Here is a 54,392-nt window from a genome sequence, read left to right as displayed (position 1 = left end):
AGCAGATGCGGGGCGAGCTCCCCGGTGAGCCAGCCCGCGAAGAACGCCGGAACCGCTGTCCGGGCGCCACGCGGCGGCTTGAGCGCGTTCGCGGCGAGCGCGAGCTGGAGTGCCTGGCGGAGGACGAAACTCGGCTGCATGGGCACCGATCCTACCGCCGGGTAACGGCCTAGAACCGGTTACAGAGTTGCCCAGGGTGACTTTTATGCGGAGATTGAGTGGTCTGGACGCGAGTTTTCCTCTACTTGGAGACACCCGCCCAGATCCTGCACGTGTGCGGGCTGCTCACCCTGGGCGGTTCGGCCATGCCCGGCGGCTACGATTTCGAGCGCCGCCGTTTCTCGTGGGGGTTGCCGTCCGGCCGCCTTCCGGATAAGACTAGAACAGGTTTCAGTATTGTGCCCGGTCGGCCCGGTGAGGAGCTAGTGTGGACTTCCAGTTCGACGAGACACAGACCGAGGTCACCGCGCTGACCGCGCGCGTGCTCGGCAAGGAGCGTGAATCCGCCGGAACGTGGCGCGCGCTCGCCGATTCCGGTCTGCTCGCGCTGGCGCTGCCCGCCGAACTCGGCGGTGACGGCCTCGGCGTTGCCGAAGTCGCCTTGGTCCTGACCGAACTCGGCCGCGTCGCCTCTCCGGTGCCCGCGCTGGCGACGCTGGCCTTCGGCGTCCTGCCCGTCGGGGCGCTGGGCGGGCCGGAACAGCGGGCCGCTCTGCTGCCGCCGGTCGCCGCGGGCGAATCCGTGCTCACGGCCGCGCTGCACGAACCTTCCGCGCCGTTCACCACCCGGCCCGCGACCGTGGCGGAGTCGGCGGGGGGCTGGCGGCTGAGCGGGGTCAAGGTCGGCGTGCCGTTCGCGGCGGAGTCGGCTCGGATCTTGACACCCGCCTCGCTGCCCGGCGGCACCGGCGTCTTCCTGGTCGACCCGCGGGCGGACGGCGTGACGCTGACGCCGACGAGAACCTCTTCCGGCACGCCGGACCACACGATGACGCTGGATTCCGTGACCGTCATCGACGCCGACCTCCTCAATGGACACGGCCCCGGCGAATCGATCGCCACCCTCCACCGGTTCGCGCTCGCGGGTGCGGTGGCGTTCGGCGACGGGCTCCTCGCCGGCGCGCTCGCGCTGACCACCGCGTACGTCGGCGAACGCGAGCAGTTCGGGCGTCCGCTGGCGGCGTTCCAGGCGGTGGCGCAGCAGATCGCGGACGTCTACGTGGCCTCGAGAACCGTCCAGCTGGCCGCGCGGTCGGCGGTCTGGCGGCTCGCGGCGGGACTCGACGCCGAAGCGGAACTCGACATCGCGGCGTACTGGCTGGCGGAGGAGGCGCCCGACGCGCTGGCCGTCTGCCACCACCTGCACGGCGGGGTCGGCGTGGACGAAACGTATCCGCTGCACCGGTTCTCGTCGGCGGTCAAGGATCTCGGACGGACACTCGGCGGCGCCTCGCATCGGCTGGCCGAACTGGGCGAACTGGCGGTGGGGTGACACGATGCTGATCGAACTGACCGCAGCACAACGACAACTGCGTGCGGAACTGCGAAAGTACTTCGCCGGACTGGTGAGTGCCGGCGAACGGCACGCGATGCTGCGTGAGCGGCACGGCCCGGTGTACCGCGAGATCGTGCGGCGGATGGGCCGCGACGGCTGGCTCGGCGTCGGTTGGCCGGAACGGTACGGCGGCCGGGGTTTCGGAGAGATCGAGCAGCACATCTTCGTCGACGAGGCCGCCCGCGCCGACGTCCAGCTGCCGTCGGTGACGCTGCAGACCGTCGGGCCGACGTTGCAGGCGTTCGGCACCGAGGCGCAGAAGACCTTTTTCCTGCCCCAAATTCTCGCGGGGGAGGTGCATTTCGCCATCGGGTACACCGAACCGGACGCGGGCACGGACCTCGCGTCGCTGCGGACGACGGCGGTGCGTGAGGGCGAGGAGTACGTCGTCAACGGCCAGAAGACCTTCACCACCGGCGGGCACGACGCCGACTACCTCTGGCTCGCCGTGCGGACCGCGCCGGACGCGCCGAAGCACAAGGGGATCTCGATCCTCATCATGGACACCCGCGATCCGGGCTATTCTTGGACGCCGATCATCACTTGCGACGGCGCGCACCATGTGAACGCCACCTACTACTCGGACGTCCGGGTTCCGGCGGACATGCTGGTGGGCAAGGAGAACGAGGGCTGGCGGCTGATCACCACGCAGCTCAACCACGAGCGCGTCATGCTCGGCCCGGCCGGGCGCATCGGCGGGCTCCACGACCGGGTCCGCGACTGGGCGGCGTCCAGGAAGACGCCCGAGGGAACACCCTTGCTTCACTTGCCCGACGTGCGCAACGTACTCGCCGAAGCGTTCGCGTCCGCCCGTGTCAACGAACTGCTGAACTGGCAGGTCGCGGCGTCGTCGGCGACCGGACCGGTGGCGGTGGCCGACGCCTCCGCCACCAAGATCTTCGGTTCCGAACGCATCCAGCGGTTGGCCAGGAGACTGGAGGAGATCGTGGCACGACACGGCGATCAGGCCGACGCCGAAACCGCGGAACTGGCCCGCTGGCTGGACGTGGTGGCCAAGCGCAACCTGGTGCTGACCTTCGGTGGCGGCGTCAACGAGATCCAGCGCGAACTGATCGCCACGGCGGGTCTCGGCTTGCCGAGGGTGCCGCGATGAGCATCCAGGAGGCGGCCGAACGGATCGCCGCGCAGGGGCAATCCGCGCCGCGGGCGGCCCGCGACGCGGTCAACCAGGCGATGGTGAACAACTGGGTCGAGGCCATCGGTGACCGCAATCCCGTGTATGTCGACGAAGAGTTCGCCGCGAGGAGTGTCCACAAGGGACTCGTCGCGCCGCCCGCGATGGCGCAGGTGTGGACGATGGGTGGGTTGCGTTGGACCCGCGCGTCGGACGACCCGCTCGGGGCGATGATGGAGGTGCTCGACGAGGCCGGGTTCACCTCGGTCGTCGCGACCGACTCCGAGCAGAACTACCACCGCTACCTGCGGCACGGCGAACACGTCTCGGCGACCGCGAAACTCGAGAGCGTCGTCGGGCCGAAACGCACCGCGCTCGGCGAAGGCTGGTTCGTGACGACGAAGACCACTTGGTACGTCGGCGACGAGGCTGTCGCGGACATGATGTTCCGGGTGCTGAAGTTCCGCCCACCGGGCGCCGGACCCGCCAAAGCGACCGCTCCGGTGCTGCGGCCGGTGATCAGCAAGGACACCGAGTTCTTCTGGGCCGGGCTGCGCGAAGGCGAACTGCGGATCCAGCGGTGGGGCGAAACCCTGCGGCATCCACCAGGGCCGATGCCGCCCGACGGCGACCTCGACGCGAAACCGGATTACATCGTCGCGTCCGGGCGCGGAACGGTCTACAGCTACGTGGTGCATCACCATCCGAAGGTTCCGGGCAAGGATCTGCCGGTCGTGGTGGCGCTCGTCGAACTGGAGGAAGGTGTCCGGGTGACGGGCGAACTGCTCGACGCCGATCCCGAAACCGTCCACATCGGACTTCCGGTGGAGGTCGCGTTCGTGAAGATCGACGAGGAACTGACGTTGCCCGCTTGGCGGGTCGCGCGATGAAGAACTGTTCGGCCGGCACCGAGTTGCCGCCGCTGACCATCGAGGCCACCCCGACGTTCGTGGTGAGCACGGCCGTCGCGACCCGGGACTTCCAGGACGTCCACCACGATCGTGACGCCGCTGTCCGACGCGGGTCGAAGGACATCTTCCTCAACATCCTCACCGACACCGGCCTGGTGCAGCGGTTCGTGACCGACTGGGCGGGACCGGAGGCGTTCGTGCGGTCGATCAAGATCCGGCTCGGCGTGCCCTGTTACGCCTACGACACCCTGACCTTCACCGGGCGGGTCCTGGAACGCGACGGTGACGACGTGGTGATCTCCGTGTCCGGTGTGGACAGTCTCGGCGAACATGTGGTGGGCACCGTGACGGTCACCATGGGAGGCGAGTGATGACCCTGTCCGGGAAGGCGGCGATCGTCGGGATCGGCGCGACGGAGTTCTCCAAGGATTCCGGGCGCAGCGAACTGCGATTGGCTGCCGAAGCGGCTTCGAACGCGCTGAAGGACGCCGGGCTCTCTCCGTCCGATGTGGACGGTCTGGTCTCGTTCACCATGGACGGCAACAGTGAGATCGCCGTCGCGCGGGAACTCGGCATCCCCGAACTCAAGTTCTTCAGCCGGATCCACTACGGCGGCGGGGCGGCGGCCGCGACCGTGCAGCAGGCCGCGATGGCCGTCGCGACCGGCGTCGCGGACGTCGTCGTCGCGTACCGGGCCTTCAACGAACGGTCGGGGATGCGGTTCGGTCAGGTTTCGTCGGCCGCAGCGGGGCAGGTGAACTCCTCCGGCGTCGACAACGCGTTCCACTACCCGATGGGGATCGCGACGCCCGCCGCGACCGTCGCCATGCTCGCCCGGCGCTACCTGCACGAGTACGGCGCGACCAGCGAGGACTTCGGCAGGATCGCCGTCATCGACCGCGCTCGCGCGGCGACGAACCCGAAGGCGTGGTTCTACGGCAAGCCGATCACGCTCGAAGACCACCAGGCCTCCCGCTGGGTCGCCGAACCGTTGCACCTGCTCGACTGCTGCCAGGAGAGCGACGGCGGTGTCGCGCTGGTGGTGACCAGCGCCGAGCGGGCTCGTGACCTGCCGCACCGGCCCGCCGTGATCGCGGCGGCCGCGCAGGGGAGTGGTCCGGACCAGTACGTGATGACCAGCTACTACCGTGACGACCTCCCGGCGCTGCCCGAGATGGGCGTCGTCGGGCGGCAGCTGTGGGAGCAGTCCGGCCTTGGTCCCGGGGACATGGATCTCGCCGTACTGTACGACCACTTCACCCCTTATGTCCTGATGCAGCTGGAAGAACTGGGCTTCTGCGGCAAGGGGGAGGCCAAGGACTTCATCAGCGGAGGCACCCTGGAACTCGACGGGAAGCTGCCGCTCAACCCGCACGGCGGGCAGCTGGGGGAGGCCTACATCCACGGGATGAACGGGATCGCCGAAGGGGTCCGGCAGGTGCGGGGCGACGCCGTCAACCAGGTCGACGGGGCTTCACGGGTGCTGGTGACCGCCGGTACGGGCGTACCTACGAGCGGACTGGTCCTGACCGCGGGCTGAGATCACCTCATTGCCCGATGGTGTACTAGAGCGGTACCTGCCACGGTGAGAGGGATACCGGCTGGGAGGTGCCATGTCTGGACCAAGCGTTGTCGCGTGGACCCTGACCGCGGTGTTCGCCGCGCTGGTCCTGCCCTGCGTGCTGAGACTCGTCCGGCTGGACTACGGACGACTGGGCGCGGCGGTCCGCAACGGTGATCTGGCCGAACTGCTGCTCGTCGTCGCCATGGTCGCGATGCTGTCACCGGTGGGCGGCCCCATCCCCGCGGCGGGCTGGCAGGCGGTGCTGGCGCTGACCGCGGGCTGGTTCGCCGTCTCGTGGTGGAAGGGGCGGCGGTCCGGGCACGCCGAGTGCGGGCACCACGCCGTCTCCGCCGCGGCGATGCTGTTCATGGTGACGTTCATGCCGCACAGCGAGGTCTCCCACGGGCCGTGGCTGGTGATGTCCGGCCCCGGTGCCGCTTCGGCGCTGTGGTTGTCGCTGGTTTTCGGTGTCGTGGCGGCGTATTTCGCGGTGGACGCGGTCCGCGCCGGGGTCCAGGCGGCGCGGGGCGCCGGTGGCTCCGGTCGGGTGTCGCGGTGGGTGTGCCGGGTGATCATGGGGCTGGGGATGGGCTACATGCTGGTGGGCGCCGCACTTTGACGGTGTGGACGCCGCTCGGAAGTACATGAAGGCCCCCCCTTCCTGTACCTAGGCGCAGGGTCCCGGCAAAGTCGCGGAGCTGGTCAAGCGGGTGGTGAGTGGCGATCGGGGTTCTCCCCGACCTGTGTTTGCCTACTGGCTGAAGCGGCGTCATCCTCCCGCTCGACCGAGTTGACCTTGATGAACGGAGGATCGGGGACTTTGAGTGTCCCCGATCCTCCGTTGATCCTGGTCCGAGGCCTTGCGCCGTCGGGCTGATCACACGTGGGTAAGCAACTGCCGGTCCGCCTTGACCTGAATCGCCACTCACGACCGGAGGTGGCGCAGTCGTCAAGCGCGGCCGCCCCCCGGTGTCGCGAAAGCCACTTTCGCGACGTCAGAGGTCCCGAAAGTGGCTTTCGCGACACCGAACGGCAGTTGCGCGACTCTGCCGGAGCCCTTGCGCTAGGCGCAAGGAAGGGAGCCTTCATGTACTGCGGGTCCTTGCCCAAGCCGTCAGACGCCGATCCGCCGGACCACACCGTCTTCGGCCGCCTCAGCGGCGGGAAGGACCTCGGCCGGGTTGTCCGCCGCCCACTTGCCCGCGGCCGCGATGTCCTTGTCGAGCGCGACGATCAGTGCTTCCGACGACGGGTACGCCTGCTGCTCGCGCAGATGGTGGCCCAGCCACACGGTCAGCACCTCGCCGTAGAGGTCCCCGCCGAAATCGAGCAGATGTGCCTCGACGAGCCGGTAGCCGTCCGCGCCGTAGTACGTCGGCCGCCTGCCGACCGAGATCGCCGCCGCGATCCGGGTACCGTCCGCGCGTTCGACCCACCCAGCCCACACTCCGTCGCCGACCTGGCCGTCCTGGTCGCGCAACGCGATGTTGGCGGTCGGGAACCCCAGTTCCCGCCCCCGCTGGTCGCCCTTCTCCACCTGGCCACGGACCAAGAAGTACTCCGCCGTCATTCCGCTCCCCGTCCCTGACGTCACGAAAGCCATGAATACCACGCCCCGACCGGCAGGTCGACCGCCGTCCACGCGGCGAGAGGCGTCCTAGGAGTCCACTGTGTACTCCAGGGCGCCCTGCCGCCGCGATAGCGGGGCCTTCGGCCGAGGGAGGTTCATGCGTGGTGTCCTTGCCAGGGGGACATCTCAGCTCCGCCACCCGGCTGAATCACGTCGTGACGAGCCGGTATCCCAGGTCCAGCTCGGTCCGGCCCAGCAGGCCGACGTGACGCCGGTGCCAGTGCCCGTCGGCGAGGTCTGCGCGCAGCCGCTCCACCGCCGACGCGACGACGTTCTGGTCCAGCAGCGCGACACCGGACATCCCCGCGCGCACGCGGTCCGACAGGTAGGCCTCCGGCCTGCGCCAATACGCGCCGAGGAACCCGTCGACACAGTTCGAGGGCACCGGCAGCGGAGCCACCGACGGTGTTTCGCCCGCCGCGCTCAACTCCTCGACGACCCGGTCGAGGCAGGCCAGCCTGCTCTCGTGCTCGGCGATCTCCGGCAGGTAGTCCCGCACCAGCCAAAAGCGCGCGAACACCGCCTGGTCCCAGGTCACGATCACCTGGCGACGGGACACGCGCCGCAACTCGGCCAGTCCGGTGGTCACGTCCGTCCAGTGGTGCACGGTGAGCACCGCCAGCCCGGCGTCGAAGGCTCCGTCGGGGAAGGGCAGCCGTTCCGCGCACGCCTGGACGGCGGGGGCGGCGGTGGCCGGACGCTGCCCGATCATCCGCCGCGACGGTTCGACGGCGATCACGCCACGGTCTTCCGGCTCGTAGGAACCGGCTCCGGCGCCGACGTTGACCACCGATCGCGCGTCGGCGAGAGCGGCGGTCACGGCGGCCGCGATCCGGGGATCCGGACGTCTCGATCGCGCGTAGTCCCGGCCGAGTTCGGCATACGGGTCGCTGATCAAGGTGCGCACCTCGCCGAGTCTAACCAGAGCCCTTACCAGCGGGTATGAGGATTCAGTCTGTCGTGGTCAATAAAGTGTCGGAAAGAACAGGCGCGTCGTCCCGTTCGGGTGCCGTGGTCGTGATCAGCAGCCCGGCGGGCTCGCGCCAGACGCGGGTCCGCAGCGGTTCGCCGGGGAAGACGACGCCGGCGAACTTCGCCGAAAACGACGCGACGCGGGAGGTGTCCCCTTCCAGCAGTTCGTCGGTGACGGCCTTCGCGACGACGCCGTAGGTGCACAGGCCGTGCAGGATCGGCTTGTCGAACCCGGCCGCCGCGGCGAACGCGGGATCGGCGTGCAGGGGGTTGCGGTCGCCGCAGAGCCGGTAGAGCAGCGCCTGCTGTGGCAGCGTCGGTGTGTCGATGACCACGTCCGGTTCCCGCGACGGGAGTTCGACGCGATCGGACGGTCCGCGTTCGCCGCCGAAACCTCCTTCGCCACGGGCGAAGATGCTCGACCGCAGTGTCCACAGTGGAGTTCCGCCGGAGTCGGTGGCGACCGTCTCGTTCACGATCACCGCCGCCTTGCCCTTGTCGAAGACGTCGACGATCCGCGTCCTGGCCACGGCCTTGCCCGCCGCCGGGATCGGCCGGTGCGCGATCACCTCCTGCTTGCCGTGCAACACCTTCCCGAGGTCGACCTCGACGCCGGGGAACGAGACCGCGGGTGGCTCGAATACCCGCAGGTTCGCCGCCACGGTGGCGAACGTGGGCAGCACCTGGATGCCGTCCTCATAGGTGTAGCGCAGCTCCCGGGGGCTCATCGGATCCGCGCCCGCGCCCAGCGCCAGGTGGTAGAGCTGCACGTCCGAGGCGGTCCAGGCGAAACTCACCTCGCCGAGATCGGCGCCGATCGCGACCGCGGGGTCGATGGGCACGGGGAACTCCTATTCGTAGGTGACGGTGACCTCGTCGGTCAGCGGCAGGGACTGGCACGCCAGCACGATGCCTTCGGCGATGTCGTCGCCGTCGAGGACCTCGTTGTTCAGCATCTTCACCTCACCGGAGGTGATCCGGCAAGCGCAGGCGCTGCACTGGCCAGCACGGCAGGAGAACGGCGCGTCAAAACCCTTCTCCAGTAACAGGTCCAGCAGTTTCGTCCGGCGCGGCCACTCGAATCTCCTGGTCTCGCCGTCGAGGGTGACCTCGACTCCCGCCGGGGTCTCGGCCTCTTCGACGACGACGGGCTCGGCCACCTCGAACGGATTCCCGCCGAGGGAAAGGAACCGTTCCAGGTGGATCCGCTCGCGGGGCAGGCCGAGGTCCTTGAGCGCCGAGCGCGCCGCGTCCATGAACGGCCCGGGACCGCAGATGAACGCCTCGTGCGCGGTGTACGGCGCGACCAAGGCGCGAAGGTGCGCCTCTGTCGGCAGTCCTTGCAGGCTTTCGAGCCAGTGCAAGACGATCATCCGGTCTTCGTGCCGAGCCGCGAGGCCCGCCAGTTCCCGCGCGAAGATCACCGATCGCTCGTCACGGTTCGCGTAGAGCAACACGACCTTGCCGCTTCCCTGTTCCAGGGCCGACTTCAGGATCGACATCACCGGCGTGATCCCGCTTCCGCCCGCGAGCAGCAGGAAGTCCTCGTCGAGTGACGCGGGGCTGAACACCCCGGCGGGCGGCAGGACCTGGACCTCCTGGCCTGCCTGGAGCTTGTCGCAGAGCCAGTTCGACCCGTAGCCGTCCGCGGTGCGTTTGACGGTGACCTGGACCCGGTTCTCGTGCGGCGCGCTGGAGAGCGAATAGCAGCGGGCCACCGACCCGGTCCGGTCGCTCGGCACGCGGACGGTGAGGAACTGTCCTGGGGTGTAAGCGAAACCGGCGACGTGCTCGGCCGGGATCTCGAAGACGATCGACGACGCGTCGGCCGTCTCGGTGATCACCTCGGCCACGGTCACGGTGACGGGACCACTCATTCGGGCACCTCCAGCGAGCCGTCCTTCACCGCGGCGTCGATGCTGTCGCTGAGGTTGCCGCAGGTGTCGAGCAACGCCGTCCGCGCTCCGGACGCCTTCTGTTCCGCGAACACCGGACAGCTCCGGGCCGCGTCGCTCGTCCACTGGACGCTGGTGTGCTGCACGCTGTTCTTCTTGACCAGCACACAGGTCCCGCACGAGCGGCAGCTCAACGGCTGGAGCCCGGCGGTGAGGAACTCGACGGTCTCGGGCTTCACACCCCGGCCTCTTCCGCCTGCTGCCGCGCCAGGTTCTCGGCCACCTCCGCCGCCCAGACCTCGTTGGCGCGGCTGGTGTCCACTTCGAACTCGAAGCGCCGCGTCATGTCCTCGGTGACGTCGGCCGCGTCCACATAGAACTGGTCGTACCAGCGGCGCAGCTGGTAGACCGGCCCGTCCTCCTCGCACAGCAACGGGTTGTCGATCCGTGTCTTGTTGCGCCAGATCTCCACGTCCTGCAGGAAGCCGACGCCGATACCCTTGGCGAACTTCCCGGCGATCTTGTCCGCGTGCTCGTCCGAGACGCCCTCGAACTTCTTCACGCTCACGCCCCACTGCAGCACGAACGAGTTCTCGGTGACCGGGTAGTGGCAGTTGATCAGCACGTTCTCGATCTCGAAACCCTGGTACGTGTTGAGCAGCGTGTTGATCATGTAGGACGGCCCGAAGTAGGACGCCTCCGACCGCAGCAGGTTCTCCTCGCCGCCGTAGTTGGACGCCATTCCCTTGTCCGGGCGGCCTTTCGTGTTGAGGTACTGCGTGGCGACATGTCCCTCGAACACGTTCTTGAAGTAGGTCGGGAAGGCGTAGTGGATGTAGAAGAAGTGTGCCATGTCGACCATGTTGTCGATGATCTCGCGGCAGTTGGAGCCCTCGATCAGCACCGAGTCCCACGTCCAGTTGCTCCACTCGCCGTTGAACACTCCCTCGATCCGCGGGATCACGACATCCTCGGGCGGCGGGTTGCCCTCCGGGTCGTGCCAGACGAACAGTTGCTTGTTCTCCTCCAGCACCTGCCACGTCTTCGTCCGTGCCCGCAGCGGAACCCTTTTCGCGTAGGGGATCGAGACGCATTTGCCGTTGCCGTTCCAGCGCCAGTCGTGGAACGGGCAGGCGATCTCGTCGCCTTTGACCTCGCCCTGGGTGAGGTCGCCGCCCATGTGGCGGCAGTACCCGTCGAGCACGTTCAGCTTGCCGGACGAATTGGCGAAGACCACCAGTTTCGTCCCGAACGCCGTGATGGCGTGCGGTTTCCCGTCCCGGAACGGCTCGGCGAGGCCGAGACAGTGCCAGCCGCGCGCGAATCGCGAAGGGGGTGCGCCCGCGTCGATCTGCCGTACGGATTCCGTCGTCATCGGCTGCCTCCCGGTTGACCGTGATCTTGCTGCGCGAGGTGCTCGGCGGCAAGATAGCCGAACACCATCGCCGGGCCGATCGTCGCGCCGGGGCCGGCGTAGGTGCGGCCCATCACCGCCGCGCTCGTGTTGCCCGCCGCGTAGAGTCCGTCGATCACCGACCCGTCCTCGCGCAGGACGCGCGCGTGCGGGTCGATCCTCAAACCGCCCTTGGTGCCCAGGTCACCGGGCACGATCTTCACCGCGTAGTACGGCGCGACGTCCAGCGGGCCCAGGCTCGGATTGGGCTTGTTCCGCGGATCGCCGTAGTAGTGGTCGTACGCGCTGCGCCCGCGGTGGAAGTCCTCGTCCACGCCGCTCTTCGCGAAGCCGTTGAACCGCCGCACGGTGGCCTCCAGCGCGTCGGCCGGGACCTCGATCCGCTCGGCGAGCTTCGCGAGCGTGCTCGCTTTGACCGCGATGCCCGCTTTGAACCAGCGGCCGGGCAGTGGCAGGCGCGGGCCGAGACCGGTGAACATGTACCGGTTGCGGTTGCGCTGGTCGAACACCAGCCAGGTCGGGAAGTTCTCGCCAGGCCCGTCGCCGTCGCCGTACATCGCGTGCACGGCCTCGACATAGGGCGCCGATTCGTTGACGAAGCGTTCGCCTCGGGCGTTGACCATCACACAACCCGGCCGCGACCGCTCGGCGAGCGCGAACCACGGGCCGCCGGTCAGCGGGATCGACGGGCCCCACCAGGCGTCGTCCATCAGGTCGGTGGCCGCGCCGAGTTTGAGCCCCGCGCCGATCGCGTCACCGGTGTTGGCTTCGGCGCCGACGGTCCACTCGGTGCCGATGGGCGCACGCTGGTACTTGACCCGCATCTCCTCGTTGCGTTCGAACCCGCCCGCGCCGAGGACGACGCCGAGCCGCGCGCGGATCAGCTTCTCCTCACCCTCATGACGGACCACGACGCCGACCACGCGATCGCCCTCGGCCTCGAGGTCCAGAAGCGGCGTGTTCAGCCAGATGGGGACATTCGCCCACCGCAGCCCCGCACGCAACCCGGCCGCAAGCGCTTGCCCCATGGAAAGCAGCCGCTGACGGCGAATCCGGCTGACCAGCCAGCGCCCACCGAGTCCGAGGACGCGGAGGATCCCGCGCGGATGCCGGGCGAGCAGGCTCAGCCACCGGTAGTCCGCCTGGGTGATCGGGGCGCCCAGCGGGGGAGGGCTGTAGGGCGGCTCCAGATTCGCCAGTTCCGGCCCGAGCACGTTGCCGTCGAGGGCGACCGGTTCGACCGACCGTCCGCCTGCCCGTCCGCCGGGCGCCTCCGGGTGGTAGTCCGAGTAACCGCGGACCCATCGGAAGCGCAACGGCGACTTGTCGCAGACGAACGACAGGACTTCCGGGCCGCGGTCGAGGAAGGCCGACCGGAGTTCGGCCGGGACGACGTCCCCGACGATCGACTGGAGGTATTCGCGAGCCCTCTCCGGGGGTTCTTCGATCCCGGCCGCGCGCAGGGCGTGGTTGCCGGGAATCCAGACTCCGCCGCCGGAGCGCGCGGTGGAGCCACCGAAGTGGGCGGCCTTCTCCACGACCAGGACCTCGAGTCCCCGGTGGGCTGCGGACAGCGCGGCGGTCATCCCGGCGGCACCACTGCCGACCACGATCACGTCGTAGTCCATACGCCCCTCACCTGAAACACGTTGTAGGAAGCATGTAGCAACATCCGTGCTGCTCCAGTCACCATAGACGAGAACGTGTTCTAGTTCTAGGGTGGGTGTCATGGACTCCCTCGTCGCGGATGTGGTGATCGTGGGCTTCGGGGCGGCCGGCGCCTGTGCGGCGATCGAAGCCGCCGACGCGGGCGCCCGCGTGCTGATCCTGGACCGGTTTTCCGGCGGTGGCGCGAGCGCTGTCAGTGGAGGTGTCGTCTACGCCGGTGGCGGGACGCCGCAGCAGCGGGACGCGGGCGTCGACGACAGCGTCGACGCGATGTACGACTACCTGCGCCTCGAGGTCGGCGACGTCGTCTCCGAGGAGACTCTGCGGCGGTTCTGCGCGGGCAGTACGGAGATGGTCTCCTGGCTCGAGGGCAACGGGGTCCCGTTCGAAGGCAGCCTGTGCCCGTACAAGACGTCCTATCCGAGCGACAAGCACTATCTGTACTACTCGGGCAGCGAGGCGGCGGGCGGCTTCCGCGACGCGGCCAAGCCGGCACCGCGCGGTCACCGGGTCAAAGGTCCGGGAACCTCGGGAAAACTGCTGATGAAGCGCCTGGCCGACGCCGTCCGGAGCCGCGGTGTCCAGGTATTGCCGCAGGCCGCCGCCCGGAAGCTGATCGTGGCCGCCGACGGCACCGTGACGGGTGTCGCCGTGTCCACCCTGCGGGACGCTCCCGCCCGCGTGCGGGCCGCGCATCGGAAGCTGGCCGCGTACGCCGCCAAGCCGGGGATCTACGTGCCGTCACTGCGGAAGTCGCTGCATCGGCGGGTGGACCGGATCGAACGCCGCTACGGGCGTGAGCTGCGAATTTCAGCCACACGCGGGGTCGTTCTCGCCGCGGGAGGGTTCATCGCGAACCGCGAGATGGTGCGCGAGCACGCGCCCGCGTATCGCGGCGGCCTGGCGCTGGGGACCTCGGCCGATGACGGGTCCGGGATCCGGATGGGGGCCGAGGCGGGCGGGGCCACGGCGGAACTGGGGCGGATCTCCGCCTGGCGCTTCATCACCCCGCCGCCGGCGTTCCTGGGCGGCCTGCTCGTCGGCAAGGCGGGCGGGCGGATCATCGACGAGTCCCGGTACGGCGCGGCCGTCGGCGAACGCATGATCACCGAGCACGAAGGGCGCGGCTGGCTGCTGGTCGACGACGCCATCGTGCGGGACGTACGGCGTGACGCGCGTAAGCAAAGCCAGTGGTTCCAAGCACTTCAGGTGCGCTACCTGCTGCGGCGACGAGTCGTCGCCGGTTCGCTCGAAGACGTCGCGCGCAAGGCCGGTGTGGAACCTGGCGGGCTCATCGCCAGTGTCGCGGCCTCGCGCTCCGGCGCCGACCCGACGGGCAAACCCGAGGAGTTCACGCGCCCGCTGGATCGGGCGCCGTACTCGCTGATCGACGTCTCGATCCGGCCCAACCTCGGCTATCCGTGTCCGATGCTGACGCTGGGTGGCCTGGTCGTCGATGAGGAGACCGGGTCGGTGCGGTCCGCCACCGGTGTCCCGATTCGCGGGCTGTACGCGGCGGGCCGGACCGCGGTGGGAATCTGTTCTAGGTCCTATGTGAGCGGCCTGTCGCTGGCTGACTGCATCTTTTCCGGCCGGCGTGCGGGAGCGCACAGTGCGCTCGATCGGGGATCGGTCGACAAAAACGAGAACGTGTTCTAGTCTTGCATCCGGTTCACGGAGTACGGCGAGAGGGAACGCATATGAGCGAGCACGCCGCGCAGGACGTGATCGCGGGAATCCGGGAGCTGCTGCCGGTCCTGCGGGAGCGGGCGCAGGAGGCGGAGGACGCCCGGCGCGTTCCCGAGGAGTCCGTCAAATCCCTGCAGGAGACCGGGTTCTTCAAGCTGCTGCAGCCGAAGACGTTCGGTGGCCTCGAAGCCGACCCGGTGAGCTTCTACACCGCGGTCAAACTCGTCGCGAGCGCGTGCGGGTCCACGGGCTGGGTCGCCTCCATCCTCGGCGTCCACCCGTGGCACCTCGGCCTGTTCGAGGCCCAGGCGCAGCAAGACGTCTGGGGTGACGACGCCGACGCCCGGATCTCCTCGTCGTACGCGCCGATGGGCAAGGCGGACGTCGTCGACGGCGGTTACCGGCTCAGCGGGCACTGGAGCTTCTCCTCGGGCTGCGATCACGCGACCTGGGTGCTGCTGGGCGGGCCGGTGTTCTCCGGCGGCAAACCTGTCGACTTCTGCACGTACCTGGTGCCGATCTCCGACTACACGATCGAAGACGTCTGGGACACCGTGGGCCTGCGCGGCACCGGGTCCAACGACATCGTCGTGAACGACGTCTTCGTCCCGAAGCACCGCGCGCTCAGCTTCATCGCGACTTCGAAGTGCAAGACGCCGGGCCAGGAGATCAACCCGGGACCGCTGTACAAACTCCCCTACGGTTCGGTGCATCCGAGCACGATCACCGCACCCATCATCGGGATGGCCCAAGGCGCCTACGACGCGCACGTCGAATATCAGGGCAAGCGGGTACGCGCGGCGTACGCGGGCGAACAGTCCAAAGAGGACCCGTTCGCCAAGGTGCGCATCGCCGAGGCGGCGAGTGAGATCGACGCGGCCTGGCTGCAGTTGACGCACAACATCGACGAGCTGTACCAGTTGGCGTGCAAGGGGGAGAAGCTCCCGTTCCCCACGCGGCTGCGGGTCCGGCGTGACCAGGTCCGTGGCACGGAACGCGCGATCTTCGCGATCGACAGGCTCTTCGAGAACTCCGGCGGCCGTGCCTTGAAAACTGGCACCCCCGTTCAACGGTTCTGGCGCGACGCCCACGCCGGCCGCGTGCACGCGGCGAACGACGCCGAGCGCGCCTACGTCATGTTCGGAACCGGTGCCTTCGGGTTGCCCGTCGAGAATGCGATGGTCTGATGACCGAAGGCAAATACGTCACCGTCCAAGGTGGACTCAAGCTGCACTATCACGAGACGGGCGGTGAACACCCGGAGACGGTCATCCTGCTGCACGGCGGTGGCCCCGGCGCGTCGGCGTGGCGCAACTTCGGCCGCAACCTGCCGGTGTTCGGCAAGAACTACCGCACACTGGCGATCGACCAGCCGGGGTTCGGCCGGTCGGGCAAACCGACCGAGCATCCGCAGTATTTCCGCCACAGCGCGGACGCCGTCACCGGGCTGATGGACGAACTCGGCATCGAGCGCGCCCACTTCGTCGGCAACTCGCTCGGGGGCGGGACGGCCGTGCGGCTCGCGTTGAACCACCCGAAGCGCGCGGGTCGTCTGGTGCTGATGGGCCCTGGTGGGCTGAGTGTGAACCTGTTCGCGCCCGATCCCACCGAGGGCATCAAGAACCTGGGCCGGTTCAGCGCTCCGCCGGGGCCGAGCCGGGAGAAGCTCGAAGCCTTCCTGCGGATCATGGTGCACGACCAGTCCTTGATCACCGAGGAACTGATCGACGACCGGTTCGCCGCCGCGAGCGCGCCGGAGTCCCTCGCCGCGATGAAGGCGATGGGCAAGTCGTTCGCCCGGCCCGACACCTACGAGGAGGGCATGCTCTGGCGCGAGGCGCATCGCCTGCGTCAGCGGGTGCTGCTCATCTGGGGCAGGGAAGACCGGGTCAACCCGCTCGACGGCGCCTTGTTCGCGCTCAAGCTGATCCCGCGTGCCCAGCTGCACGTGTTCGGCGGTTGCGGGCACTGGGCGCAACTGGAGAAGTTCGACGAGTTCAACCGGCTGGCACTCGACTTCCTGGGAGCCTCCTGATGGGTATCCGTTCGCTCGCCTACCTCCGCATCGAAGCGACCGACATGGCCGCGTGGCGCGAATACGGGCTGAAGGTCCTCGGCATGGTGGAGGGCTCCGGCACGAATCCGGAGGCGCTCTACCTGCGGATGGACGACTTCCCGGCGCGGCTGGTGATCTTCCCCGGAGAGCACGACAGGCTCGCGGTGGCGGGCTGGGAGGTCGCCACCGTCGGCGAACTCGACGAGATCCGGGCCAGTCTCGACGCGCATTCCGTGCCGTACAAAGAAGGAACGCCCGACCAGCTGGTTGATCGGCGGGTCGACGGCCTGGTGTCCTTCGAGGACCCGTCGGGCAACACACTCGAAGTCTTCCACGGTGTCGCGCTGCGGCACCGGCGCGTGGTGAGCCCGTACGGTCACAAGTTCGTGACCGGCGAACAAGGGCTTGGGCACGTCGTACTGTCCACACACGACGACGAAGCCTCTTTGCGGTTTTATCGCGACGTCCTCGGCTTCCGGCTGCGGGACTCGATGAAGCTGCCGCCACAGATGGTCGGCAGGCCCGCGGACGGCGCCCCGGCGTGGCTGAGGTTCTTCGGGTGCAACCCGCGTCACCACAGTCTCGCGTTCCTCCCGATGCCGACCCCGAGCGGCATCGTGCACCTCATGGTCGAAGTGGAGAGCACCGACGACGTCGGCCTCTGCCTCGATCGTGCCATCCGCCGGAAGGTGCCGATGTCGGCGACCCTCGGTCGGCACGTCAACGATCTGATGCTCTCGTTCTACATGAAGACCCCCGGCGGATTCGACGTCGAATACGGCTGCGAGGGAAGGCAAGTGGACGACGAGAGCTGGATCGCCCGAGAGAGTACGGCGGTTTCCCTGTGGGGACACGACTTTTCCGTCGGCGCCCGGCCGCCGGGTCAGTCGTGACCCGGGTGGCGGACGTCGGGGCGAGTATCGATTCGGCGCGCTTCCGGTCGGTGCTCGGGCACTTCTGCACCGGCGTCGCGGTGGTGACCGGCCACGACGGCCGGGCGCCGGTGGGGTTCGCGTGCCAGTCGTTCGCGGCGCTTTCCCTTGACCCGCCGCTGGTGTTGTTCTGCCCGGCCAAGACTTCACGGACGTGGGCGGTGCTCGCCGAATCCGGGCGGTTCGCCGTCAACATGCTCGCCGGGCACCAGCAGGACGTCAGCGCGGTGTTCGGCGCCCGCGGCGTGGACAAGTTCGCTTCGGTCGAATGGACCCCCGCACCGTCCGGCTCCCCGTTGCTGGCGGGGGCTTTGACGTGGATCGACTGCGAGCTCGAAACCGTGCACGAGGCGGGCGACCACTACGTCGTCGTCGGCAGGGTCACCGCGCTCGGCGAGCCGTCCGACGATCGGCCCCTGCTGTTCCACCGCGGGCGGTACACGGTGACCGAACCGGTGCCGGGCGAACTCGCGGCACTCATGCCGTGGCCACGTCCGGACGATTGGTTGTAACCGTAAAGACGAAGAATGTAAAACTGTCCATTCTTGTGAATTTCGCTTAGCGTTTTCAGTGGAAGCTCGCCAAGGGATGGGGACAGCTACATCGTCGTGCTCAAGGACGGCTCCGCCGCCGACAAGCCTTCGCTGGCGAGCAAGTTCGGCGGGACCATCGGACGGCAGTCTACGCAGGGCATCAGCGGTTTCTCGGTGGCGCTGGGCGAGCGGCAGGCCAAGCGCCTCGCGGCCGATCCTGCCGTCGCCTTCGTGGAGCAGAACAAGGTGCTGCGCGCCGAGGCGACGCAGGGATACGATTGTCGTCGACAATGACATGAACGCGGACGACGGTTACGGCCACGGCACGCATGTCGCGGCCACGATCGCCGGAACGAAATACGGTGTCGCCAAGAATGCTTCGCCGTACCCGGTGCGGTTCCTCGGTTCCGACGGCAGCGGCGCGACCGCGGGCGTCGACTGGATCACCCAGAACGCCAAGAAGCCCCCCGTGGCCAACGTGAGCCTCGGTGGTGGCGCGTCGCCCGCGCTGGGCACCGCGGTGCGGAACTCCACGAGGCCGGTGCCGCGGCGCTGTACCTGTCGTCGCACATCGGGGCCACCGCGGCCCAGGCGCTGATCAGCGCTTTGGCTCCGGGGCTGGCGACCAACCCCGGAGGCGGCAGCCCGAACCGCACGCTCTACGTCGGACAGGTTCCCCCGGGGTGGCTCGGTCCCGGCGTTGCGCCGGGACCGAGCTTTCCGTCCGCGTGGCCGAGGAGGACCGAGCAGGGGAACGCAAGGCCAACGGAGGCAAGGACAGCAGTTGGCCGAGTTCGGCGATCGCCCGGAGGAATTCCGGGCGTTCCGGTCCGCGTCTGCCGGATTGCCCATGGCTCAGCGTCATACACCGAAAGTAAGAAGCCGTGTCTGGAGTGTCAACGGCGTGCCGCGGGTGTCTCAGCCGGTGAACCCTCCGAAAGTCGGATCGGCTCACCGGCTTCGTGCAGGCTGCGCAACGCGAGCGCGTACGACTCCATGAGCCCCGTCTCGTGATACGGGACGCCGATTTCCGCGCAGTATCCTTGGACGATGGGCCGGGCGCGGCGAAGATGCGGCGACGGCATACTCGGGAACAGATGGTGCTCGATCTGGTAGTTGAGCCCGCCGAGCGCGACGTCGACGACCCTGCCGCCGCGGACGTTGCGTGACGTGAGCACCTGCTTGCGGAGGAAGTCGAGTTCGGTGTCCCCGGACAGGATCGGCATCCCCTTGTGGTTGGGCGCGAAGATCGATCCCATGTAGACACCCCACAGTGCTTTGTGGACGACGAAGAAGACGAGGGCCTTGCCGGGGGAGAGGACGGCGAGCAGCGCGCTGAAGTAGAGTACGAAATGGGTGAGCAGCAAGGCCGCCTCGAGTCCGCGCCGCCGGATGCCCGGCTTCGAGACCGCGCGGATGCCGGAGACGTGCAGGTTCAGGCCTTCGAGCGTGAGCAGCGGGAAGAACAGGAACGCCTGGTAGCGGCCGATGAACCGCGGAATTCCTTTGCTCGCCCGTGCCTGATCCTTCGACCACACCAGGATGTCCGGGTCGACGTCGGGGTCGAGACCCTCGTGATTCGGGTTCGCGTGGTGGCGGGTGTGCTTGTCCATCCACCAGCCGTAACTCATGCCGACGCCGAGGTTCCCCGCGATGCGGCCGGCGACCTCGCTCGGACGCCGGGTCCGGAACACCTGCCGGTGCGCGAGATCGTGCGACAGCAGGGCGATCTGGCCGAACAGCACCGCCTGGAAGACGGCTATCCCCAGCTGCCACCAGGAATCCCCGATCGCGAAGAAGGCGATCCAGCCGGAGACGAAGAGCGTGGCGACCAAGCCAACGCGGAAGACATAGTAGCCGGGACGGCGGTCGAGGAGGCCCGCTTCGCTGACGCGGCGGGACAGGCGGGCGAAATCGCTGCCTGTGCGGAGGTTTGCGGTCACCGTTGTGAGTCTAGTCGGGAGCGTCGTGGGGTGAATGCGGTGAGCAGGTGGGCCGGTGCGGGGGCTGACCCTACCTCCGGTGCTGACCGGAGCGGCCATGGGGGTCGAGGCGGCGTCGGAAAGTCGCGGATAGCCCAGAGGTACGCCGCTCGCGGGCACTTTTGAATATTTCTGCCCGGTCGAGTTCGATTACGTGCGGTCGAACGTCTGTTCGAGTATGATCATGGTTATGACCACTGCTCTTGCTTTCAATCCGAGGGCTGCTCGCTTTCTTGATGCCGCGTTCGATGAGGAGGTGTTGCTTCGTCGGGTGCAGGGGCGTCAGGTGCGTGCGTTGGCCGAGTTCGCTGGGGTGGGTGGTTCGCGCCACCGGACGAAGGACTCCGTCCGGTGACGGCACCAGCACGCCCCGAGCACGCATGGCGCGGAACGCGCTCACCAGACCATCGTGAGTGACAAGTCGCGCTTCAACCTGCCGCCCATCGTCGCCTGCTCGCGGCCTGCCGAGAACGCGCCTCGCGGCGTCCCACCATGCCTACGACCCCACCATGCCCTACGACCTCACCGCCGCCTCCCGAGCAGCGTCGAAAGGAGCCCGATCGAATACGATCCGCACTTTCACGATCTTCCCGTCCCGCACGGTCACCAACTCGGCCCCGGGCGCGCTCGCCACCGGCAGGGTCGCGGTGTCGTACATCAGCAGCGCGGTCGTTTCGTCCCCGAACGCCGAAAGCAGCGTCGAGCCGGTCAGGATCCGGGTGAACGGACCCATGAATCCGCGAAACGCCTCCGCGCCCGAAAGCCGCCCGGCGGGCGCGTGACACACGATGTCGTCGGCGATGTAGGTCATCGCCTTCTGGAAGTCCTTGCCGGTCCAGGCCCGGTGGTAGGAGAGCGCGACGTCCAAAGCTGGGCTGGTCATGACGGTTCCTTTCTTCAGCGGTCACCACGTCAGACACCGCCCCCGCCCGAAGTGGAACGGTGCACCGCGAAAAAGGTCGTGACAAGATCGCACACGTGAGGACAACGGACGAGCAAGGGTTTCGCGAGCTCACCGACACCTACCGTCACGAGTTGCACCTGCACTGTTACCGCATCCTCGGCTCCCTCACCGACGCCGAGGACGCTGTCCAGGAAACCCTGCTCGCCGCCTGGCGTGGCCTCGACGCCTTCGAGGGTCGCTCGTCGCTACGTACCTGGCTGTACCGCATCGCCACCAACCGTTGCCTCAACGTCCTGCGCGACGCGGGCCGCCGCCGTCCACCCGAGCCGGCGCCCCCGTTCGACCCGCCGGAACCCAGCCGTCGCGGTGAGGTGACCTGGCTACAGCCGTATCCGGACGAGCTCATCGAGGACCGAAAACCCGGCCCCGAAGCGCGCCACAGCACCCGAGAGGCAGTCGAGCTCGCGTTCATCACCGGCCTCCAGCTCCTCCCGCCCAGGCAAGCCGCCACCCTTGTCCTGCGAGACGTCCTGTGCTTTCCTGCCAATGAGGTCGCGAGCATGCTCGGCACCACCGAGACCGCGATCAAGGGCATGCTCCAACGCGCCCGCGCGTCGCTCGACAAGCACCGAGCCCGCGCCGCGCACCGTCCGTCACCGCAGGAGCGCGCGCTGACCAGGCGGTTCGCCGACGCGTTCACCGCGGGCGACCTCGACGGCGTCCTCCGCCTGCTCACCGACGACGCGTGGCTCGCCATGCCGCCGGCGCCACACGAGTACCACGGCCTCGAAGCGATCGCCGGTTTCCTCCGCGTGACCATGGCCGTGCCGGTCCCGCAGGGCTTCACCATGACGCCGACCCGGGCCAACAACCAGCCTGCCCTCCACTGCCGCCATGGCGAGGCGTCGGCGGGGCTGATGGTGCTCACCCTCGACGGCGATCGGATCCGTGCCGTCACCCGGTTCCTGGCTCGGAAGTAGCTCGCCAAACGGTCGCAGAGCACGTCGATGTCCACCACGGGCTGTCCATCACCCGATCTCCTCGGGTGTTCCCCGGTGCCGCGCGAACACGTGCTGATGGAAATGCGCGACGACCAGGTCGTCGCCCAGACGACCGGCCCACCAGCGGGTCTTCGCCGCGGTGCTTGGCGCGGATCGCACAGTCCACCGGATCACGATAACGGCGGGCGCACCCGCCCCAGGTGATCGCCGGGCGAGCCGAAAAGGTGCGCCGCGCCGTGCGCCCGCTCGAAGTAGCGGTGCGCCGGATGCTCCCAGGTGATCGCGATCCCGCCGTGCAGCTGGATCATCTCACCCGCCACCGTCGCCAGCGCCTCGGAGCAGTACACCTTCGCCACCGCGGTCAGCCTGCTCGACTCCGGCGCCGCGTAGGCCGCCGAACGTGCGGTCTCCACCAGGACGTGGAGATCGGCCATCCGGTGCTTCACCGCCTGGAACCCGCCGATCGGCCTGCCGAACTGGTGCCGCTGCTTGCTGTACTCCACCGTCAGCTCGAACGCGCGTGCCGCCGCCCCGGCCTGCTCGGCGGCGAGCACTGCGCACGCGACGTCCCGCAGCGCGCCGAGGTCGACCGGGCCGATCAGCCGGGCGGGCGTACCGTCGAACGTGACGTGAGCCAGCCGCCGGGACTCGTCCATCGCCGGAGTCCGTACCCCGAGAACACCCGCGACCTCGTACAGCGAGTCCCCGGCGAGCACCAGCAGAATCTCGGCGTCGTCGCCGTGGAGGACATAGTGTGCCTCACCCGCCACGGCGGACTCGACGACGCGGCAGGCAGGAGCGCCCCATCGGCCATCGGCATCGGCCCAGGCCACCGCGCCGACGGCACCTTCGGCGAGCCGGGGGAGCAGACGCTCGCAGGCCTCGTCGTTGCCGGTGGCCAGAATCGCGTGCACGGCGAGCACGGCCGAACCGAGGAACGGAACGTCGGCGAGGACCCGCCCCAGTTCCTCCGCGACGACCTGCAGTTCCGCCATTCCGGCACCGAGACCGCCGAACCGTTCGGGAACGGCCAACGCCGCCACGCCGATCTGCTCGCACAGTTCCGGCCAGGGATCCGCTTCCCGGTCCAGCAGTTTCCGGACGCTGTCCCGCAGCGCGTCCAGCTCGGCGGTGAACGTCATGACAGCACCCGCTCCCGGTGAAACCGCGGCGTTCCCCAGGCGCCGACGAGCGCGCGGACCCTGGTCAGCCGCAGGCCTAGCGCGTGTTCCGCGGTGTAGCCGATCGCGCCGTGAACCTGCAGCCCCGTCCGGGCGGCGAGGTGCGCGGCGTCGCCGCACGCCACCTTGGCCGCGGAGATGTCGCGCCGGTCCAGGGTGACGGCCGCGCCGAACAGCAGCGGTTCGGCCAACGCGAGTCCGGTCGCGACGTCGGCGAGCAGGTGTTTGACCGCCTGATACCCGCCGATCTCCCGCCCGTACTGCTTGCGTTGCGCGGCGTACGCGACGGACGTGTCGAGCAGCCACCGCCCCGCGCCGAGGAGGTGCGCGGCCGTGGCGAGGCAACCCAGTTCGAACGCGCGGTCCGCGTCGAGCGCGGCGCCGAGGTCGTCGCCCGCCACCGGCGGGAACAGCCGCCGCGAACTGTCTACAGAGGACAACAGAGGGCCGGGGGTGAACGCGCGCAGCCTGCCGTTCTCGACCGCGAGACGCGCGTCGGCGACGTCGGCATCCAAGGCGTACGGCACATGCGGCGCGAACGCCACCGATGCCAGCGTCTCCCCGGACGCGACCGACGTCAGCAGTTCGTCGTCCAGCAACGACGGCAGCACGGCCACGGTGTCGGTCCACGGCCCGGGAACGCAGTGGTACCCCAGCCGTTCGAAGCCGACGGCCAGATCGACCGGGGTGGCGCCGAGCCCGTCGTACCCTTCGGGGACCGCCAGCGCGGTCACCCCGAGCTCCGCGAGCCGTCGCCAGATCTTGAGGCCAGGGCCGGGATCGCCCGTCGCCCAGGACCGGTTGGCCGATTCGGTGTCCAAACCGCACAGAAGATCGTGCAGGCTGCGGGAGAATCGCTCCTGCTCACCGGACAGCGCGAACCTCATCGGGCCCCCTTCGGCAGGCCGAGTAGCCGTTCGGCGACGATGGACCGCTGGATCTGGTCGGTCCCGCCGTAGATCGGGCCCGCCAGGGAGAACAGCCAGCCGTCGCTCCACGGGCCGCGCAGTTCGGCGTCCGGGCCGAGGACGTCGAGCGCGGTTTCGTGGAGGGCGACGTCGAGGTGGGACCAGAACAGCTTGTTGACACTTGATTCCGGCCCCAGCGCGGCGCCTTCCGCAAGACGGGTGACCGTGCCGAGGGTGTACAGCTGGTAGGCCCGCGCGCCGATCCACGCGTCGGCGACCCTGTCGGCCGTGTGGGCGGGACGGCCGGCGCCGGTCCACAGTGAGACCAGCCTGTCGGCCGCGGCGAGGAACCGGCCGGGGCTGCGCAAGGACAGCCCGCGTTCGTTGTTCGCCGTCGTCATCGCGACCCGCCAGCCCTCGCCCGGCGTGCCGATCACGTCCTCGTCGGGGACGAAGACGTCGTCGAAGAAGATCTCCGCGAACCCCGGTTCACCGTCCAGTTGGGGGATCGGCCGGACGGTGACCCCGTCGGCCCGCAGATCCACCATCAGATAGGTGAGGCCCCTGTGCCGTATCGAATCCGGATCGCCGCGGAAGAGACCGAAAGCCCGGTCGGCGAACGTCGCCCGTGAACTCCAGGTCTTCTGCCCGCTGACCCGCCATCCGCCGTCGCAGCGGGTCGCGGTGCTCCGGAGCGCGGCGATATCGCTGCCCGCCTCGGGTTCCGACCACGCCTGCGCCCAGACTTCCTCGGAGCGTGCCATCTTCGGCAGGATTCGACTCCGCTGTTCTTCCGTGCCATGGGAGAACAGTGTGGGCGCGAGCATGAAGACGCCGTTCTGGTTGACCCGGGGCGGCGCGCCGGCCGCGTAGTACTCCTCCTCGAACAGCACCCACTCCAAGAGGCTCGCGTCCCGCCCGCCGTACTCACGTGGCCACGAGACCACCGACCACCGGGCGTCGGCCAGTCTCGCTTCCCATTCCCGGTGTTGCGCGAATCCCTCGGCGGTGTCGAACGACTTCAGCGGCTCGGCGGGAACATTGGTGTTCAGCCAGGAGCGTGCTTCGTCACGGAAAGCGAGTATCTGCGGGTCCAGGTCGAGGTTCATCACGAACTCGCGTCCCGCATCGAGCGCGCGTCCTGCCCGCCAAGGGAATCCCCGCCGGACATCTCGGCGTTGTGCGCGTGCGCGAAGTGGTGCAGGCCGAACACGGAGTCTATTCCGGACCGCAGGCCCATCAGATCCTCGGCCTGGTTGACGGCCTTCTTGGCGAGCGCGAGACCCAGCCGCGGCATCACCGCGATCTTCTCCGCCAGCGCCATCGTCTCGGTTTCGAGGTCGGCGCGGGGAACGACCCGGTTCAGCATGCCCCATTCCTTGGCCTGCTGTGCCGTGAACCGTTCGCCGGTGAACAGCACCTCCTTGGCCGCACGCGGACCGAGGACCCAGGGATGCGCGAAATACTCGACGCCGGGAATCCCCATGCGCACCACGGGATCGGCGAAGAACGCGTCATCGGAGGCGACAATCATGTCGCACACCCACGCCAGCATGAGCGCGCCCGCGACGCACGCGCCCTGCACACTCGCGATGGTCGGCTTCGGGATTTCGCGCCACCGACGGCACATGCCGAGGTAGACCTCCGACTCGCGGGCGAACCGCTGGTCACCGCCCTCGGCACCGACATGGTCCCACCACAGGACCGCCTTGCGCTCGAAGGAGACGTCCATGTCGCGTTCCGGGGTCCCGATGTCGTGCCCGGCGGAGAAGTGCCTACCCGCCCCGGCCAGCACGATCACCTTGACCTCGGGTTCGTCGACAGCGCGGGTGAACGCGGCATCGAGCGCGTAGGTCATCGCCGAGTTCTGCGCGTTCCGGTACTCCGGCCGGTTCATCGTGACGACGGCCACCGGCCCGCGTCGCTCGTACTCGACGGTCATCCGTTCTCCTTCCGCAACACGCGTTTGAGCACCTTCCCCGACAGATTGCGTGGAAGTTCCGCCACGAAATCGACGAATCGAGGAATCTTGTAGTTGGCCAATTCGCCCTCGCAGTGCGCGATGACGTCCTCTGTGGACAATGCGCTTCCAGTGCGCGGGATGACGAACACCTTGCCGACCTCGCCGAGCCGCTGATCCGGCACGCCGACGACGGCGGACTCCGCGACGCCGTCCAGCCTGCTGAGCACCTGTTCGATCTCGGCCGGGTACACATTGAACCCGCCGCAGACGTACATGTCCTTGATCCGGTCGACGATCTTCAGATATCCGCGTTCGTTCAGCACGCCGACATCGCCGGTGTGCAGCCAGCCGTCCGTGTCGACGGCCTTCGCGGTGGCGTCCGGATCGTCGAGATAGCCGAGCATGACGTTGGGCCCGCGCAACAGGACTTCGTCGTGCTCACCGAGTTTCACCTCGAACCCCGCCGTCGCGCGGCCGGTGTAGTTCGCGACCAGCTTCGCGTCATCGCCGGGACGGGACATCGTCGCGACCACGGCTTCGGTGAGTCCGTACGCGGTGAGTACGGTGTCGAAGCTCAGTTCGGTCTGCATCCGCTCGACGAGCGCGACCGGCACGGTGGCGGCCCCGGTGACGGCGAGCCTCAGGCTGGAGAGATCGTGGTTCGCGCGTTCGGGCGCGTCGAGCAGCACCTGGTGGATCGTCGGCGCGCCGGGCAGCACCGTGACGTGCTCGGTTTCGATGAGCCGCAGGGTTTCCCGGACGTCGAAGGTGCGCTGCGGCAGCATCGTGGCCCCGCGCAGCACGGCTGCGACGATTCCCGCCTTGTAGCCGAAGCTGTGGAAGAACGGGTTGATCACCAGGTAGCGGTCCTGCTCGGTCAGGCCACCGCAGTCCGCCCAGGCCCCGGCGACGCTCAGCGCCTGCCGGTGGCTGCTCATCGCGCCCTTGCCGCGGCCGGTGGTCCCGGAGGTGAACAGGATGTCGCTGACGCCGTCCGGTTCCGCGGGACTGACGAAATCGCTGTCGAGACCGGTGAGCGCGTCCCATTCCGTGACACCGAAGATCGGTTCTTCGACGCCTTCGACGGGGATGCGCAACACGGTGCCGGGGCGAGCGGAGCCGAGGTCCGCCAGACGGTCCGTGCCGAGGAACGTGCCGGTGATCACCAGCGCGGAAACCCGTGCGCGCTCAAGGATGTCGATGGTCTCGCGGGCGGTGAAGCGAGTGTTGACCGGGACGAGCGTCGCCCCGGCGTACAGCGCGCCGAGCCCGGCGACGACCCAGTGCCAGGTGTTGGGGGAGCAGATCGCGACCCGTTCGTGGCCCTCGAAGAACCGAGCCGCCTGCCGCACCCGCCGCGCCAGTTCGGCATAGCTGAGCCGGACTTCGCCGTCGACGAGTGCTTCTCGTCCGGCGAAGTGTTCCGCGGCCCGGTCGAGCGCCGCCGGGATGGTTCCTTCAGTCATCGAAGTCTCCCTAGCAAGTGCTTGGTAGGGTAGCCTACGCAGCGGGCTCTGGTTTGGCTAGAGGAGGCGTGCGTGACAGAGGACGGCTTTCGCGACCGTGTGCGCACCTGGCTGGCGGAACACCTGCCGCCGGACTTGCGCGGTCTGGGCGGACCCGGCCGGGAGCACGAGGCGTTCGACGAGCGCGTCGAGTGGGAACGGCGGCTCGCGACGGCGGGCTGGACCTGCGTCGGCTGGCCGGTCGAGCACGGCGGGCAGGGCGCGACGCTCGAACAGCAGGTCGTCTTCCACGAGGAGTACGCGCGGGCCGGTGCGCCGGCGAGGGTGAGCCACCTGGCCCAGGAACTCTTGGGGCCCACCCTGATCGCGTTCGGCACGCCTGAGCAGCGGAAGCGGTTCCTGCCACCGATCGTGGCCGTCGAGGAACTGTGGTGCCAGGGCTATTCCGAACCCGGTGCCGGTTCCGACCTCGCGGCGGTGTCGACCACCGCGACCCTCGACGGCGACGAGTGGGTACTCAGCGGACAGAAAGTGTGGACGTCGCTCGCGCACGTGGCCGACTGGTGTTTCGTCCTCGCCCGGACCGGGCCCGGCTCGAAGCGCCACAAAGGACTGTCCTATTTGCTCGTCCCGATGCGGCAGCCAGGGGTCGAGGTCCGCCCGATCCGGCAGCTCACCGGGACTTCGGAGTTCAACGAGGTCTTCTTCGACGGCGCCCGCACGGCGAAGGACCTGGTCGTCGGCGAACCCGGTGACGGCTGGCGGGTGGCCATGGGCACGCTCGCGTTCGAGCGCGGCGTCGCGACGCTCGGTCAGCAGGTCGGTTTCCGCCGGGAACTCGAAGAACTCACCAAGATCGCGCCGGGAGACCCGGTCATCGCCGAGCGGATCGACCGCGCGTGGGTCGGGCTGGAGGTCATGCGGGCGCACGCGATCCGCACCCTCGGCGACTCGTCACCCGGCGTGGCCGAAGTGTCCAAACTGGTCTGGGCGAACTGGCATCGGGACCTGGGAGAGCTGGCGATGCTCGTCCGCGGCGCGCGGGGCATGCTCGCGGAAGACGGCCTCGACGCCTGGCAGCGGCTCTTCCTCTTCACCCGCGCCGACACGATCTACGGCGGCTCCAACGAAATCCAGCGCAATGTCCTCGCCGAGCGCGTGCTCGGGCTTCCCCGGGAGGTACGACCGTGATTCCGGTACCGAAATACCCCGAGGGCGCGAACCTCCTGCGGGACAAGGTGGTCGTGGTGACGGCGGCGGCCGGTACCGGGATCGGCTCCGCGGTGGCGAAACGCGCCAAGGAGGAAGGTGCCCGCGTCGTGATCAGCGACTGGCACGAACGGCGCCTCGCCGAGAAGGCCGCCGAACTCGGCGACGTCCACGCGATCCCCTGCGACGTCACACGAGAAGACCAGGTCCAAGCGCTCATCGACGGAGCCGCCGAGCGTTACGGCCGGATCGACGTGCTCGTCAACAACGCCGGTCTCGGCGGCACCAAGTCCATAGTGGACATGGCCGACGACGAGTGGTCGCGGGTCATCGACGTCACCCTCAACGGCACTTTTCGCGCGACGAGGGCCGCGGTCGAGCGGTTCATCGCCCAGGGCGATGGCGGGGTGATCGTCAACAACGCGTCGGTGATCGGCTGGCGCGCGCAGGCCGGGCAGGCGCACTACGCGGCGGCGAAGGCGGGGGTCATGGCGCTCACCCGCTGCGCGGCCGTCGACGTCGCCGAGCACGGCATCCGCGTCAACGCCGTCGCGCCGAGCCTGGCGATGCATCCGTTCCTGGCCAAGGTGACCAGCGAGGAACTGCTCAAAGAACTCACCTCGCGCGAGGTCTCGGGGAGGGCGGCGGAACCCTGGGAAGTGGCGAATGTGATGGTGTTCCTCGCCAGTGAGTACTCGTCGTACCTCACCGGCGAGGTCGTGTCCGTGAGTTCCCAGCATGCGTGAGACCTGCGGGCGGAGCTGCGATGAATGCCGGGAAGGTGACCTTACGCGTGAACCCGCCCGGCCGAAGGCCTCGCGATCGCGGTGGCAGGGCGCCTTGTCCGCGGGACGTGATATGACCTACCAGCTAGTGTCGCGTGATCCTGCGGTCTCACCCGTGATCAGACGGCGATCTCCGGAGTTCGCCGTCCAATCACGCGAGTTCGCCGCTCAATCACGCGAGTTCGCCGTCCGAGGAACGAAACCACACGTCAAGCAAGCAGGATCACGCGACACCAGCGCCCTGCCGACGTCGATCGCGGGTTCACCACAAGACAACGAGGTACCGATGAAGTCCAGTCCAGGTTCCCGCCGCGCCGAACTGCTCGCCCTGGCGGCGAAACTGTTCGCCGAGCGCGGTTACGTCTCCACCACGGTGCGGGACATCGCGGACGCGGCCGGGATCCTTTCCGGCAGCCTTTACCACCATTTCGACTCGAAGGAGTCGATGGCGGACGAGATCCTCACCGGATTCCTCGACGAACTCTTCGGCGCCTATGCCGAGATCGTCGCGGAAGGCAAAGGCCCGCGGGAAACCCTCGAAGCCGTCGTCGTGGCGTCGTTCGAGTCCATTCACCGGCGGCCCGCCGAGGTGGCGATCTACCAGTCCGAAGCGAAACACCTGACGCAGCTGCCGCGCTTCGACTACCTCACCGACCGCAACACCGAATTCCGCAAACTGTGGAACGCGATCCTCACCGACGGCATCGCGGCCGGTGTCTTCCGTGCCGACCTCGACGTCGAACTCACCTACCGGTTCATCCGCGACACCGTCTGGGTGGCGGTGCGCTGGTACAACCCCGACGGCACGCTGAGCGCGGACGACGTCGCGCAGCAGTACCTCGGAATCCTTTTGGACGGAATCGCGACGAAGAGGAGGCGGCGTGGCTGAAGCCTATGTACTGGACGCGGTGCGGACCCCGGTCGGGAAACGCGGGGGAGCGCTCAGCGGCGTTCATTCCGCCGACCTCGGTGCCCACGTCATCCAGGCCGTCGTCGAACGAGCGGGTGTCGACGCCGACCTGGTCGACGACGTCATCCTCGGCTGTACCGACACGCTCGGCCCGCAGTCCGGGAACATCGCGCGGACGGCGTGGCTCGCGGCGGGATTCGGGCATCACGTGCCGGGCGTGACGATCGACCGGCAGTGCGGTTCGAGCCAGCAGGCCGTGCACTTCGCCGCGCAGGCGGTGTTGGCCGGGACGATGGACCTCGTGCTCGCCGGCGGCGTGCAGAACATGAGCGCGATCCCGATCAGCGCGGCGATGCTGGCCGGGCGGGAGTACGGCTTCGACGACCCGTTCTCCGGCTCGAAGGGCTGGCAGGAGCGCTACGGCAGCGTCGAGGTTTCGCAGTTCCGCAGTGCCGACATGATCGCCGAGCACTGGGACCTGACCCGCGAAGCGATGGAGGAGTACGCCTTCCGCAGCCATCAGCGCGCGATCGCGGCCATCGACGAAGGCCGGTTCGCGCCCGAGATCGCGCCGTTCGCCGGTGTCGGCCTGGACGAGGGGCCCAGGCGTGACACCAGTTTGGAGCGGATGGCCGGTCTGAAGCCGCTGAGCGAGGGCTCACGTATCACCGCGGCCGTTGCCAGCCAGATCTCGGACGGCGCCAGCGCGACGCTCATCGCGTCCGCAAGTTTCGTCGAAGAGCACGGCCTCACCCCGCGTGCCAGGATCCATCATCTTTCGGTGCGGGCGGCCGATCCGGTGTGGATGCTGACCGGGCCGATCCCGGCGACCGCGCACGCGCTGCGGAAAACCGGGCTGAGCATCGAAGACATCGACCTGTTCGAGGTCAACGAGGCGTTCGCGAGTGTCGTACTGGCGTGGATCGAGGAGACGGGCGCCGATCCGGACCGCGTCAACGTCAACGGCGGCGGTATCGCACTCGGTCATCCCATCGGGGCGACCGGGACGAAACTGTTCGCGACCCTGCTGCACGAACTCGAACGGCGAGGCGGCCGCTACGGGCTGCAGACGATGTGTGAAGGCGGTGGAACGGCGAACGTCACGATCATCGAGCGACTCTGACCTTCCGCGTACTCCATACGGCGAGCGCGAGCGCGCTGAATCCCGCGCCCAGCAGGCAAACCCCGGTCCAGCCCGCGAAGGCGTAGACGGCCGTAGAGCCGATGGCCCCCAGGCCGCTGCCGACCGAGTAGAAGATCATGTAGCCGCCGATCAGCCTGCTGCCGGCGTCCGGCCGGAGCGGGTAGATCAGCGTCTGGCTCGTGACGTGCACGGCTTGGACGGCGAGGTCGAGCAGGACGGCGCCCGCCGCCAGGGCCCACAGTGACGTACGCGTGAAACCCAGCGGCACCCAAGACAGCAGGAGCAGGCCCAGCGCCATCCCGGTCGTCCACTGTGCCCGGCCGCGGTCCGCGAGCCGACCGGCGGGTGCCGCCGCCAGCGCACCCGCCGCCCCGGCCAGCCCGAACGCGCCGATGACCGTATGCGACAGGCCGTCCTCGCTGAGCGGTAAGGCGACGGAACTCCAGAGGGTGCCGAACGCGGCGAAGATCAGCAGCGCGAGCGTTCCGCGTACCCGGAAAACGCGTTCCTCGACGAAGAGGGACCACGTCGACCGCAGCAGCCGCCCATAGGTCAGGCCCGTTCCGGCGGGGACCGGGCCGGGCAGCACGCGGTACAGCACGATCGCGATCAGCACCGTCACACCGGCGGACACGACATACACCGCACGCCAGCCGGCGACGTCGGCGAGTGTGCCCGACACCGTGCGCGCGAGCAGGATGCCGAGGACGACGCCGGTCGTCACGAGACCGACCACGCGCCCACGCTCGGCAGGTGCGGCCAGCGACGCCGCGGACGCGACGAGGAGTTGCGTGACCACCGCGAGAACGCCGATCGCCGCCATCCCGGCGAGCAGCACGACACCGTTCGCGGCCGTCGCGGCGACCAGTTCGGCGATCGCCAGCAGCGTCAGCAGCCCGACGACGAGCCGCCGTCGGTCGAGCAGGTCACCGAGCGGCACCAGGAGGAACAGGCCGAGGCCGTAGCCGAGCTGCGTGAGCGTGACGATGGCGCCCACGGTCGACGCGGCGATCCCGAGATCGGCGCCCATGGTGACGAGCAAGGGCTGGGCGAAGTAGATCGTGGCGACGGACGTCCCGGCGGCCACGGCGAACAACAGGACGACACCGCGGTGCACAGACCCTCCAATTGGTTTCAACTTGCTACCACTCGGAAGATAGAGCACTGCGGTTGTAAGATGCAACCATGGTGAAGCGGACCACGTTCGACGAAGCTTCTTGCCCGGTGGCGCGCTCGGTCGACACGATCGGCGACTGGTGGTCACTCCTGATCGTGCGCGACGCCTTCGACGGCGTCCGCCGCTTCGGTGAGTTCCAACGCAGCCTGGGCGTCGCGAAGAACATCCTCTCCGCCAGGCTGCGAGCGCTCGTCGGGCACGGGGTGCTCGACGTCGTCCCGGCCTCGGACGGGAGCTCGTACAGCGAGTACGTCCTGACGGCGAAGGGTCGTGACCTGTTCCCGGTGATCGTCGCGTTGCGGCAATGGGGAGAGACGCACTTCTTCGGCGCCGGCGAACCGCGGTCGGAGCTGGTGGACCGCGCCGATCAGCGTCCGTTGCGGGGGCTTGAGGTCCATGCCGCGGATGGACGCGTCGTCGGTCCGGACGACACCGTGGTGGTGAAAGTGAGTGAGGGAAGTACGGGACGGCACCTCCGCAAGTAGTCGACTACTCGCGGAGGAAGACCGCGGTGGAGGTGAGTGGGGAGGATTTGGGACACCCAAGGTCCCGAATCCTCCCCACTCGGCTGGCTTGACGGGGTCAGGCACGGCTTGGTGACGATGTAGGAATCGGGACGCTGACTGAACGTCCCAATTCCTACATCGTCAGCCCTTGCGGAGGTCGGCGGCAGGTAGGCAAGTACCGGTCCGCTCTGTGTCCCGAATCCTTCACCGACGACGACCCGGCGCCGGTCTCGGAAATACCGCTCTGCCCTGACCCGAAACGCCACCTACGCCTGCATAGGTCGGGACCCTTCCAGGTGAGTCATGCCCGGAAGGGCCCCGACCGGACGCGGGGAGCCCGGAGGGCGGTACCCGGCGGAGCCCGAATCACCGTCGGTCCCGGATCCTCCCGGCGTCCCCAAGGGGTGGCGGTGGGTGCGGAGGCCCGGCAACCCACCGCCACCTGAGGGGACCGCGGCCGCCGCGCGCGGCCCCGGTCCTCGTCGCGCACCCGGGTCACCCGGCGGGAACGCGAGCCCAGGGCATCTCCTCCTGCGCCGGAACGGCCGCCGTCGGGGTGTCGGACAGGAAGTCCCGCTCGAACGGGGCCAGGATGTCCTCCCCGATCGCGACGGAAGCCGCGAACGACGGCTCGGCGGGAGCGGGGAACACCGGCTCGGGCACCGGCAGCCGCCGGTCGAGTTCGGCGGTCCAGTGGATCATCGCCTTCGGCCGGTCCCAGCCCGCCGCGCCGATCAGCCTGCCGTCGCGGACGAAACCGGTGACCCAGTCGGAAAGTTCGATCGTGTCCTTGCCAAGCGACGGCATCCCGACGGTCTGCAGCCGCGTGTCGTACAGGGACGACCAGCCGCGGGGGAGCGGCGTGTACGGCCGCGCGTTGCCCTTGCCCAACATCAGGCTTTCCGCCGCCGCCCGCCCGGATTCGACGCCGTTCATCCAATGCTCGACCCGGCGCGGGGTCTCGTCGATCCGCAGGTTCGGCCACTTCGCGACGTCACCGGCGACCACGACGTCCTCCGCCCCGACGGCGAACAGGGTCGATTCGCACAGGACACCGTCGTCGATGGTCAGTTCCGAGCCGCGGAGCCAGTCCACGGCGGGCACGCTGCCGATCGCGAGCACCACGCAACTGGCCACCAGGAACTGGTTGTTGGTCAGGTGCAGGCCGACCGTCTCCTTGGTGCTGATCCAGTTCCGCACCTCGGTGTTCATCGCCAGCTTGGCGCGGTGGTGCTGGTGTTCCTTCGTAAGCGCCGACGCGATCCGCTCCCCGAAGCGGTGCAATGGCGCCTTCGCGTGGCCGATGAGCGTGACGTCCCGGCCCATGTACCGCATCGACGCGGCGAACTCGTTCCCGATCAGGCCACTGCCGATCACCACGACGGACTTGTTGCTGTTCCCCAGCGCCCGCCGGACGGCGAGGGAATCCTCCACGGTGCGCAGCACCCGGACCCGGGGGTCGTGGCGCGGCGAGCCGGGAAGGTGCCGGGGGTAGACGCCGGTCGCGAGGATCAGGCCGTCGTACCAGAGGGATTCCCCGCCCGGCAGGTGCACCGTGCGTTCCTTGCTGTCGAGCCGGCTCGCCCGCGTGCCGAGCCGCCAGTGGACGTCCAGGTCGAGGTACGGCTCCAGGCTCGCCGCCACCGGTTTCACCCCGCCGGTGATGAGTTCCTTCGACACCATCGGCCGGTGATACGGCTTCCGCGGCTCGTCGCCGACCAGCACGATCTCGCCGTCGAAACCGAGTTCCCGCAGGCGTTCCGCGGAGCGGAGCCCGGCGACGCCTGCCCCGACGATGACGATCCGGTCCCCGTCACTCATCGTCGTACGCTCCTTCTCCCCTGACTCTGATGGCTTGTTTCGGGCAGAGCCGGGCGGCGGAAATGGCCTGGTCCAGGCCGTCCCGGTCGACCATCCGGCGGATGCGGAGCTTGCCGTCCGGCCCGATCTTGAACGTGGCGGGCGCCTCCATCTCGCAGAAGCCGAAGATCTCGCACCGCTCGTTGTCGACGCTGACGCGGGTGCCGCGCCGCACGCTTCCGAAGATCATTTTTCCGTCTCTCCAAGTCTTTTCGCGCTCGTCAGACCAGTTCCTCGACCAGGCCGAGCCGTTCCAGGTACCGGGTCGGCATGAACCGCAGGGTGGTCAGCAGCACGACGGGGACCAGCAGGGTGATCCCGCCGAACCACAGGAGGCCGAGGTGCCCGTTGGCCATGGCACCGAAGAACGAATGCAGCGCCGTGATCGCGACCGCCGGATAGGCGAGCCGGTGGATCCACAGGAAGCGCCGGTAGGAGCTGAACCGGCTGATGCCGCCGGTCAGCGCGACGGCGATCATGACCTCGAGCCCGATGACGCCCAGTTCGTGCCGCGCCAGCGTGCCCGGCAAAAGCGGGATCGTGACCTGCGCCATGGTGAAACCGTCGGGCAGGAACAGGAACGACATCGCGTGCACGACGCCGAACGACAGCGTCAGGATGCCGAGCACCATATGCGAGTTGCGCAGTGCCTTACGCCCGGTCAGCGACTTGATCCAGCCGGTCGCGGTGAACACGCCCCAGCACAGGGTGAGGCACATGAAGCCGTAGGAGATCCGGGCGGAGGTCTGCGCCATGCCTTTGATTCCGGGGTCCGTGTCCGCCTTCTGGGTCAGGACGATCACCACCTCGGACCACTGGTCATACATTGAGCTCTCCCGGTGCACTGGGAACCAGTACCGGTTCGGCGGCGGCCGCGCGTTCGCGGGTCCGGATGTTCTTGCCGCGCAGGGTCCGGATGGCGAAGAACAGCCCACCGCCGAGCACCACCGCCAGCAGCAGGCCGAGGCCGAAGTCGCCGTAGCCGACGTCCATCGCGGCGTTGGCCGAGTTCGACTGCGGCACCGGCGCTTCCGGCAGCAGCGACTGGTCGACGACGCCGGTGCTCTCCAGCAGGGTCATATGCCGCAGCACCGCCTGGTTGGCCGTGGTGGCGTAGTCGCGTACGACATCGTTGCGGGTACCGGCCCTGACCTGGGCGATGACGGGGAACAGCACCCCGTGCGCGTACCGGAGCCGGTTGGCGAAGATCCGGTCGAACTCGCTGTCGTCGCGGGCGGCCTTCATCTCGCCGAGCCACGCCGACTGCTGGTCCGACGGTTCGCCCGGGAGTGCGATACCGAACCTGTCGGCGATGGCGTGCGTCGCGGTGTCGAGCCTGCCGTGGTCGATCATCAGCGTCCGGCCGACTTCGCGGGTCCGCTTGCTCTTTCCGCGTTCCTGCGCCCACATCCCGGCCGGCATTTCCCACAACCCGGCCAGTTTGACGTTGACGATCAGGTTCCTGTCCGCCGCGGACAGTTCTTGGGCGTGCGCGTCGCCGACGGGGCCGAGCAGCGTCACCGCGGCCGTCGCCAGCAGGACCAGCAGACGGGAGAACACTCCGGGGGTGTCAGACGCCGAGGTCATCGGCCTGCCAGGTGTCCGCGGTGAGCAGCACTTTCGTGCCGTCCGGCTTGACCGGGAACCACGCGCCGTCGACGCCCTGTCCGTCGGTGTTGCCGGGCATCGCGTCCTTCACGTTGCGGTAGAGCGGCCGGCCCGCGAGCGTGACCTGGTCCGTACCGTCGTCCCTGGTCACGGTGCCGACCAGGGCGCGGTCGATCCCCGTCACCACGAGGTCACCGTCGGCCTTGGCGGGAATCCAGGTCCGCGAGCAGGTTTCAGCGCAATTCGACTTCGGCGGGTCGACCGTGTCCTTGTCGTAGCGGTAAAGCGTGAATCCGTTGGTGTCGGTGACGATCGGTCCGAGGTCGAACAGAATCGCCGCCGTGACACCGGGGGCCGTTTCCGCGGCGGGATCGGGCATTCCGGGGATCTTCGCCGCGCCGGCGGCGGGGGCCGCGCCCGGAGAGCCGTTCGGTCCCGCGGTACCGGTGGTGCAGGCCGCGGTCAACGCGATCGTGGCCAAGCTGAGGGTCAGCGGTATGACCGAGCGTGACACGGGGTTCACGGAAATCCTCCTGTCGGGGGCCAGAGGAGAACGCCATCGCCGCGGGGCGACGGTGCGCAGGCAGGTCTAAGTCCACTATGGACACTCGTGTTCCACAGTGGATTCGGCGGTGCGGGGGACAGCGCCGGGTCGGGGGGTCTTCGGTAGGGGATACGGTCGCGAAGCGGAAACGGTTCAAAAAACTTTCACGGGCGCCAGAACCGGGGCAGAACGGTTTTGGTACTGGACTTGTCGCCCCTGATCGCACAAAGATGTGCCGCGTGGGACGCCACTCTCGGATACTGCAGCCAATAGTCGATCATGAACCCGCGTCGAACGGGCATGACGACCTCATCAGGGCGTTGTACCAGGAGTTCGGGTCGAGCCTGATGGCGTTCGTGCTGAAGCTGACCGGACACGATCGCCAGTGGGCCGAGGACGTGGTCCAGGAGACGCTCATCAAGGCGTGGCGCAACGCCGGAAAACTCGACCGGCAGCCCGAAATGCTGCGTGCCTGGCTCTTCACCGTGGCCAGGCGCATCGTCATCGACGGCTGGCGGAGCCGGAGCGCCCGCCCTCAAGAGGTGGAGGAACTCGAGTCGGATTCGATCGGAGTGCCGGACGAATCGGAGAAGACGCTCGCGGCCATGATCGTCTACGAGGCCCTGCGCAATCTTTCCCCGGAACAACGTGAAGCCGTCCAGCAGACCTACCTGCGTGACCGCACCGTGAACGAGGTCGCGGCGACGCTCGGGGTTCCGCCGGGTACGGTGAAATCGCGGATCCACCACGCTGTGCGCGCGCTGCGCAGGGCGCTGCAGGAGCGGGGGTGAGCGAGGTGTCGGGAGCGCCGCACACGGACATCGCCGCCTACGTGCTTGGCGTCCTCGGCGAAGAGGATCACGCCAGGTTCGAGGCACATCTGCTGGAGTGCCCCGAGTGCCAGGTCGAACTGGTGGAGATGTACCACTTGCCCGACATCCTGGACATGGTCAAGAAGAGCTGGCCGGACCCGCCCGTGAAGGGGCCGGGGCCGCGGGTGCTGCGGATGCTGCTCGCCGACGCCGCCAAGGCAGGCCGCCGACGCAAGGTCATCCGGCTCGCGACGGCCGCCGCCGTGCTCGTGCTCGTCGTCGGCGGGCCGCTCACCGTGCTCTCCATCACCGACCGTGAACCGGTCATCACGCAGGCCGCGCCCGTCGTCGTCACGTCGGTGGTGCCGTTGTCGCCGTCCAGGGAGTCCGGCCCGGACGGCGGCGCCGCCCCGTTCGGCTGGTCCGAGGCGGGCAACGCGGTCGCCGCCGAGGTCACGGTCCAGGAGAAGGAGTGGGGCAGCGCGGTCGAACTCGAACTGCGCGGCCTCATCGGCCCGATGACCTGCCAGCTTTTCGCCTACTCCCACAGTGGAGAGGTCTACGTCGTCAACAACTGGAGCGTGCCGTCCAAGGGTTACGGCGTCCCCGGATCTCCTGATCCCCTCGTCATCACCGGTTCGACGGCGTTGCAGAAGGCCGACATCGAACGTTTCGAGGTCCACAACCAGGACGGTTCCGTGCTGGCGATCGTGCGCCGGTAGTTCGATAACGGAAAGATAACGACGGGATCGCGTTTTGAACCGGCTTCCGGCCGGGACCGTATCTCTCCTTAGCCGGATCTCCCTCGGCGGGCGAACGGAAGGTTCGCCGCTAATTCGGCGAATGCGTCGCTCATGCCTGGGTGCGACTGATTGTTTCGGGTGCCCGGAAACGAATGAGGTGAGCAAGTCAATGGCAGGAAATCAAGGGCGCCATCGTATCGTCCGCAGGACCAAGATCGCGACCGCGTTGCTGGGCCTGTCGATCGCGGTCGGTGGACTGGTGGTGTCCACCACGACCGGCGACTCCGGCAAGGCCGCCGCGGACGAGGCGGACAAGTCGCAGTTCGTGGACATCGCCAAGGTCCGGCCGAACGTCGACAAACCGGAGCCGGGTGAGAACGCGTCCACGGGCTCGTTCACCGTCGACTGCGGCAAGAACGAGAACGGGCACTTCAACCCCGACAACTTCATCGCGCAACCGGGTATCCGCAATGGCGCCCAGCATCTGCACGACTACGTCGGAAACCTTTCCACGAACGCGGATTCGAACAACGACAGCCTGTTGGGTGCCGGGACCACCTGCGAGAACGGGGACGAGTCGGCGTACTTCTGGCCGGTGGTGCGGATCGACACCGAGGAGGAGGGTGAAGACCAGCAGGGCCGGAACCAGGGTAGTCGGAACAACCAGAACCAGGCGCAGCTGGACGAGCCGAACGCGGACAACGAACTCGCCGGCAACGACGGCGAGATCCAGCGGCCCGCGGTCGTCGACATCACCTTCAAGGGCAATGCCAAGGAGAAGGTGAAGGAAATGCCGAAGTTCCTCCGGATCCTTTACGGTGACGCGAAGGTCACCGCGAACGGGCCCGCCAACGCGCGGGAAAGCTGGACCTGCACCGGCTTCGAAAACCGGGTGATCAAGCAGTACCCGATCTGCCCAGGGGGCAGTGACGTCAAGCGGGTGCACACCTTCCCGAGCTGCCTCGCCGGAAACAACATCGACAGCGAGAATCATCGGGACCACATCAAATATCCCGACGGGAACGGCGAGTGCGCCAACGGGCTGACGGCCGTTCCCGAGCTCACCATCTCGCTGACCTACCGGATCCCCCGGGACGTCCAGGCCAATGGTCGGTACAAAGTGGACTCGTTCCCCGAGGAGGACCACAACCCCTTCTCCGACCACGACGATTTCGCGAACGTGATGTCGAACCAGATCATGGATCGCCTCGTCGACTGCGTCAATGAGGGACGTAAATGTCGCGAATGAAACGCTGAGGGTCTTAGTCGTCCTCGGCCCACTGCGATGGCCGAGGCGGTTCAACGGAAGCGAGAACCGGCGAACAGGAGGAAATACTCCGGCCCGGCGGGTCCCCCCTACACCTCACCCACCCGCCGGGCCGGCCCTACTCGGAAAAGCGATCGACACAACTGAAGAACGCTCCGCAAGCGTTTACCCCGCCCTGACGGCGGCTTCCCCGAAGGGAGGCTCGCCGCCGAGGCTCTTTTCGGTAGGTTGGCGGCATGGGTGAGCAGAAGGACCGCATGCTGCGCGGTGAGCTGTACCGGGACAACGACCCCGAACTGGTCGCGGACCGCGAACGCGCACAGGGTCTCGTCGACCGGTTCAACGGCACGGGCGCCGAGGAGACCGGTGAGCGGGACACGATTCTCCGTGAACTGCTGGGAAAACTCGGTGAAGGTTCCTGGATCATGCCGCGGTTCCAGTGCGACTACGGCTATCTGATCGAGATCGGCGCCAACAGCTTCCTCAACTACGACGCCATCCTGCTCGACTGCGCCCCGATCAAGATCGGCTCGGACTGCTCGATCGGCCCGCGTTGCCAGCTGCTCACCGCCCTGCATCCGATGGAGGACCACGAGTCGCGGCGGCAGCGCTGGGAATCGGCCGCGCCGATCACCATCGGGAACAACGTCTGGTTCGGTGGCGGTGTCATCGTGTGCGCCGGAGTGACCATCGGGGACGACGTCGTGGTGGGCGCGGGCAGTGTCGTCACGCGGGACCTGCCGTCGAAGGTGTTCGCCGCGGGTAACCCGGCTCGCGTCATCCGGGAGCTCTGAGACTCACCTGGTCACCGGTGTGATCCGCGTGCGCCGGATGTGCTCGAAGACCATGGAGGTCCGCACGTCGGCCACTTCCGGCCGTTCGGTCAGCTTGTCGATCACGAAGGCGTAGAGGCTCTCGTTGTCGGGGACGGCCACGTGCAGGATGAAGTCCTCGGTCCCGGTGGTCACGTAGAGGCCGACGATATCGGGCAGCGCGTTGACGAAGTTCCGGAAGTTCTCGATGTTCCTCCGCGACGGCGGGCGCACCCGGATCGCGATGAGCGCCTGTACCCCGCGGCCGATCGACGGCAGGTCCACGTCCAGCAGCGCGCCGCGGATCACGCCGCGCTCACGCAGGCCGCGGGTGCGGTCGAGTGCCGTGGTCGGCGAAACGCCCACCGCGGCGGCCACTTCACGGTTGGTCTTCCGTGCGTCCGACTGCAATTGCGCCAGGATCGCCTGATCAAGTTCGTCCAGCCGTGCCATGTCGAGTCTCCTGCCGTATTAAGTACGAACTTGATGGACTGTACCCGTATGCAGATTTAGCTTTGCCTTGTTCATCCGTTGATGTGAGCAGGAGACCAGCTGAATGTCCGAGCACGATACGGCCTTCGGGTTCACCCCCGAGGAGATCGATCCCACCGCGTCCACCCGATCGGCCAGGTTGAAATGGGTCATCGTGGTCAACACTGAGCTGCCGCCGGGGCGCGCGGTCAACGCGGCCGTCTGCACCGCTGTGGCCACCGCGACCGGCGTGCGCGGCCTCCTGGGCGAGAAAGCGTTCGACGCCGACGGCGAGCGGTACACGGGCCTGCCGTGGACCGGATGCTCGATCCTGTCGGCCGACCCCGAGAAGCTGCGGGCCATCCGCGCCAAGGCCGCGGCCTCACCCGGCTGCCACGTCGCCGACATGCCCGCGGTCGCCCAGCAGATCCGGGTCTACGCCGAGTTCCTCGCGACGATGAAGGAGATCCCGACCGAGGAGATGGACTACTGCGCCGTCGGCATAGTCGGGCCGCGGAACCGGATCGACAAGCTGGTCGGGAAGCTTCCGCTGATGGCCTGAGTGGGGCGGTGGTCGTGAGCGGTGAGGACGGTTAGGGCCAAGGGTGTCCTAAGACCCTGCCGGGTTCCGGGTGCCGTGTCGCGAAAGCCACTTTCGGGACGTCAGACGTCGCGAAAGTGGCTTTCGCGACACGCTGGACCGGCACACGTACGAGCAAAGATGGCGGCGGAGGTAGCCCTCACCGCCACTCACAGTCGCCTGTAGTACATGATGGCCCCCTTCCTAGCGCCTAGGACAGGAAGGGGACCTTCATGTACTGGGCAAGGTGCAAAGGCCGAATTTTCTCGGCAGAATCGCCTGAAGGGACCTTCACCCGGCATCGCTGTGACTACCGGGGTTCGCGAGACCGACAGGAACCGTTCGATGTCCCCTTCCTTGAGCTTTCAGCCGCGGGCGACACCGACCTGCTGGAAGTCCGCTTCCTCCGAAAGTCGCCGGATGGTCCCGTCCAGCACCGTCAGTGACATCAGCGGAAAGGCGAAGTCCGACGCGGCGTAGATCCCGTACTTCTGCTGCAGCTGGAAAACTTTGTCCCCGAACACCTTCATGTCGAACTCCGCGTCCGGTCCCGCGTGCTCGGCCACGATCACCGCCATCTCCGCGACGAACGTCGCACGATCCACGTCGCCCGGATCGACCGCGCTTTCCAGCACGATCTCGCCGCAACGCTCACCGTCGCCAAGGGCGAGGCAAGCGAAGAACTCGCCGATCAATTCCCGCACCCGCTCCGGCAATTGCACGCAGTATCCGGCGTCGAGGATCACCACGCGCTGGTCACGAGTGAGATAGACGTTGCCGGGATGCAGGTCGCAATGCACGAACCCCTCGGCGAACATCATCCGGTTGGCCGCTTCGAGGGTCCGCTTCGCGAGTGCGGCGCGGACGTCGGTCGGCAGTGCTTCCGGCGTCGCGGTGTCCAGTTGTGGCAGGTACTCGAACAGCAGACAGTCCGCTGTGGACAGTTCGGGGTACACCGCGGGTACCCGGATCTGCGGGATCTCGGACAGGCACTGCCGTAGCCGGGCGATGTTGCGGGCCTCGCGGGCGAAGTCGAGCTGGCCGAGGATGGCGGTGCTGATGTACCCGACGAGGTCCGCCATCGGCATCCCGCGCATCTTCGGCATCTTCTCCATCCGGCGCACCATCGACCTGGTCAGTGCCAGGTCCGCGCGCATGCGGCCCTCGATACCGGGGCGCTTGAGCTTCACCGCGACCACCCGTCCGTCGCGCAGCTCGCCCCGGTACACGCAGGCGATGCTCCCGCTGGCGCTGGGATCCGGCGCCACTTCCAGACCCTCGATGTCCGCCTCCCGCAGGGCACGGGCCGCCTTGCGCCGGGACATCGGCCGCACGGCGTCGTGCAGGGTGCTCAGCTCGTCGCAGAGCGCGGCAGGCATGGTGTCGCGGCGGGTACTGGAGGTCTGCCCGAACTTCACGAAGGTCGGCCCGAGTATCTGCAGCGTCCGCACGAAGCCCCGGTAGGCCACTCGTTTCGCTCGCTTCGGGCCGCCCGTCACGAGCCCGCCCAGCATCAGGAGCAGCACAGTGAGGCCGGACCCGAGCAGCACGGCGACGATGGTGACGAACCTGGTGAACAGCCTCCAGCGGGAAACAGAGGTGTCGGGCACTGCGTCTCCTCGTGTCGCGTGAGCTTGCTTGCTTGACGTTCGGGTTCGCTGCGGCGATCTCGCGTGTTTGAAAGGCGATCACGCGTGCTTGGAAGGCGAACTCGCGTGTTCAGGGACGAAGCAGGTACAACGCGTTCATCGGGCTCTGCAGCGGGATCTCCTCGGTGCTGGTGAACCCGGCCCGAACCGCCAGTTCGGCCAGCTCCGCGAACGGCAGGCCGAGGGTGCCCAACGCGGGCCCGCCGTCGGCCAGCGCGGACGGCACACAGTAGAGCGTGCTGGTGGCGTACAGGATGGTTCCGGGTGCGCCGCGGTTGTCCTGCGCGTCGGCGGCCGCGTTGCTCTCCAGCACCAGCAGCACACCCCCCGACGGTTCGAGCGCGCGGTGCGCGGCCGCCAGCAGCGCGGGCGGGTCGGGCGCGTCGTGCAGGACGTCGAACATCGTGACCAGGTCCAGCGGTCCGGCCATCCCGGACGTCGCGTCGGTGGCCTCGAACCGCGCCCGCCCGTTCAGACCGGCCTCCTCCGCGGCCGCGGCCGCTCTGTCCACATTGGGCTGGTGGAGGTCGTACCCGGTGAACTCGCTGTCGGGGAACCGCTGGGCCATGGCGAGCACGGCACGCCCGCTGCCGCTGCCCACGTCGGCCGCCTTGCCGCCCCGCTCCAGTGCCTCGGTGAGCCCGGGGACAGCCGGTAGCCAGTGCTCGACCAGCATGGTGTCGAGCCAGCTCGCACTCATCTGTTCCATCGCCTGGTAGAGGCCGTCCGGGTACTGCTCGTGCGGTATGCCCTGCCCGGTCCGGAACGCCTCGGCGACTTCGTCGAGCATTCCGGCCAGCGGCGGCACGAGACCGTACGCCGGCGCGAGGCACAGCGGTGACCGTTCGTCGGCGAGCACGGCGGCTCGCTCGGGAGGCAGTGTGAACCGCTCGCTGCCGGAGTCGAAGTCCAGGTACCCGGCGCTGTGCAGGCCCCACAGCCACTCCCGCACGTATCGCTCGGCCAGGTCGGTCCGCCCGGCGAGTTCTTTCGCCGTCGCCGGACCGCCGGCGAGTGCGCCGAACAGACCGAGCCGGACGCCCAGCGCCGCCAGCACCGAGGCCATCGCGCCGCCGAGGTCCCCCATCACCTTCTCCGCGAAACCCATGGCGGCGGGGAAGTCCAGCTCGGCGGTGGCGGCCTGCCCGTTCGCGCCGCCTCCGCCGGAGGACCAGCCGTGCGGTCCGGCGGGCGGCCCCTGCGGGGCGAACAGCATCTGCGCCCTGGCGGCCGCGTTGATCCAGAACCCGGTGAGCAGCTTCCGTTCGGTCACCGGGTCCTGGATGTCCAGGCGTTCCCAGTCGAAGTGGAACACCTGGAGCAGGCTCTGTCCGAGGCCGGTCGGTTCGATCCACATCCGGCCACCGAGCGCCGACCGCCACGACGGCCGCCGCAGCTCGAACTCGACATAGGGCATGTAGGAGGGGAATTCCTGTGCGGTGTCCACCGTCTTCGTCACCCGCAGTTCCACCGTACCGCTGGCGTCCCCCATCATCAGCGTCATCGGGTCGTCGACGTCGAGGGAGCCGGAGGTCCGCTGCATCCAGTGCTTCACCGCACCGGGGCTGGTCAGCGCCTCCCACGCCTGGAACGGCATGGCGGGTAGCGGAATCTGCAGGTACGGCCCCATCCGGCGCCACGGCCACCGGGTGTTCGTCCCGGTGCGCAGATAGCCGGCGAGCTGGTCCACGATGCCGGGCCAGCCCATGCCGTTCCAGGACCGCCAGTCCGAAGGCGGGTTGGTCGCTTCTTCCACCACCGTCACCGTGGTTCCGTCGGCGCCGGGGGTGAGGGTCCAGGTGACCGACGTCGCCGGGCCCACTCCGACCCAGCGCCACAGGTACTCGAGGGTCCCTGGCCTCGACGACGTCGGCGCGACCGCGCGCGTGGTGGAACAGTAGAAGAACTCGCCGTCTTCGAAGTCCAATGTGGACTCGGTACCGGCGCTCGCCCACCCGCCGTGCGCGACAGCGAGCCATTCACGCAGATGCTGTGGGTCGGTCAACGCGTCCCACACGACGTCGGCGGTGGCCGGGATCTGGCCCATCGTGACGAGCCTCTCCCACCGGTCCTGCGCCACCGGGAAGGAGACCCCGCCGAGCGGGGTGAACGCACTCGCGGTCGCGGTCAGATCGAACCCGGGTGCGGCCGGGATGCCGGCGAACCCTCCGGCTGGACGCGCTGCCATCGCCTGCCCCTTCGGCCGATTTCCCTTTGTTCCCAACACGCTAGGGCGACCGGTGAACCGGCTACTTCTCCGGTATTGCGCTTACCTCCGCCGATACCTGATCGCACAAGGCGAGCCGGGCCGGGTCACACCGAGATCGAAGTCCGACGGCGGGTCCGCGTCCAGCGGCGTGAGTTCGTACCGGGACAGCAGCGCGCCGAGGATCGTGGTCACCTCCGCGGTGCCGAAAGCCTGGCCGGGACAGCGATAGAAGCCGCCGCTGAACCCGATCAGCGCGTGCGGACGGCGTTTGTCCTCGGCCCGATCGGGTGCGAACCGCTCCGGGTCATATCGGTCGGGCTCATCGAAGATCTCGGGCAGCCGGTGCGCGACGCCGGGGCACAGCATGGTCATCCAGCCCTTCGGAACGCGATAACCGTCCACTTCGTACTCGATCGCGGTCATCCTGGCGTAGTGGCCCATCACCGGCCGCAACCGCAGCGACTCCTTGAACGCCCAGTCGAGCCTCGGCACGCGGGCGACACCCTCGTCCAGTTCGCGCACCACGGTGCCGAGATAGCCGGGGTTCCGCAGCAGCTGCACCAAGGTCCACGCGGCCTGCGCGGCCGTGGTGATGTAGCCGGTGAAGATGGTGCACAGCGCCATGCCGATCTGCACCTCGTCGCCCTCGGCGCGCAGATCGCCGTCGTCGACGAGGGTTTGAAGGAAGTCGGTGTGCCCGCCGGGGTCACGCCGTCGCGTCGCGAGCACCGGGCGGAGCATTTCGGTGAGCAGCCTGCGGGCGCGATCGCGGCGGAAGAACTTGGGCAGCGGCAGGTTCGGCGGCAGGATGAACTCCATGCCCCTGGCCAGATCCACCAGCAGCGGCCGGAACTCGTCGACGCGCGCGCGAATCTCCGGCCCCATCAGCGTGCTCGCCGCGATCCGCATCACCAGCGGTTCGAAGGTGTCCCAGAGATCGAACTCGCCGTGCTCGCCGAGCCCGTCCAGCCAGGTCTCGACCTCCTCGGCCATCACCCCGGTGTAGTGCGTGAGCCTGCCGCCCTGGAACGCCGACTGCAGCAGCGAAACGTGCCTGCGCCTGCGCTCGAAGTCCTGTGCGGCCAGCATGACGTCGCCGAACATCGGCACCACGAACTTGTAGAGATCGGGCACCGACAGCGTCCGGTCGACCTCCTTGAAATAGAAGTCGTGGTACTCGGGCCCGATCAGCACGACGCCCTTCTGCGGGCCGAGCTGGATGCCGAACACCGGGCCATAACGCTCGTACGCGCGCATGAACACGGCGAAGTGGTCCCGTCGCCATTCGATCAGGCTGCCCAGCAGCGGCAGCCCCTTGACCATCGGCGGTGTACTCCGCCGTCCGGTGGCCGGCGCACCCATACCGTCTCCTGCCTCACGAAACCCGGAACCGGGGTGTTCCCGCCACGAAACCGAGGCGGGAACACCCCTGACCGGACCCTTGATGGGACGCCGCTACTTGGCCGCCAGCTCCTCCGGCGAGAGGTACCCGCCCATGTTGAAGCGCAGGCTGGTCACGTAGGCCACCGGCTGCTGGTCGAGATGCCTGCTGTCGTGCAGGGGCAGCATCCGGTAGATCTGGCCCTTGCCCGGCGCGCCTGCGGGCGGGATCTGCCGCACGTCGTCGATGGTGAGGATGATCGGCTCCTTGTTGACCAGCTTCATCCCCAGCTTGGGCATGTCGAAGATCGCGCCGACCGCCATCCGGCACGCCTTCGCCGACGGTCCTTCGCCGGCGTAGGGGTCGAACGGGGTGCGGATCTGCCCGGTGGACAGGCAGTCCGGGTTCAACGTGACGGTGATCCGGCCGAGCTCCTCGCACTCGCCGACCATCTTCATCTCGATCAGGTTCGTGTACACCTCGGCCTTGGACCACTCCCGCGAGGTCGGCTCGGAGCGGACGACCCGCACCCAGCCGTCGAAGGGAACGGTGTACTCCCCGACACCGGGCACCGCGAAGGTGTCGATGGAGTTGATGCCGAGGTTGTCGATACCGGGGTCGGGGGCGGTCCAAGGAACCACCTTCGCACCGGCATACACATTGGGTACGCCTTCGGTCGTGACCGGACGGCCATAGATCACGGACGGCTTCGTGGGTGTAGCCATCATTGCCTCTCAGAGTTGAACGGAGTCGGAAAGCCCGTCAGGGCAGCAGGTTGGTGTAGTCGCAGCAGGTCTGCCCCGCCTTGTCCGGGATCCCGTCCTGGTCCGAGTCGATCTCGCCCTCCGCGGTCGAGTACACGTCGCGGGAGTTCAGGTCGATCACGCCGTCGCCGTCCCAGTCGTTCAGCTTGCCCTTGAACGTGCCGAGGATGAACGCGTTGGTCATCGGGCCGACCTCGGGATCGTGCAGGGTGGACAGCACGCCGTTGCCGGGGGTGAGCACCTCTTCCAGCGGCCTGCCCGCGATCCTGGCCAGGTTCACGTGGCCCCAGCCCTGGAAACGACCGCGCACGTACCGGATCGCGGCCTCCTCGCGCACCTGGAACTTCGGCTCGAGGTGCCAGGTGCCGTACCGCGCGAAGCCGATGTTGGCCTGCCGCACGCCCTGGCTCGGGTCGTCCGCGCGGCCCGACTTGAAGAAGGTCCTCGGCACGAGCGACTCGAAGAAGAAGTTGCCGCGGTCGCGCCTGGTGCGGTCGGTGAACCCGCGGAACAGGTAGTTGTCGCAGTGCGGCGAACCGTCCTTGTGTAGTCCGGAGATCGTCTTCGCGATCACCAGCTGACGTTCGCGGGTGCTCACGTTCGGGCAGGCGTGCGCCTGGCCGTAAATGCGGGCGAGTCCCTGTGGTGCCAAGGAGATCTTGCCCCAGTGCGTGTTGCTCTCGTCCAGCCGGACGTAGAGGTCGCAGTGGATGAGCAGGTAGATCGTCTCGTCGAAGGTGCGGCCAGGGGTGTAGAGGCCGGGCCTGCCGTCGAACGCCGGATCCCCGGTCTGCAGCTCGGAGATGAACAGTTTGGCCCACTCGGCGATCTCGGGATCATCGTCGGTGAGGAACTTCTGCAGGGTGGTTACCGCGGTGGCGCCACCGAGCTTTTCGATGGCCCACAACGCATCCCAGCGCAGCTCGCGGTTGGTGTCGTGGCGGGCGGCCTCCTCCAGCAGTTCGATCGCGTCGGCGTGGTCGCGGTCGGCGTACTCGTAGAGCGCCTGTTCGCGCATCACCGGGTCCGGATGCCGCAGGGCCTGCTCGCGCAGTTCCCCGTTGCTGCGGTTGTCCAGCCGGATGGCGACCCGGTCGAGCGCGTACCCGAAGTCACTGGCCCACGCGGCCGGATCCCCCGCGACGAAACGAGGATCGACGTTGCTCAACGTGGTCCGGTACGCGAAGTTGAGCGCGTCTCGCTGTTCCGTGCCCAGATCGTCCAGCAGGGCGGGCTCGGACGGGACGGCCTCGGCCCACGAACCGGGGCCGCGCTCCGTTACCAAGTCCGGGGACTTGTTGCAAAGATCGATAGCCATCGCGGCAATCCTTCCCGTCTCCATGGATCGGTACCAGCAAAGTTAGGCGTCCGTACCGTGCCGCACCTTCTCGCAGGTTGCCGCTGTCCGTGTTCGCGCAAGTTCCCCCTGCTGTCAAGGAGGTTCGTCACTCGGACGGCGGTCGCCCCCACGGCGGCCCGCCGCACACCATTACGGGAACACTTCATGCGCGTAGAGCTTCCTTGCCATCCCTTCGGCCCGATGGGGGCGATCAGTGGGCACACTTCCGTTGACCGGCCCCACGACGGTGGGCTGGGGCAGAATGCTGGGCCGGGCAGGCACTTGGGCGGGCACCGCCGCGCGGCACGGCACCGTCGGCGCGGCGGAGTCCTTGCGCCGTAGGCTGAACCGGAACGGTCCGCAACCGGAGCGGGACAGGCTCACCACCATGCTCGTCGATCTGGGGCCGACGTTCGTCAAGGGCGGCCAGCTCCTCGGGACCCGCCAGGACCTGCTGCCGCCACAGCTGTGCGCGGCGCTCGGCCGCCTGCACGACCGCGTCGACCCGATGACCCGCGCGCAGGCGGAGGAGGTGTGCGCGCACGCGTACCGGGAAAGAACTTGGCCGTTCAAGGAAATCGACTGGACGCCGGCGGCGAGCGGCAGCATCGCGTGCGTGTACCACGCGCGATTGCACGACGGCCGCGAGGTGGCGGTGAAGGTGCGCAGGCCACGGATCCGCGAGCGCATGCACGCCGATTTCGCCTTGCTGGGCAAGGGCGCCAGTGCGATCCAACGGGTGCCCGGAATGCGTGAGGTACCCGCCAGGCGGATGGTCGACCAGGTCGGCTTCGCGGTGCTGCGTCAGCTCGACCTCGACGCCGAGGCGGCCGCGCTGACCTCCCTGCGGGCCAACCTCGCCGGGCTGGAGTACTTCAGGATCCCGGAGCCGCTCCCGGAAGCCTGCGGCGAAGGCGTGCTGGTGATGGAGTATCTCGAAGGGCTCGGCCGGTTCGGCCCCGGCGAACTCACCAGGGAAGAACGGCGCACGCTGGTCCGCAAGGTTCTGCACGGCGTGTACCAGATGCTCTTCCTCGACGGGCTGGTGCATTGCGACATGCACCCGGGAAACCTCTACCTGACAACGGATTCCGAGGTCGTCCTGCTGGACGCCGGGTTCGTGGTGCGGCTGGACCCGGTGGTGAAGCGGCAGTTCGCCGAATTCTTTTTGAACATGTCGATGGGCCGGGGCGAGGAATGCGCCGAGGTCGTGCTCCAGAGCAGCGAGTACGTGCCGCCGGACGCGGACCTCGAAGGCTTCCGCGCCGGGATCGTGGAGCTGGTCACCGCCGCGCACCGGCGGACCGCCGGCCAGTTCCGGCTGGCGCCGTTCGCGACCAGGCTGTTCGACCTGCAGCGGCGATCCAGTGTCGCCGCCGCGCCCGAGTTCGTGTTCCCGCTGGTCTCGCTGCTCGTGCTGGAGGGGATGATCAACGAGTTCGATGTGGACGTCGATTTCCAGGCGGAGGCGATCCCGACCCTGCTCACCGCGTTGCGCACCTGATGCCCGCCTTCCTCTCGCGGCGGATCCCGGTGCCGCCAGGCGAGTTCCGGCGCCGCTGCTGGCACCTCATCGGGCCGGACACGCACCCGGTCGCGGCCGAACTCCGCGCCCGGTCGGCGCCACCCGGTTCCGCCGGTGGCACGGCGATCCTTCTCGGCGCGGAGTTCGGCTGGGAGGACAACGCGAGACTGCTCGACGGGATCGCCGCGGCCCGACGTGACGGCGGCAGGCTGGCGCTGGTGCACCTCGGCGCGGGTGGCGCCAGCCTGCTGCGAGCGGCGGCCAAGGAAGATCCCGCGCTCGACGTGCGATGTGCGGAGCTTTCCGCCGAGCCGTCCGCGCGGGCGATCCGGGTCGTGGTGTCGCTGCTCAACTCCGAAGGCGCGTTCCCTTCGCCTGCGCAGGTGGACGACGCCGGCCGGATCACCACCACCGACTGGCGCCCTGCCGAGCTGCCTCCTGTCTTCGAGGGAAGAGCCCGGACGGATCGCTCGGTCGTGGTCACCGGCGGCCTCGGCGGCCTGGGGCTGCGCGCGGCCGCAGTACTGTCCAAAGTGTACGGACTGCATCCGATCCTGATCGACGTCCTCGAACCGGCGCAGCTGCCCCAGTCCTCCGCGAGGCACCTGTCCGGACTGCGCGCGACCGTGCTCACCGCGGACGTCACCGACCGTCACGGGATCGCACGCCTTCTGTCCACAGTGGACGCTCCCCCGGTCGGCGCGGTGGTGCACTGCGCCGGGCTGCTCACCGGTGGCCCGGTCGCGACCACGACCACCACGGCGCTCGTCCGCGCGCAGCGGGTGAAGGTAGCCGGTCTCGAAGCCGTACTCGCCGCGATCGACCCGGCCGAACTACGGCAGCTGATCACCTTCGGCTCCATCACCGCCGAGGAACCACACCGCAGCCTCGGCTGTTACGGGCTGGCCAACGAACTTCTGCGCAGATCCACCATCAGAGCCGCGGCAGGACTCCCCCGATGTTCGACCGTGGCGGCCCAGTGGTCGCTGTGGAGCGGGGCGGGAATGGCACAGCAGGCGGGCGCGATCCGGCAGGCCCGGCGCATGGGCATGACGCCGTTGCCACTACGCGCGGGCATGCACGCCCTCGTTCGCTTGTTCGGCTGGCCACCGGGCCCCGCCGAAGCCGCACCCGTCCTCCTTCGTGGCGGCTGAAAACACTTGCTCCGGGCTACTTGAGAGAGAGCGAACGTGGCGTGCGACCACCCCCGTGCACGCCTCCACTCGACCGTGAATGCCTCCTTGCCTCTACTGAGGTCAGGGTTCCGGCAAAGTCGCGGAGCTGCTGGTCAGCGCTGCTGGTGGCAGTTCGGGCTTGACATTTCTGGTGCCTGCAAGGGCCGAGTGGGGAGGGCATGTCCTTGAACCTCTGTTGATCAAGCTTCGCGACCGGATGCCCCCGCGACGATGGAGGAATGGAGACACTCGACGTCCCCATTCCTCCATCGTCAGCCCCCCACAGCGACGACTGACCGCCTGACCTACAAGACCTCGACTTTGCCGAGACCCTGACTCTGAAGGTAGGCAAGGAGGTCTTCACGGACCTGCCGATGTGATTCCTGGTGACACAGGAACAACCGTGACACCAGAGCACCGCTGCCGCTGTCTCCAATGAAGCATGGGGGACATCAGCCACACGGCGCCGAACCCGACTCGCGACCGCCTGACCCTCAGGCTCCTCGGGCGCGGGAGAGCGGGGGCTTGGCGGACAGGCCGATGAGCCGGGTACAGCGCTGCACCGCGTCCGGATCGCCGTCGATCTCGAGCGCGCCCGCGACGAGCGCGTCGAACGGGCTGAGCATCCGCGCGCCGATCCGGATGAAGGTGGCCGCGGTGGTGCCGACCACCATGACCGGATCTGTCGCGGCGCCGCGGGCAGCGGTCGCCTTTCCCGAGCGCACGGCGATGTGGAACACCTCGTCGTCCACCCGGAACTCGTAGCTCTCGTCCACTTCGGGCACTTCGGCCGGGTCGATCATCGCTTGCACGGCCAGGAAACCCCACGCCGACCGGCTGGCTCCGTTCACGGCGTCGTCCTCGGTGAGGAACTGCATTCCCCATTTCGCCAGGCCGAGGATGGACGGCAGCAGCGAGGTGCCGAGTCCGGTGAGCAGGTACCGCTTGCCACGGCCGTCCCCCGGCACCGGCTCGGTCCGCACCAGGCCGTGCTCGGCCAGCAGCCGCAGCCGATCGGTGAGCAGGTTGGGGCCGATCCCCGGCAGGTTCTCGCTCATCTCGTTGAACCGGACCGGCCCGATCAGCAGCTCGCGCAGGATCAGCAGGGTCCAGCGTTCGCCGATGACGTCGAGCGCCGCGGCGAGCCCGCAGAACTGCCCGTAGTAGCGCTTCTCCGCCAAGTACCTTTCACCTGACCCAGGTTGACCATACGAGTTGGTAGTGAGGTAAGGCAAAGGTGTCGTATTCGAGCGCCGTGTCGACGACCCTCACCACCACCGGATACGAAAGGGGGTGTGTGGAAATGGGGACACTCAACGTCCCCATTTCCACACACCCCCTCAACCGACGCCACCTTTGCCTTACCTCTCGATAGTAGTGAACCTGGGAGGGATTCTACGCCCGGCGGACACACGTGAGCGGAACCGGCGAAGAACGTTACGCGCGCGGAGAGCGCGGCCGGGGCATCGGAGTGTCATGTAGCTGCGCGGCCACCACCAACGGCAGCGCCAGCACCATCGGCGGGTCGAGCTGCCGACGCGGCCGGACCCGCAGGGAGAACGTCGAGTGCGTGAGCGCCACCCCGCCGGAGATCCGCACCGGTACCCGGCTCGCGGCGAAGTACCCCCGGTCCAGTTCGTCGACCATCGCTTCGGCCACGGTGACGGACGGCGGGAAGCACATCGCCAGCGGGTAGTACTCGCCGTCCGGCAGGCCACCGAACACCGCCATCCCCGGCACCTCGGGGATCGCGCACGCGGCGGGGGCCTCCTGAGGGATGCCGGAGGAGAACAGCCCGACCACGGCGAACGCGTCCGTGCCGTCCCCGCCGGTGATCGTGCCGGTCAGCTGCACCGGGTCCGGTTCGACCAGCACGGACCGGAGATCGGCCAGCACGGCCGCGAACGGCTGGTCGGACCATGCGGTGACCAGCGCGCGGAACCGGCGTGGGGGCACCCCGACCAGCCGGGTGAACTGCGAGGTGAAGGTACCGAGGCTGGAATAGCCGACCCGCATGCAGATGTCGGTGACGTTCACCGAACTGTAGGCGAGCATCCGCTTCGCCTCCGCCATCCGCCACGCGGCGAGGAACCGGGCCGGGGTGGACGCGGTCATCTGCCGGAACACCCGGTGGAAGTGGAACGGGCTCAGCAGCGCGGACTGTGCGAGGTCGCGCAGGGAAAGCTCGTCGCCGACGTTCTCGCGCATCATCCGCACCGAGCGCAAGACCGCTTCGATCCGGTCCTCGGCGGTCTGGTCGGTGGCGCAACCCGCCGACTCCAGTGGGACCCGCTCTCCCTTCATGGAGAATCCCCCAATTGTCTCTCCCGCCCGGGGATCGGGCGTCGATGGTGCCGTCGTCAACGGACTTCGGCGAGGCCACGAGCCTGGTCGAGCGCGGCCACCCAGGCCGCGGTGAACCGGCGGCGCAGCAGCAGCGCCCGCCGGTCGGGGAGTTCGAGCGCGCGCCAACCGCTGTGGGAGAAGGAAAGCCGGTTGCCCGCCACCGTGACCCGGCACCGACTCCGGGCGGCCGCGCCGGGGATCTCGATCGAGAACCGCA

Annotated in this window: 58 protein-coding genes (2 of these 58 running past the window's edge); 27 read left to right on the top strand and 31 right to left on the bottom strand. The window is 68.3% G+C overall.

Annotated elements, in window-relative coordinates:
- Positions 1-140 carry the beginning of an alpha/beta hydrolase fold domain-containing protein gene (locus ACM6LR_RS18035; protein ID WP_414937421.1) on the bottom strand. Its footprint begins 1,108 nt before the window's first position, so only the first 140 of its 1,248 coding nucleotides appear in the window; it begins with the start codon at positions 138-140; its stop codon lies off the left edge, out of view.
- A gap of 287 nt (positions 141-427) precedes the next feature.
- Between ACM6LR_RS18035 and ACM6LR_RS18030 the strand changes: the two genes are divergently transcribed.
- The 6 genes from ACM6LR_RS18030 (at position 428) to ACM6LR_RS18005 (ending at position 5,784) form a co-directional block, all read left to right on the top strand.
- Positions 428-1,492, top strand: coding sequence for an acyl-CoA dehydrogenase family protein (locus tag ACM6LR_RS18030; RefSeq protein ID WP_414937422.1), 1,065 nt, complete (start codon positions 428-430; stop codon positions 1,490-1,492).
- Positions 1,493-1,496: 4 nt separating this feature from the next.
- On the top strand, positions 1,497-2,669 hold the full coding sequence (locus ACM6LR_RS18025) for an acyl-CoA dehydrogenase family protein (RefSeq protein ID WP_414937423.1): 1,173 nt from the start codon (positions 1,497-1,499) through the stop codon (positions 2,667-2,669).
- Positions 2,666-3,580, top strand: a complete 915-nt coding sequence (locus tag ACM6LR_RS18020; protein WP_414937424.1) for a bifunctional MaoC family dehydratase N-terminal/OB-fold nucleic acid binding domain-containing protein — start codon at positions 2,666-2,668, stop codon at positions 3,578-3,580. Before ACM6LR_RS18025 ends, ACM6LR_RS18020 begins: the two co-directional genes overlap by 4 nt.
- The gene (locus tag ACM6LR_RS18015; protein ID WP_414937425.1) at positions 3,577-3,972 is read left to right on the top strand and encodes a MaoC family dehydratase; all 396 of its coding nucleotides are present in this window, start codon (positions 3,577-3,579) and stop codon (positions 3,970-3,972) included. Before ACM6LR_RS18020 ends, ACM6LR_RS18015 begins: the two co-directional genes overlap by 4 nt.
- On the top strand, positions 3,972-5,141 hold the full coding sequence (locus ACM6LR_RS18010) for a lipid-transfer protein (RefSeq protein ID WP_414937426.1): 1,170 nt from the start codon (positions 3,972-3,974) through the stop codon (positions 5,139-5,141). Before ACM6LR_RS18015 ends, ACM6LR_RS18010 begins: the two co-directional genes overlap by 1 nt.
- Positions 5,142-5,214: 73 nt before the next feature.
- On the top strand, positions 5,215-5,784 hold the full coding sequence (locus ACM6LR_RS18005; protein WP_414937427.1) for a DUF5134 domain-containing protein: 570 nt from the start codon (positions 5,215-5,217) through the stop codon (positions 5,782-5,784).
- Positions 5,785-6,279: 495 nt separating this feature from the next.
- Here ACM6LR_RS18005 and ACM6LR_RS18000 read toward each other — a convergent pair whose 3' ends face one another.
- The 7 genes from ACM6LR_RS18000 to kstD all read right to left on the bottom strand — a co-directional run bounded on the left by ACM6LR_RS18000 (position 6,280) and on the right by kstD (position 12,704).
- On the bottom strand, positions 6,280-6,735 hold the full coding sequence (locus ACM6LR_RS18000) for a riboflavin kinase (protein ID WP_414937428.1): 456 nt from the start codon (positions 6,733-6,735) through the stop codon (positions 6,280-6,282).
- A gap of 208 nt (positions 6,736-6,943) precedes the next feature.
- The gene (locus tag ACM6LR_RS17995; protein ID WP_414937944.1) at positions 6,944-7,693 is read right to left on the bottom strand and encodes a class I SAM-dependent methyltransferase; all 750 of its coding nucleotides are present in this window, start codon (positions 7,691-7,693) and stop codon (positions 6,944-6,946) included.
- A gap of 52 nt (positions 7,694-7,745) precedes the next feature.
- Positions 7,746-8,609: a MaoC/PaaZ C-terminal domain-containing protein gene (locus tag ACM6LR_RS17990; protein ID WP_414944146.1), complete on the bottom strand. Its 864-nt coding sequence runs from the start codon at positions 8,607-8,609 to the stop codon at positions 7,746-7,748.
- 9 nt (positions 8,610-8,618) lie between these two features.
- A complete protein-coding gene (locus ACM6LR_RS17985) occupies positions 8,619-9,644 on the bottom strand; it encodes a 2Fe-2S iron-sulfur cluster-binding protein (RefSeq protein WP_414937430.1) in 1,026 nt (341 codons plus the stop codon).
- Positions 9,641-9,901 (bottom strand): hypothetical protein, encoded by a 261-nt coding sequence (locus ACM6LR_RS17980; RefSeq protein ID WP_414937431.1) that lies wholly within the window; start codon positions 9,899-9,901, stop codon positions 9,641-9,643. The genes ACM6LR_RS17985 and ACM6LR_RS17980 overlap by 4 nt, the downstream gene beginning before the upstream one ends.
- Positions 9,898-11,037: a Rieske 2Fe-2S domain-containing protein gene (locus tag ACM6LR_RS17975; RefSeq protein ID WP_414937432.1), complete on the bottom strand. Its 1,140-nt coding sequence runs from the start codon at positions 11,035-11,037 to the stop codon at positions 9,898-9,900. The genes ACM6LR_RS17980 and ACM6LR_RS17975 overlap by 4 nt, the downstream gene beginning before the upstream one ends.
- Positions 11,034-12,704: a 3-oxosteroid 1-dehydrogenase gene (gene kstD, locus ACM6LR_RS17970; protein WP_414944145.1), complete on the bottom strand. Its 1,671-nt coding sequence runs from the start codon at positions 12,702-12,704 to the stop codon at positions 11,034-11,036. The genes ACM6LR_RS17975 and kstD overlap by 4 nt, the downstream gene beginning before the upstream one ends.
- Before the next feature lie 100 nt (positions 12,705-12,804).
- Between kstD and ACM6LR_RS17965 the strand changes: the two genes are divergently transcribed.
- The 7 genes from ACM6LR_RS17965 (at position 12,805) to ACM6LR_RS17935 (ending at position 18,552) form a co-directional block, all read left to right on the top strand.
- On the top strand, positions 12,805-14,403 hold the full coding sequence (locus ACM6LR_RS17965; RefSeq protein ID WP_414944144.1) for an FAD-binding protein: 1,599 nt from the start codon (positions 12,805-12,807) through the stop codon (positions 14,401-14,403).
- Between the two features lie 41 nt (positions 14,404-14,444).
- Positions 14,445-15,620, top strand: a complete 1,176-nt coding sequence (hsaA, locus tag ACM6LR_RS17960) for a 3-hydroxy-9,10-secoandrosta-1,3,5(10)-triene-9,17-dione monooxygenase oxygenase subunit (protein ID WP_414937435.1) — start codon at positions 14,445-14,447, stop codon at positions 15,618-15,620.
- Positions 15,620-16,468 carry a 4,5:9,10-diseco-3-hydroxy-5,9,17-trioxoandrosta-1(10),2-diene-4-oate hydrolase gene (hsaD, locus tag ACM6LR_RS17955; RefSeq protein WP_414937436.1) on the top strand — a complete coding sequence of 283 codons (849 nt, stop codon included), beginning with the start codon at positions 15,620-15,622 and terminating at the stop codon, positions 16,466-16,468. Before hsaA ends, hsaD begins: the two co-directional genes overlap by 1 nt.
- Complete coding sequence (gene hsaC / locus ACM6LR_RS17950) at positions 16,468-17,382, top strand: iron-dependent extradiol dioxygenase HsaC (RefSeq protein ID WP_414937437.1); 915 nt, start codon at positions 16,468-16,470, stop codon at positions 17,380-17,382. Before hsaD ends, hsaC begins: the two co-directional genes overlap by 1 nt.
- Positions 17,379-17,933 carry a 3-hydroxy-9,10-secoandrosta-1,3,5(10)-triene-9,17-dione monooxygenase reductase subunit gene (hsaB, locus tag ACM6LR_RS17945; protein WP_414937438.1) on the top strand — a complete coding sequence of 185 codons (555 nt, stop codon included), beginning with the start codon at positions 17,379-17,381 and terminating at the stop codon, positions 17,931-17,933. Before hsaC ends, hsaB begins: the two co-directional genes overlap by 4 nt.
- Before the next feature lie 96 nt (positions 17,934-18,029).
- Positions 18,030-18,248: a protease inhibitor I9 family protein gene (locus tag ACM6LR_RS17940; RefSeq protein ID WP_414937439.1), complete on the top strand. Its 219-nt coding sequence runs from the start codon at positions 18,030-18,032 to the stop codon at positions 18,246-18,248.
- Position 18,249: 1 nt separating this feature from the next.
- Positions 18,250-18,552, top strand: coding sequence for a S8 family serine peptidase (locus tag ACM6LR_RS17935; RefSeq protein WP_414944143.1), 303 nt, complete (start codon positions 18,250-18,252; stop codon positions 18,550-18,552).
- A gap of 298 nt (positions 18,553-18,850) precedes the next feature.
- On the opposite strand, the gene ACM6LR_RS17930 is transcribed toward ACM6LR_RS17935, so the two are convergent.
- Positions 18,851-19,897, bottom strand: a complete 1,047-nt coding sequence (locus tag ACM6LR_RS17930) for a fatty acid desaturase family protein (protein WP_414937441.1) — start codon at positions 19,895-19,897, stop codon at positions 18,851-18,853.
- Between the two features lie 229 nt (positions 19,898-20,126).
- Between ACM6LR_RS17930 and ACM6LR_RS17925 the strand changes: the two genes are divergently transcribed.
- Positions 20,127-20,291: a hypothetical protein gene (locus ACM6LR_RS17925; RefSeq protein WP_414944142.1), complete on the top strand. Its 165-nt coding sequence runs from the start codon at positions 20,127-20,129 to the stop codon at positions 20,289-20,291.
- Between the two features lie 159 nt (positions 20,292-20,450).
- On the opposite strand, the gene ACM6LR_RS17920 is transcribed toward ACM6LR_RS17925, so the two are convergent.
- A complete protein-coding gene (locus ACM6LR_RS17920) occupies positions 20,451-20,819 on the bottom strand; it encodes a nuclear transport factor 2 family protein (protein ID WP_414944141.1) in 369 nt (122 codons plus the stop codon).
- Positions 20,820-20,878: 59 nt separating this feature from the next.
- Here ACM6LR_RS17920 and ACM6LR_RS17915 point away from each other — a divergent pair, with 59 nt between their 5' ends.
- Positions 20,879-21,820, top strand: a complete 942-nt coding sequence (locus ACM6LR_RS17915; RefSeq protein WP_414944140.1) for an RNA polymerase subunit sigma-70 — start codon at positions 20,879-20,881, stop codon at positions 21,818-21,820.
- A 48-nt stretch (positions 21,821-21,868) separates the two neighbouring features.
- Here the strand turns inward: ACM6LR_RS17915 and ACM6LR_RS17910 are convergent, their stop codons facing one another.
- The 6 genes from ACM6LR_RS17910 to ACM6LR_RS17885 are packed head-to-tail and all read right to left on the bottom strand — an operon-like array spanning position 21,869 to position 27,359.
- Positions 21,869-22,000: a hypothetical protein gene (locus ACM6LR_RS17910; RefSeq protein WP_414937444.1), complete on the bottom strand. Its 132-nt coding sequence runs from the start codon at positions 21,998-22,000 to the stop codon at positions 21,869-21,871.
- A gap of 11 nt (positions 22,001-22,011) precedes the next feature.
- On the bottom strand, positions 22,012-22,983 hold the full coding sequence (locus tag ACM6LR_RS17905; RefSeq protein ID WP_414944139.1) for an acyl-CoA dehydrogenase family protein: 972 nt from the start codon (positions 22,981-22,983) through the stop codon (positions 22,012-22,014).
- The gene (locus ACM6LR_RS17900; RefSeq protein WP_414937446.1) at positions 22,980-23,909 is read right to left on the bottom strand and encodes an acyl-CoA dehydrogenase family protein; all 930 of its coding nucleotides are present in this window, start codon (positions 23,907-23,909) and stop codon (positions 22,980-22,982) included. Before ACM6LR_RS17900 ends, ACM6LR_RS17905 begins: the two co-directional genes overlap by 4 nt.
- Positions 23,906-25,039, bottom strand: coding sequence for an acyl-CoA dehydrogenase family protein (locus ACM6LR_RS17895; protein ID WP_414937447.1), 1,134 nt, complete (start codon positions 25,037-25,039; stop codon positions 23,906-23,908). The genes ACM6LR_RS17900 and ACM6LR_RS17895 overlap by 4 nt, the downstream gene beginning before the upstream one ends.
- Positions 25,039-25,872 carry an enoyl-CoA hydratase gene (locus ACM6LR_RS17890; RefSeq protein WP_414944138.1) on the bottom strand — a complete coding sequence of 278 codons (834 nt, stop codon included), beginning with the start codon at positions 25,870-25,872 and terminating at the stop codon, positions 25,039-25,041. The genes ACM6LR_RS17895 and ACM6LR_RS17890 overlap by 1 nt, the downstream gene beginning before the upstream one ends.
- A complete protein-coding gene (locus tag ACM6LR_RS17885; RefSeq protein WP_414944137.1) occupies positions 25,869-27,359 on the bottom strand; it encodes a FadD3 family acyl-CoA ligase in 1,491 nt (496 codons plus the stop codon). The genes ACM6LR_RS17890 and ACM6LR_RS17885 overlap by 4 nt, the downstream gene beginning before the upstream one ends.
- Positions 27,360-27,431: 72 nt before the next feature.
- On the opposite strand from ACM6LR_RS17885, the gene ACM6LR_RS17880 reads away from it, so the two are divergent.
- The 4 genes from ACM6LR_RS17880 (at position 27,432) to ACM6LR_RS17865 (ending at position 31,386) form a co-directional block, all read left to right on the top strand.
- A complete protein-coding gene (locus ACM6LR_RS17880) occupies positions 27,432-28,550 on the top strand; it encodes an acyl-CoA dehydrogenase family protein (RefSeq protein ID WP_414937450.1) in 1,119 nt (372 codons plus the stop codon).
- Entirely contained in the window at positions 28,547-29,314 is a 768-nt protein-coding gene (locus ACM6LR_RS17875; protein WP_414937451.1) for an SDR family oxidoreductase, read from the top strand. Before ACM6LR_RS17880 ends, ACM6LR_RS17875 begins: the two co-directional genes overlap by 4 nt.
- Positions 29,315-29,639: 325 nt before the next feature.
- The gene (locus tag ACM6LR_RS17870) at positions 29,640-30,242 is read left to right on the top strand and encodes a TetR/AcrR family transcriptional regulator (protein ID WP_414937452.1); all 603 of its coding nucleotides are present in this window, start codon (positions 29,640-29,642) and stop codon (positions 30,240-30,242) included.
- The gene (locus ACM6LR_RS17865; RefSeq protein WP_414937453.1) at positions 30,235-31,386 is read left to right on the top strand and encodes an acetyl-CoA C-acetyltransferase; all 1,152 of its coding nucleotides are present in this window, start codon (positions 30,235-30,237) and stop codon (positions 31,384-31,386) included. Before ACM6LR_RS17870 ends, ACM6LR_RS17865 begins: the two co-directional genes overlap by 8 nt.
- On the opposite strand, the gene ACM6LR_RS17860 is transcribed toward ACM6LR_RS17865, so the two are convergent.
- The gene (locus tag ACM6LR_RS17860) at positions 31,370-32,524 is read right to left on the bottom strand and encodes an MFS transporter (protein ID WP_414937454.1); all 1,155 of its coding nucleotides are present in this window, start codon (positions 32,522-32,524) and stop codon (positions 31,370-31,372) included. The two genes, ACM6LR_RS17865 and ACM6LR_RS17860, sit on opposite strands and share 17 nt — an antisense overlap.
- Positions 32,525-32,592: 68 nt before the next feature.
- On the opposite strand from ACM6LR_RS17860, the gene ACM6LR_RS17855 reads away from it, so the two are divergent.
- Complete coding sequence (locus ACM6LR_RS17855) at positions 32,593-33,069, top strand: winged helix-turn-helix transcriptional regulator (protein ID WP_414937455.1); 477 nt, start codon at positions 32,593-32,595, stop codon at positions 33,067-33,069.
- A 516-nt stretch (positions 33,070-33,585) separates the two neighbouring features.
- Here the strand turns inward: ACM6LR_RS17855 and ACM6LR_RS17850 are convergent.
- The 5 genes from ACM6LR_RS17850 to ACM6LR_RS17830 are packed head-to-tail and all read right to left on the bottom strand — an operon-like array spanning position 33,586 to position 37,081.
- A complete protein-coding gene (locus tag ACM6LR_RS17850) occupies positions 33,586-34,911 on the bottom strand; it encodes an NAD(P)/FAD-dependent oxidoreductase (RefSeq protein ID WP_414937456.1) in 1,326 nt (441 codons plus the stop codon).
- Positions 34,904-35,140 (bottom strand): ferredoxin, encoded by a 237-nt coding sequence (locus ACM6LR_RS17845; protein ID WP_414937457.1) that lies wholly within the window; start codon positions 35,138-35,140, stop codon positions 34,904-34,906. The genes ACM6LR_RS17850 and ACM6LR_RS17845 overlap by 8 nt, the downstream gene beginning before the upstream one ends.
- Before the next feature lie 31 nt (positions 35,141-35,171).
- Complete coding sequence (locus ACM6LR_RS17840; protein WP_414937458.1) at positions 35,172-35,777, bottom strand: ferric reductase-like transmembrane domain-containing protein; 606 nt, start codon at positions 35,775-35,777, stop codon at positions 35,172-35,174.
- On the bottom strand, positions 35,770-36,537 hold the full coding sequence (locus ACM6LR_RS17835) for a DUF4142 domain-containing protein (protein WP_414944136.1): 768 nt from the start codon (positions 36,535-36,537) through the stop codon (positions 35,770-35,772). The genes ACM6LR_RS17840 and ACM6LR_RS17835 overlap by 8 nt, the downstream gene beginning before the upstream one ends.
- On the bottom strand, positions 36,521-37,081 hold the full coding sequence (locus ACM6LR_RS17830) for a hypothetical protein (protein ID WP_414937460.1): 561 nt from the start codon (positions 37,079-37,081) through the stop codon (positions 36,521-36,523). Before ACM6LR_RS17830 ends, ACM6LR_RS17835 begins: the two co-directional genes overlap by 17 nt.
- Before the next feature lie 260 nt (positions 37,082-37,341).
- On the opposite strand from ACM6LR_RS17830, the gene ACM6LR_RS17825 reads away from it, so the two are divergent.
- The 4 genes from ACM6LR_RS17825 to ACM6LR_RS17810 all read left to right on the top strand — a co-directional run bounded on the left by ACM6LR_RS17825 (position 37,342) and on the right by ACM6LR_RS17810 (position 40,718).
- Entirely contained in the window at positions 37,342-37,893 is a 552-nt protein-coding gene (locus tag ACM6LR_RS17825; RefSeq protein WP_034317190.1) for a sigma-70 family RNA polymerase sigma factor, read from the top strand.
- A complete protein-coding gene (locus tag ACM6LR_RS17820; RefSeq protein ID WP_414937461.1) occupies positions 37,890-38,636 on the top strand; it encodes an anti-sigma factor family protein in 747 nt (248 codons plus the stop codon). The genes ACM6LR_RS17825 and ACM6LR_RS17820 overlap by 4 nt, the downstream gene beginning before the upstream one ends.
- 190 nt (positions 38,637-38,826) lie before the next feature.
- Positions 38,827-39,906: a DUF1996 domain-containing protein gene (locus ACM6LR_RS17815; RefSeq protein ID WP_414944135.1), complete on the top strand. Its 1,080-nt coding sequence runs from the start codon at positions 38,827-38,829 to the stop codon at positions 39,904-39,906.
- Positions 39,907-40,160: 254 nt separating this feature from the next.
- Entirely contained in the window at positions 40,161-40,718 is a 558-nt protein-coding gene (locus ACM6LR_RS17810; protein WP_414937463.1) for a sugar O-acetyltransferase, read from the top strand.
- Between the two features lie 3 nt (positions 40,719-40,721).
- Here ACM6LR_RS17810 and ACM6LR_RS17805 read toward each other — a convergent pair whose 3' ends face one another.
- Positions 40,722-41,189: an Lrp/AsnC family transcriptional regulator gene (locus tag ACM6LR_RS17805; protein WP_414937464.1), complete on the bottom strand. Its 468-nt coding sequence runs from the start codon at positions 41,187-41,189 to the stop codon at positions 40,722-40,724.
- 103 nt (positions 41,190-41,292) lie between these two features.
- Between ACM6LR_RS17805 and ACM6LR_RS17800 the strand changes: the two genes are divergently transcribed.
- Positions 41,293-41,769 carry a DUF2000 domain-containing protein gene (locus tag ACM6LR_RS17800; protein WP_414944134.1) on the top strand — a complete coding sequence of 159 codons (477 nt, stop codon included), beginning with the start codon at positions 41,293-41,295 and terminating at the stop codon, positions 41,767-41,769.
- Positions 41,770-42,152: 383 nt separating this feature from the next.
- On the opposite strand, the gene ACM6LR_RS17795 is transcribed toward ACM6LR_RS17800, so the two are convergent.
- The 5 genes from ACM6LR_RS17795 to ACM6LR_RS17775 all read right to left on the bottom strand — a co-directional run bounded on the left by ACM6LR_RS17795 (position 42,153) and on the right by ACM6LR_RS17775 (position 49,108).
- Entirely contained in the window at positions 42,153-43,397 is a 1,245-nt protein-coding gene (locus ACM6LR_RS17795) for an ABC1 kinase family protein (RefSeq protein WP_414938290.1), read from the bottom strand.
- 109 nt (positions 43,398-43,506) lie between these two features.
- Positions 43,507-45,624: an SRPBCC domain-containing protein gene (locus ACM6LR_RS17790; RefSeq protein ID WP_414944133.1), complete on the bottom strand. Its 2,118-nt coding sequence runs from the start codon at positions 45,622-45,624 to the stop codon at positions 43,507-43,509.
- 81 nt (positions 45,625-45,705) lie between these two features.
- Positions 45,706-47,007 (bottom strand): cytochrome P450, encoded by a 1,302-nt coding sequence (locus ACM6LR_RS17785; protein WP_414944132.1) that lies wholly within the window; start codon positions 47,005-47,007, stop codon positions 45,706-45,708.
- A 93-nt stretch (positions 47,008-47,100) separates the two neighbouring features.
- The gene (locus ACM6LR_RS17780; RefSeq protein ID WP_414938287.1) at positions 47,101-47,751 is read right to left on the bottom strand and encodes a DUF6073 family protein; all 651 of its coding nucleotides are present in this window, start codon (positions 47,749-47,751) and stop codon (positions 47,101-47,103) included.
- A gap of 37 nt (positions 47,752-47,788) precedes the next feature.
- Positions 47,789-49,108, bottom strand: a complete 1,320-nt coding sequence (locus ACM6LR_RS17775) for a HEAT repeat domain-containing protein (RefSeq protein WP_414944131.1) — start codon at positions 49,106-49,108, stop codon at positions 47,789-47,791.
- A 235-nt stretch (positions 49,109-49,343) separates the two neighbouring features.
- On the opposite strand from ACM6LR_RS17775, the gene ACM6LR_RS17770 reads away from it, so the two are divergent.
- Complete coding sequence (locus tag ACM6LR_RS17770) at positions 49,344-50,633, top strand: ABC1 kinase family protein (protein ID WP_414944130.1); 1,290 nt, start codon at positions 49,344-49,346, stop codon at positions 50,631-50,633.
- The gene (locus ACM6LR_RS17765) at positions 50,633-51,808 is read left to right on the top strand and encodes an SDR family NAD(P)-dependent oxidoreductase (RefSeq protein ID WP_414938284.1); all 1,176 of its coding nucleotides are present in this window, start codon (positions 50,633-50,635) and stop codon (positions 51,806-51,808) included. Before ACM6LR_RS17770 ends, ACM6LR_RS17765 begins: the two co-directional genes overlap by 1 nt.
- A 515-nt stretch (positions 51,809-52,323) precedes the next feature.
- On the opposite strand, the gene ACM6LR_RS17760 is transcribed toward ACM6LR_RS17765, so the two are convergent.
- The 3 genes from ACM6LR_RS17760 to ACM6LR_RS17750 form a co-directional block, all read right to left on the bottom strand.
- On the bottom strand, positions 52,324-53,010 hold the full coding sequence (locus tag ACM6LR_RS17760; protein WP_414938283.1) for a winged helix-turn-helix transcriptional regulator: 687 nt from the start codon (positions 53,008-53,010) through the stop codon (positions 52,324-52,326).
- 256 nt (positions 53,011-53,266) lie between these two features.
- Complete coding sequence (locus ACM6LR_RS17755; protein WP_414938282.1) at positions 53,267-54,133, bottom strand: helix-turn-helix transcriptional regulator; 867 nt, start codon at positions 54,131-54,133, stop codon at positions 53,267-53,269.
- A gap of 56 nt (positions 54,134-54,189) precedes the next feature.
- On the bottom strand, positions 54,190-54,392 hold the 3' end of the coding sequence (locus ACM6LR_RS17750) for an SRPBCC family protein (RefSeq protein ID WP_414944129.1). It continues 667 nt past the right edge of the window; only the last 203 of its 870 coding nucleotides appear in the window; its start codon lies off the right edge, out of view — the gene reads right to left on this strand; its stop codon occupies positions 54,190-54,192.

The sequence above is a fragment of the Amycolatopsis sp. cmx-11-32 genome (genome assembly GCF_047608695.1).
GTDB lineage: Bacteria > Actinomycetota > Actinomycetes > Mycobacteriales > Pseudonocardiaceae > Amycolatopsis.
Note: the sequence above shows the minus strand (reverse complement) of the source record. Positions and strands in the feature narration are given on the sequence as shown.

What these genes read in the sequence shown, in the direction of transcription:
- ACM6LR_RS18025 (WP_414937423.1), top strand. Translation starts at nt 1,497, where the DNA reads ATGCTGATCGAACTGACCGCAGCACAACGACAACTGCGTGCGGAACTG.
- ACM6LR_RS18020 (WP_414937424.1), top strand. Translation starts at nt 2,666, where the DNA reads ATGAGCATCCAGGAGGCGGCCGAACGGATCGCCGCGCAGGGGCAATCC.
- ACM6LR_RS18015 (WP_414937425.1), top strand. Translation starts at nt 3,577, where the DNA reads ATGAAGAACTGTTCGGCCGGCACCGAGTTGCCGCCGCTGACCATCGAG.
- ACM6LR_RS18010 (WP_414937426.1), top strand. Translation starts at nt 3,972, where the DNA reads ATGACCCTGTCCGGGAAGGCGGCGATCGTCGGGATCGGCGCGACGGAG.
- ACM6LR_RS18005 (WP_414937427.1), top strand. Translation starts at nt 5,215, where the DNA reads ATGTCTGGACCAAGCGTTGTCGCGTGGACCCTGACCGCGGTGTTCGCC.
- ACM6LR_RS18000 (WP_414937428.1), bottom strand. Translation starts at nt 6,735, where the DNA reads ATGACGGCGGAGTACTTCTTGGTCCGTGGCCAGGTGGAGAAGGGCGAC.
- ACM6LR_RS17985 (WP_414937430.1), bottom strand. Translation starts at nt 9,644, where the DNA reads ATGAGTGGTCCCGTCACCGTGACCGTGGCCGAGGTGATCACCGAGACG.
- ACM6LR_RS17975 (WP_414937432.1), bottom strand. Translation starts at nt 11,037, where the DNA reads ATGACGACGGAATCCGTACGGCAGATCGACGCGGGCGCACCCCCTTCG.
- kstD (WP_414944145.1), bottom strand. Translation starts at nt 12,704, where the DNA reads ATGGACTACGACGTGATCGTGGTCGGCAGTGGTGCCGCCGGGATGACC.
- ACM6LR_RS17965 (WP_414944144.1), top strand. Translation starts at nt 12,805, where the DNA reads ATGGACTCCCTCGTCGCGGATGTGGTGATCGTGGGCTTCGGGGCGGCC.
- hsaA (WP_414937435.1), top strand. Translation starts at nt 14,445, where the DNA reads ATGAGCGAGCACGCCGCGCAGGACGTGATCGCGGGAATCCGGGAGCTG.
- hsaD (WP_414937436.1), top strand. Translation starts at nt 15,620, where the DNA reads ATGACCGAAGGCAAATACGTCACCGTCCAAGGTGGACTCAAGCTGCAC.
- hsaC (WP_414937437.1), top strand. Translation starts at nt 16,468, where the DNA reads ATGGGTATCCGTTCGCTCGCCTACCTCCGCATCGAAGCGACCGACATG.
- ACM6LR_RS17935 (WP_414944143.1), top strand. Translation starts at nt 18,250, where the DNA reads ATGAACGCGGACGACGGTTACGGCCACGGCACGCATGTCGCGGCCACG.
- ACM6LR_RS17925 (WP_414944142.1), top strand. Translation starts at nt 20,127, where the DNA reads ATGACCACTGCTCTTGCTTTCAATCCGAGGGCTGCTCGCTTTCTTGAT.
- ACM6LR_RS17920 (WP_414944141.1), bottom strand. Translation starts at nt 20,819, where the DNA reads ATGACCAGCCCAGCTTTGGACGTCGCGCTCTCCTACCACCGGGCCTGG.
- ACM6LR_RS17905 (WP_414944139.1), bottom strand. Translation starts at nt 22,983, where the DNA reads ATGACGTTCACCGCCGAGCTGGACGCGCTGCGGGACAGCGTCCGGAAA.
- ACM6LR_RS17900 (WP_414937446.1), bottom strand. Translation starts at nt 23,909, where the DNA reads ATGAGGTTCGCGCTGTCCGGTGAGCAGGAGCGATTCTCCCGCAGCCTG.
- ACM6LR_RS17895 (WP_414937447.1), bottom strand. Translation starts at nt 25,039, where the DNA reads ATGAACCTCGACCTGGACCCGCAGATACTCGCTTTCCGTGACGAAGCA.
- ACM6LR_RS17890 (WP_414944138.1), bottom strand. Translation starts at nt 25,872, where the DNA reads ATGACCGTCGAGTACGAGCGACGCGGGCCGGTGGCCGTCGTCACGATG.
- ACM6LR_RS17885 (WP_414944137.1), bottom strand. Translation starts at nt 27,359, where the DNA reads ATGACTGAAGGAACCATCCCGGCGGCGCTCGACCGGGCCGCGGAACAC.
- ACM6LR_RS17870 (WP_414937452.1), top strand. Translation starts at nt 29,640, where the DNA reads ATGAAGTCCAGTCCAGGTTCCCGCCGCGCCGAACTGCTCGCCCTGGCG.
- ACM6LR_RS17855 (WP_414937455.1), top strand. Translation starts at nt 32,593, where the DNA reads ATGGTGAAGCGGACCACGTTCGACGAAGCTTCTTGCCCGGTGGCGCGC.
- ACM6LR_RS17850 (WP_414937456.1), bottom strand. Translation starts at nt 34,911, where the DNA reads ATGAGTGACGGGGACCGGATCGTCATCGTCGGGGCAGGCGTCGCCGGG.
- ACM6LR_RS17845 (WP_414937457.1), bottom strand. Translation starts at nt 35,140, where the DNA reads ATGATCTTCGGAAGCGTGCGGCGCGGCACCCGCGTCAGCGTCGACAAC.
- ACM6LR_RS17840 (WP_414937458.1), bottom strand. Translation starts at nt 35,777, where the DNA reads ATGTATGACCAGTGGTCCGAGGTGGTGATCGTCCTGACCCAGAAGGCG.
- ACM6LR_RS17835 (WP_414944136.1), bottom strand. Translation starts at nt 36,537, where the DNA reads ATGACCTCGGCGTCTGACACCCCCGGAGTGTTCTCCCGTCTGCTGGTC.
- ACM6LR_RS17815 (WP_414944135.1), top strand. Translation starts at nt 38,827, where the DNA reads ATGGCAGGAAATCAAGGGCGCCATCGTATCGTCCGCAGGACCAAGATC.
- ACM6LR_RS17810 (WP_414937463.1), top strand. Translation starts at nt 40,161, where the DNA reads ATGGGTGAGCAGAAGGACCGCATGCTGCGCGGTGAGCTGTACCGGGAC.
- ACM6LR_RS17805 (WP_414937464.1), bottom strand. Translation starts at nt 41,189, where the DNA reads ATGGCACGGCTGGACGAACTTGATCAGGCGATCCTGGCGCAATTGCAG.
- ACM6LR_RS17800 (WP_414944134.1), top strand. Translation starts at nt 41,293, where the DNA reads ATGTCCGAGCACGATACGGCCTTCGGGTTCACCCCCGAGGAGATCGAT.
- ACM6LR_RS17790 (WP_414944133.1), bottom strand. Translation starts at nt 45,624, where the DNA reads ATGGCAGCGCGTCCAGCCGGAGGGTTCGCCGGCATCCCGGCCGCACCC.
- ACM6LR_RS17785 (WP_414944132.1), bottom strand. Translation starts at nt 47,007, where the DNA reads ATGGGTGCGCCGGCCACCGGACGGCGGAGTACACCGCCGATGGTCAAG.
- ACM6LR_RS17780 (WP_414938287.1), bottom strand. Translation starts at nt 47,751, where the DNA reads ATGGCTACACCCACGAAGCCGTCCGTGATCTATGGCCGTCCGGTCACG.
- ACM6LR_RS17775 (WP_414944131.1), bottom strand. Translation starts at nt 49,108, where the DNA reads ATGGCTATCGATCTTTGCAACAAGTCCCCGGACTTGGTAACGGAGCGC.
- ACM6LR_RS17765 (WP_414938284.1), top strand. Translation starts at nt 50,633, where the DNA reads ATGCCCGCCTTCCTCTCGCGGCGGATCCCGGTGCCGCCAGGCGAGTTC.
- ACM6LR_RS17755 (WP_414938282.1), bottom strand. Translation starts at nt 54,133, where the DNA reads ATGAAGGGAGAGCGGGTCCCACTGGAGTCGGCGGGTTGCGCCACCGAC.